General features: G+C 69.4%; 52 protein-coding genes, 2 pseudogenes and 1 riboswitch (2 of these 55 running past the window's edge). Of the genes and pseudogenes, 35 read left to right on the top strand and 19 right to left on the bottom strand.

Going from position 1 to position 55,393, the window contains the following annotated elements; genetic code table 11:
* A protein-coding gene (locus M2165_RS09980; RefSeq protein ID WP_280814489.1) for a beta-ketoacyl-[acyl-carrier-protein] synthase family protein crosses the window boundary here: on the top strand, positions 1-1,247 show its 3' portion. Its footprint begins 4 nt before the window's first position; the window shows 1,247 of its 1,251 coding nt (coding positions 5-1,251); its start codon lies off the left edge, out of view; it ends in the stop codon at positions 1,245-1,247.
* Between the two features lie 38 nt (positions 1,248-1,285).
* Positions 1,286-1,768, top strand: coding sequence for a GNAT family N-acetyltransferase (locus M2165_RS09975; RefSeq protein ID WP_280814488.1), 483 nt, complete (start codon positions 1,286-1,288; stop codon positions 1,766-1,768).
* Between the two features lie 11 nt (positions 1,769-1,779).
* Here the strand turns inward: M2165_RS09975 and M2165_RS09970 are convergent, their stop codons facing one another.
* Positions 1,780-3,999, bottom strand: coding sequence for a heavy metal translocating P-type ATPase (locus tag M2165_RS09970; protein ID WP_280814487.1), 2,220 nt, complete (start codon positions 3,997-3,999; stop codon positions 1,780-1,782).
* A 171-nt stretch (positions 4,000-4,170) separates the two neighbouring features.
* On the opposite strand from M2165_RS09970, the gene M2165_RS09965 reads away from it, so the two are divergent.
* Together M2165_RS09965 and cueR are read left to right on the top strand one after the other, a co-directional pair.
* Entirely contained in the window at positions 4,171-4,365 is a 195-nt protein-coding gene (locus M2165_RS09965; RefSeq protein WP_280814486.1) for a heavy-metal-associated domain-containing protein, read from the top strand.
* Positions 4,366-4,424: 59 nt separating this feature from the next.
* Positions 4,425-4,829 carry a Cu(I)-responsive transcriptional regulator gene (gene cueR / locus M2165_RS09960; RefSeq protein WP_280814485.1) on the top strand — a complete coding sequence of 135 codons (405 nt, stop codon included), beginning with the start codon at positions 4,425-4,427 and terminating at the stop codon, positions 4,827-4,829.
* 138 nt (positions 4,830-4,967) lie between these two features.
* Here the strand turns inward: cueR and M2165_RS09955 are convergent, their stop codons facing one another.
* Positions 4,968-5,924 carry a DUF533 domain-containing protein gene (locus M2165_RS09955; RefSeq protein ID WP_280814484.1) on the bottom strand — a complete coding sequence of 319 codons (957 nt, stop codon included), beginning with the start codon at positions 5,922-5,924 and terminating at the stop codon, positions 4,968-4,970.
* A gap of 569 nt (positions 5,925-6,493) precedes the next feature.
* On the opposite strand from M2165_RS09955, the gene creB reads away from it, so the two are divergent.
* The gene (creB, locus tag M2165_RS09950) at positions 6,494-7,276 is read left to right on the top strand and encodes a two-component system response regulator CreB (RefSeq protein WP_280814483.1); all 783 of its coding nucleotides are present in this window, start codon (positions 6,494-6,496) and stop codon (positions 7,274-7,276) included.
* A 184-nt stretch (positions 7,277-7,460) separates the two neighbouring features.
* Positions 7,461-8,900 (top strand): two-component system sensor histidine kinase CreC, encoded by a 1,440-nt coding sequence (creC, locus tag M2165_RS09945; protein ID WP_280814482.1) that lies wholly within the window; start codon positions 7,461-7,463, stop codon positions 8,898-8,900.
* 35 nt (positions 8,901-8,935) lie between these two features.
* Here creC and M2165_RS09940 read toward each other — a convergent pair whose 3' ends face one another.
* From M2165_RS09940 to M2165_RS09925, 4 genes and pseudogenes are all read right to left on the bottom strand, one after another.
* The gene (locus tag M2165_RS09940) at positions 8,936-9,541 is read right to left on the bottom strand and encodes a hypothetical protein (RefSeq protein WP_280814481.1); all 606 of its coding nucleotides are present in this window, start codon (positions 9,539-9,541) and stop codon (positions 8,936-8,938) included.
* A 92-nt stretch (positions 9,542-9,633) separates the two neighbouring features.
* On the bottom strand, positions 9,634-12,030 hold the full coding sequence (locus M2165_RS09935) for a penicillin-binding protein 1A (RefSeq protein ID WP_280814480.1): 2,397 nt from the start codon (positions 12,028-12,030) through the stop codon (positions 9,634-9,636).
* Positions 12,031-12,078: 48 nt separating this feature from the next.
* Entirely contained in the window at positions 12,079-13,281 is a 1,203-nt protein-coding gene (gene creD / locus M2165_RS09930) for a cell envelope integrity protein CreD (protein WP_280814479.1), read from the bottom strand.
* Between the two features lie 58 nt (positions 13,282-13,339).
* A pseudogene (locus M2165_RS09925) lies at positions 13,340-13,480 on the bottom strand (inner membrane CreD family protein); the annotation flags it as partial.
* Positions 13,481-13,727: 247 nt separating this feature from the next.
* Here M2165_RS09925 and M2165_RS09920 point away from each other — a divergent pair.
* From M2165_RS09920 to M2165_RS09885, 8 genes are all read left to right on the top strand, one after another.
* On the top strand, positions 13,728-15,785 hold the full coding sequence (locus M2165_RS09920; protein ID WP_280814478.1) for a VIT and VWA domain-containing protein: 2,058 nt from the start codon (positions 13,728-13,730) through the stop codon (positions 15,783-15,785).
* A gap of 41 nt (positions 15,786-15,826) precedes the next feature.
* On the top strand, positions 15,827-16,756 hold the full coding sequence (xrtQ, locus tag M2165_RS09915) for an exosortase Q (RefSeq protein ID WP_280814477.1): 930 nt from the start codon (positions 15,827-15,829) through the stop codon (positions 16,754-16,756).
* Positions 16,737-17,306, top strand: coding sequence for a hypothetical protein (locus M2165_RS09910; protein WP_280814476.1), 570 nt, complete (start codon positions 16,737-16,739; stop codon positions 17,304-17,306). Before xrtQ ends, M2165_RS09910 begins: the two co-directional genes overlap by 20 nt.
* Before the next feature lie 67 nt (positions 17,307-17,373).
* Positions 17,374-18,582, top strand: coding sequence for a biosynthetic peptidoglycan transglycosylase (locus tag M2165_RS09905; RefSeq protein ID WP_280814475.1), 1,209 nt, complete (start codon positions 17,374-17,376; stop codon positions 18,580-18,582).
* On the top strand, positions 18,579-19,331 hold the full coding sequence (locus tag M2165_RS09900) for a GNAT family N-acetyltransferase (RefSeq protein WP_280814474.1): 753 nt from the start codon (positions 18,579-18,581) through the stop codon (positions 19,329-19,331). Before M2165_RS09905 ends, M2165_RS09900 begins: the two co-directional genes overlap by 4 nt.
* 67 nt (positions 19,332-19,398) lie before the next feature.
* Positions 19,399-20,298, top strand: coding sequence for a pirin family protein (locus M2165_RS09895; protein ID WP_280814473.1), 900 nt, complete (start codon positions 19,399-19,401; stop codon positions 20,296-20,298).
* Positions 20,299-20,372: 74 nt separating this feature from the next.
* Positions 20,373-21,473: a flavodoxin family protein gene (locus M2165_RS09890; protein ID WP_280814472.1), complete on the top strand. Its 1,101-nt coding sequence runs from the start codon at positions 20,373-20,375 to the stop codon at positions 21,471-21,473.
* A gap of 130 nt (positions 21,474-21,603) precedes the next feature.
* On the top strand, positions 21,604-22,173 hold the full coding sequence (locus M2165_RS09885; RefSeq protein ID WP_280814471.1) for a Spy/CpxP family protein refolding chaperone: 570 nt from the start codon (positions 21,604-21,606) through the stop codon (positions 22,171-22,173).
* Positions 22,174-22,271: 98 nt separating this feature from the next.
* Here M2165_RS09885 and M2165_RS09880 read toward each other — a convergent pair whose 3' ends face one another.
* On the bottom strand, positions 22,272-22,700 hold the full coding sequence (locus M2165_RS09880; RefSeq protein ID WP_280814470.1) for a serine/threonine protein kinase: 429 nt from the start codon (positions 22,698-22,700) through the stop codon (positions 22,272-22,274).
* Positions 22,701-22,917: 217 nt separating this feature from the next.
* On the opposite strand from M2165_RS09880, the pseudogene M2165_RS09875 reads away from it, so the two are divergent.
* From M2165_RS09875 to M2165_RS09865, 3 genes and pseudogenes are all read left to right on the top strand, one after another.
* Positions 22,918-23,701, top strand: a pseudogene (locus tag M2165_RS09875) (endonuclease/exonuclease/phosphatase family protein).
* 10 nt (positions 23,702-23,711) lie between these two features.
* Positions 23,712-24,977 carry a cardiolipin synthase ClsB gene (gene clsB, locus M2165_RS09870; protein WP_280814469.1) on the top strand — a complete coding sequence of 422 codons (1,266 nt, stop codon included), beginning with the start codon at positions 23,712-23,714 and terminating at the stop codon, positions 24,975-24,977.
* On the top strand, positions 24,974-25,960 hold the full coding sequence (locus M2165_RS09865) for a lysylphosphatidylglycerol synthase domain-containing protein (RefSeq protein ID WP_280814468.1): 987 nt from the start codon (positions 24,974-24,976) through the stop codon (positions 25,958-25,960). Before clsB ends, M2165_RS09865 begins: the two co-directional genes overlap by 4 nt.
* Here the strand turns inward: M2165_RS09865 and M2165_RS09860 are convergent.
* The 4 genes from M2165_RS09860 to M2165_RS09845 form a co-directional block, all read right to left on the bottom strand.
* On the bottom strand, positions 25,957-26,529 hold the full coding sequence (locus M2165_RS09860) for an acyloxyacyl hydrolase (protein WP_280814467.1): 573 nt from the start codon (positions 26,527-26,529) through the stop codon (positions 25,957-25,959). The genes M2165_RS09865 and M2165_RS09860 overlap by 4 nt on opposite strands.
* Before the next feature lie 157 nt (positions 26,530-26,686).
* Positions 26,687-27,874, bottom strand: coding sequence for a metallophosphoesterase (locus tag M2165_RS09855; protein ID WP_280814466.1), 1,188 nt, complete (start codon positions 27,872-27,874; stop codon positions 26,687-26,689).
* Between the two features lie 196 nt (positions 27,875-28,070).
* On the bottom strand, positions 28,071-28,562 hold the full coding sequence (locus tag M2165_RS09850) for a hypothetical protein (protein WP_280814465.1): 492 nt from the start codon (positions 28,560-28,562) through the stop codon (positions 28,071-28,073).
* 141 nt (positions 28,563-28,703) lie between these two features.
* Positions 28,704-29,186, bottom strand: a complete 483-nt coding sequence (locus M2165_RS09845; protein ID WP_280814464.1) for a hypothetical protein — start codon at positions 29,184-29,186, stop codon at positions 28,704-28,706.
* Between the two features lie 336 nt (positions 29,187-29,522).
* Here M2165_RS09845 and M2165_RS09840 point away from each other — a divergent pair, with 336 nt between their 5' ends.
* A complete protein-coding gene (locus M2165_RS09840; RefSeq protein ID WP_280814463.1) occupies positions 29,523-29,777 on the top strand; it encodes a hypothetical protein in 255 nt (84 codons plus the stop codon).
* 51 nt (positions 29,778-29,828) lie between these two features.
* Here the strand turns inward: M2165_RS09840 and gyrB are convergent, their stop codons facing one another.
* The 3 genes from gyrB to dnaA all read right to left on the bottom strand — a co-directional run bounded on the left by gyrB (position 29,829) and on the right by dnaA (position 35,167).
* Complete coding sequence (gyrB, locus tag M2165_RS09835) at positions 29,829-32,453, bottom strand: DNA topoisomerase (ATP-hydrolyzing) subunit B (protein WP_280814462.1); 2,625 nt, start codon at positions 32,451-32,453, stop codon at positions 29,829-29,831.
* A 131-nt stretch (positions 32,454-32,584) separates the two neighbouring features.
* Positions 32,585-33,691, bottom strand: a complete 1,107-nt coding sequence (gene dnaN / locus M2165_RS09830; RefSeq protein ID WP_280814461.1) for a DNA polymerase III subunit beta — start codon at positions 33,689-33,691, stop codon at positions 32,585-32,587.
* Between the two features lie 96 nt (positions 33,692-33,787).
* Entirely contained in the window at positions 33,788-35,167 is a 1,380-nt protein-coding gene (gene dnaA / locus M2165_RS09825) for a chromosomal replication initiator protein DnaA (protein ID WP_280814460.1), read from the bottom strand.
* A 328-nt stretch (positions 35,168-35,495) separates the two neighbouring features.
* Between dnaA and rpmH the strand changes: the two genes are divergently transcribed.
* The 7 genes from rpmH (at position 35,496) to M2165_RS09790 (ending at position 41,225) form a co-directional block, all read left to right on the top strand.
* A complete protein-coding gene (rpmH, locus tag M2165_RS09820; RefSeq protein WP_007834827.1) occupies positions 35,496-35,630 on the top strand; it encodes a 50S ribosomal protein L34 in 135 nt (44 codons plus the stop codon).
* 89 nt (positions 35,631-35,719) lie between these two features.
* Positions 35,720-36,118, top strand: coding sequence for a ribonuclease P protein component (locus M2165_RS09815; RefSeq protein ID WP_280814459.1), 399 nt, complete (start codon positions 35,720-35,722; stop codon positions 36,116-36,118).
* Positions 36,115-36,402: a membrane protein insertion efficiency factor YidD gene (gene yidD, locus M2165_RS09810; protein WP_280814458.1), complete on the top strand. Its 288-nt coding sequence runs from the start codon at positions 36,115-36,117 to the stop codon at positions 36,400-36,402. Before M2165_RS09815 ends, yidD begins: the two co-directional genes overlap by 4 nt.
* Positions 36,399-38,093 carry a membrane protein insertase YidC gene (gene yidC / locus M2165_RS09805; protein WP_280814457.1) on the top strand — a complete coding sequence of 565 codons (1,695 nt, stop codon included), beginning with the start codon at positions 36,399-36,401 and terminating at the stop codon, positions 38,091-38,093. The genes yidD and yidC overlap by 4 nt, the downstream gene beginning before the upstream one ends.
* Positions 38,094-38,210: 117 nt before the next feature.
* Positions 38,211-39,617, top strand: coding sequence for a tRNA uridine-5-carboxymethylaminomethyl(34) synthesis GTPase MnmE (gene mnmE, locus M2165_RS09800; RefSeq protein WP_280814456.1), 1,407 nt, complete (start codon positions 38,211-38,213; stop codon positions 39,615-39,617).
* Positions 39,618-39,708: 91 nt separating this feature from the next.
* Positions 39,709-40,170 carry a cyclic nucleotide-binding domain-containing protein gene (locus M2165_RS09795; protein ID WP_280814455.1) on the top strand — a complete coding sequence of 154 codons (462 nt, stop codon included), beginning with the start codon at positions 39,709-39,711 and terminating at the stop codon, positions 40,168-40,170.
* Between the two features lie 92 nt (positions 40,171-40,262).
* Positions 40,263-41,225, top strand: coding sequence for a hypothetical protein (locus M2165_RS09790; protein WP_280814454.1), 963 nt, complete (start codon positions 40,263-40,265; stop codon positions 41,223-41,225).
* A gap of 21 nt (positions 41,226-41,246) precedes the next feature.
* Here the strand turns inward: M2165_RS09790 and M2165_RS09785 are convergent, their stop codons facing one another.
* Positions 41,247-43,229, bottom strand: coding sequence for a monovalent cation:proton antiporter-2 (CPA2) family protein (locus M2165_RS09785; RefSeq protein ID WP_280814453.1), 1,983 nt, complete (start codon positions 43,227-43,229; stop codon positions 41,247-41,249).
* Between the two features lie 102 nt (positions 43,230-43,331).
* On the opposite strand from M2165_RS09785, the gene M2165_RS09780 reads away from it, so the two are divergent.
* Genes M2165_RS09780 through M2165_RS09765 form a run of 4 tightly spaced genes read left to right on the top strand, consistent with a single transcriptional unit; the run spans position 43,332 to position 46,292 of the window.
* A complete protein-coding gene (locus M2165_RS09780) occupies positions 43,332-44,330 on the top strand; it encodes a KpsF/GutQ family sugar-phosphate isomerase (protein ID WP_280814452.1) in 999 nt (332 codons plus the stop codon).
* Positions 44,330-44,878, top strand: coding sequence for an HAD hydrolase family protein (locus M2165_RS09775; protein ID WP_280814451.1), 549 nt, complete (start codon positions 44,330-44,332; stop codon positions 44,876-44,878). Before M2165_RS09780 ends, M2165_RS09775 begins: the two co-directional genes overlap by 1 nt.
* Positions 44,875-45,510 (top strand): LPS export ABC transporter periplasmic protein LptC, encoded by a 636-nt coding sequence (lptC, locus tag M2165_RS09770; protein WP_280814450.1) that lies wholly within the window; start codon positions 44,875-44,877, stop codon positions 45,508-45,510. Before M2165_RS09775 ends, lptC begins: the two co-directional genes overlap by 4 nt.
* Positions 45,507-46,292 carry an SDR family oxidoreductase gene (locus M2165_RS09765; protein ID WP_280814449.1) on the top strand — a complete coding sequence of 262 codons (786 nt, stop codon included), beginning with the start codon at positions 45,507-45,509 and terminating at the stop codon, positions 46,290-46,292. Before lptC ends, M2165_RS09765 begins: the two co-directional genes overlap by 4 nt.
* A 68-nt stretch (positions 46,293-46,360) precedes the next feature.
* Here the strand turns inward: M2165_RS09765 and M2165_RS09760 are convergent, their stop codons facing one another.
* Positions 46,361-46,897: an RNA-binding protein gene (locus tag M2165_RS09760; RefSeq protein ID WP_280814448.1), complete on the bottom strand. Its 537-nt coding sequence runs from the start codon at positions 46,895-46,897 to the stop codon at positions 46,361-46,363.
* A 258-nt stretch (positions 46,898-47,155) separates the two neighbouring features.
* Positions 47,156-47,334: riboswitch (yybP-ykoY riboswitch) on the top strand.
* Between the two features lie 13 nt (positions 47,335-47,347).
* On the opposite strand from M2165_RS09760, the gene M2165_RS09755 reads away from it, so the two are divergent.
* The 4 genes from M2165_RS09755 (at position 47,348) to M2165_RS09740 (ending at position 50,473) form a co-directional block, all read left to right on the top strand.
* Positions 47,348-47,914: a TMEM165/GDT1 family protein gene (locus M2165_RS09755; RefSeq protein ID WP_280814447.1), complete on the top strand. Its 567-nt coding sequence runs from the start codon at positions 47,348-47,350 to the stop codon at positions 47,912-47,914.
* Positions 47,915-48,138: 224 nt separating this feature from the next.
* On the top strand, positions 48,139-49,305 hold the full coding sequence (locus M2165_RS09750) for a homoserine O-acetyltransferase (protein ID WP_280814446.1): 1,167 nt from the start codon (positions 48,139-48,141) through the stop codon (positions 49,303-49,305).
* Positions 49,302-49,889, top strand: a complete 588-nt coding sequence (gene metW / locus M2165_RS09745) for a methionine biosynthesis protein MetW (protein WP_280814445.1) — start codon at positions 49,302-49,304, stop codon at positions 49,887-49,889. The genes M2165_RS09750 and metW overlap by 4 nt, the downstream gene beginning before the upstream one ends.
* Entirely contained in the window at positions 49,886-50,473 is a 588-nt protein-coding gene (locus M2165_RS09740; protein ID WP_280814444.1) for a YigZ family protein, read from the top strand. Before metW ends, M2165_RS09740 begins: the two co-directional genes overlap by 4 nt.
* Here M2165_RS09740 and M2165_RS09735 read toward each other — a convergent pair.
* Positions 50,418-51,335 (bottom strand): ion transporter, encoded by a 918-nt coding sequence (locus M2165_RS09735; protein WP_280814443.1) that lies wholly within the window; start codon positions 51,333-51,335, stop codon positions 50,418-50,420. The genes M2165_RS09740 and M2165_RS09735 overlap by 56 nt on opposite strands.
* Before the next feature lie 141 nt (positions 51,336-51,476).
* Here M2165_RS09735 and M2165_RS09730 point away from each other — a divergent pair, with 141 nt between their 5' ends.
* Positions 51,477-51,998 carry a polymer-forming cytoskeletal protein gene (locus M2165_RS09730; protein ID WP_280814442.1) on the top strand — a complete coding sequence of 174 codons (522 nt, stop codon included), beginning with the start codon at positions 51,477-51,479 and terminating at the stop codon, positions 51,996-51,998.
* A 105-nt stretch (positions 51,999-52,103) separates the two neighbouring features.
* On the opposite strand, the gene M2165_RS09725 is transcribed toward M2165_RS09730, so the two are convergent.
* Positions 52,104-52,895, bottom strand: coding sequence for a DUF72 domain-containing protein (locus M2165_RS09725; RefSeq protein ID WP_280814441.1), 792 nt, complete (start codon positions 52,893-52,895; stop codon positions 52,104-52,106).
* Positions 52,896-52,993: 98 nt separating this feature from the next.
* Here M2165_RS09725 and M2165_RS09720 point away from each other — a divergent pair, with 98 nt between their 5' ends.
* Positions 52,994-54,496, top strand: coding sequence for a M20 family metallopeptidase (locus M2165_RS09720; protein ID WP_280814440.1), 1,503 nt, complete (start codon positions 52,994-52,996; stop codon positions 54,494-54,496).
* Between the two features lie 12 nt (positions 54,497-54,508).
* Here the strand turns inward: M2165_RS09720 and M2165_RS09715 are convergent, their stop codons facing one another.
* On the bottom strand, positions 54,509-55,393 hold the 3' portion of the coding sequence (locus tag M2165_RS09715; protein WP_280814439.1) for an MFS transporter. The gene runs 291 nt beyond the window's last position; only the last 885 of its 1,176 coding nucleotides appear in the window; its start codon lies beyond the right edge, outside the window; it ends in the stop codon at positions 54,509-54,511.

Genomic DNA, 55,393 nt, shown 5'->3' with positions numbered 1-55,393 from the left:
GCGGCGCTGCGGCGCAGCCCGTGCGCGTGACGGGGCTGGGCTTCGTCACGCCGATCGGCCACACGGTCGAGGCTTTCGACGACGCCCTTTTTCACGGCCGCTCCGCTGTGCGCGCCCAGGCGCTCGGCATCGCGGGTCTCGATGCCGCAGAACTCGCGGTGGCGGCCTGCGATGCCTTCCAGGCCGACACGGTGCGCAGCAGCTCGCGCCTGCCGCTCGACCGCGGCACCGCGATGGCGCTCGCCGCCGCGCGCGATGCGGTCGAACAGGCCGGGCTGCAGGCGGGCCAGGTCGATCCGGTGCGGCTCGGCATCTTCTGGGGCAGCGGCCTCGCGGGCGCGGCGGCCTTCGACGACGGCTGCCGCGCGCTCTATGCCGAGCGGCGCCGCATGCGGCCCACCACCGTGCTCACGGTGATGCCCAACGCGGCGGTGGCGGAGCTGGCGCTGCAGTTCGGTGCCCAGGGCGCCGCGATCGCCTATGCCTGCGCCTGCGCTTCCTCGGCCGTGGCGATCGGCGAGGCCATGCGCGCGATCCGCGGCGGCTGGATCGACGTGGCCATCGCGGGTGGCCACGACGCCATGCTCACGCCCGGCGTGATGGCGAGCTGGCATGCGATGCGCGTCACCGCACCGCCGCCGCCGGGCGCGCCGGAACGCGCCTGCCGGCCCTTCGCGGCCGACCGCGCCGGCTTCGCGCTCGGCGAGGGCGCCGCCGCGCTGGTGCTCGAATCGCCCGTCCATGCGCGTGCCCGCGGCGCGGGCGATGCCACGCCCTTCGTGCTCGCGGGCTACGCCACCCAGTGCGACGCCACCCACATCACCCAGCCCGATGCCGCCGGCCAGGTGCGCACGATGCGCGCGGCGCTGCGCGATGCGGGCCTCGACGCGGCGCAGATCGGGCATGTGAACGCGCACGGCACCGCCACCGGCGCCGGCGATGCGGCCGAGGCGGCATCGCTCGCCGCCGTGTTCGGCCGCGGGGTGCCGGTGAGCGCCACCAAGGCGATCCACGGCCATGCGCTCGGCGGCGGCGGCGCGATCGAACTCGTGGCCGCGCTGCGCGCGCTGGCGCGCGGGCTGGTGCCTCCCACGGCCCACCTGGCGCAGCCCGACGCGGCCTTCGATCTCGACTTCGTGCGCGGCAGCGCACGCGAGGCGCCGGCGCTGCGCCATGTGCTGTCGAACTCCTTCGCCTTCGGCGGCACCAACGCCGTGCTGGTGGCGAGCCGCGCCGACGAGCGCTGAGGTCCGCCGTCGCACAGTGCCTGTGTATGCTCGCTGCCATGCGCAGGCTTGCCGAACCCCGGGACCTCGAAGCGGTCTTCACGATCTACATGCACGAGAAGGTCGTGCCCTTCCTGGGCTACGACCCGATGCCGCTCGACGACTTCCGCCCGATCTTCGAGGAACTGGTCGCGAGCCGCAGCTTCCATGTCTACGAGGTCGATGGCCGCATCGCGGGCTTCTACCGCGCCGCGCGCTACCCGGGCCGCGTGCGCCACGTGGCCTGCTTCGGCACGCTCGCGGTCGATCCCGCGCTGCACGGCCGGGGCATCGCCCAGGCGATGGTGGCCGATGCGATCGAACGGCTCCGGGCCGAGGGCGTGAAGCGCATCGAGCTCTATGCCGAGGCCGACAACGCCGCCGGGCTGCGCTTCTACGAGAAGCTCGGCTTCGAGCGCGAAGGCATCCTGCGCAAGTTCTACAAGCGCGCAGGCGAAGCCGACTACGTCGACGACCACCTGCTCGCGCTGCTGCTGGACTGAAGGAAGGCCGCTCAGGGCTTCCAGCGCCGCAGCAGCAGCGCATTGGCCATGACGCTCACGCTCGACAGCGCCATCGCCGCGCCCGCCACCACCGGGCTGAGCCAGCCGAGCGCCGCGAGCGGAATGCCGGCCACGTTGTAGGCAAAGGCCCAGAACAGGTTCTGGCGGATCTTCGCGACCGTGCGGCCCGAGAGTTCGAGCGCCTCGGCCACGAGCGCGAGGTCGCCGCGCATCAGCGTGATGCCCGCGGCCTCCATCGCCACGTCGGTGCCGCCGCCGGCGGGCGCCATCGCCATGCCCACGTCGGCCGCGGCGAGTGCGGGTGCATCGTTGGCGCCATCGCCGACCATCGCGACCACATGGCCGTCGCGCCGCAGCGCCGCCACCTGCGCGGCCTTGTCGCCCGGCAGCACTTCCGCACGCACGTCGGCCGCGGCAATGCCGAGCCGTGCCGCCATCGCCTCGGCCGCGCGACGGTTGTCGCCCGAGATCATCACCACGCGCAGGCCGCGCGCACGCAGGCTGCGGATCGCCTGCGCGGCTTCCGGCTTGGGCTCGTCGGCAAAGGCGAGCAACGCCGTCACGCGGGGTGCGCCTGCTTCTTCGTCGAAACGCAGCAGCGCGGAGACGGTCGCCCCTTGCGCATGCAGTGCCTCGAGCTTTGCGGCATCGGGCAGCGCGCCGAGCTCGGCGCACCAGCGCAGGCTCGCGATCGCCCAGCGGTGGCCCTCGACCTCGCCCTGCACGCCGCGGCCCGGCAGCGCCTGCATCGCGCCGAGCGGCGGCGGCTGCACGCCGCGTGCGGCCGCTGCCGCGAGCACCGCACGCGCGAGCGGATGCTCGCTGCCGCCCTGCAGGCTGGCGGCGATGGCGAGCAGTCGTCGTTCCTCGCCCTCGCCATCGGTCGCGGGCACCAGCGCCGTGAGCACCGGGCGGCCGACGGTCAGCGTGCCGGTCTTGTCGAAGGCCACGGTGTCGACGCGGTGCGCCAGCTCCAGCGCGCGCGCATCCTTCACCAGGATGCCGCGGCGCGCGGCCACGCCGGTGCCGGCCATCACCGCCACCGGCGTCGCGAGGCCCAGCGCACAGGGACAGGCGATCACCAGCACGGCCACGGCATGGATCAGCGCGGCTTCGATCTCCGCACCCGCGAACAGCCATGCGGCCAGCGTGGCCAACGCGACCACGAGCACCACCGGCACGAACACCGCCGCGACCTTGTCCACCAGCCGCTGGATCGGCGCCTTCGCGGCCTGCGCATCCTCGACCAGGCGGATGATGCGCGCGAGCACGCTCTCCGAACCGACCGCGGCCACTTCCACCACCAGGCGGCCGTCGCCGTTGACCGCACCGCCCGTGAGCGCCTGCCCCGGGCCCTTGGGCACCGGCAGCGGCTCGCCCGTGAGCATCGACTCGTCGACCTCGGAATGGCCTTCGATCACGCGTGCATCGGCCGGCACGCGTTCGCCAGGGCGCACCGCGAGCCGGTCGCCGACCATCACTTCGGCCAGCGGCACGTCGCTCTCCACACCGCGCGGGCCGACGAGGTGCGCCACCTCTGGCCGCAACTGCTGCAGCGCGCGGATCGCGGACGTGGCCTGGCGCTTCGCGCGCGCCTCGAGCCACTTGCCGAGCAGCACCAGCGTGATCACCACGGCCGAGGCTTCGAAATAGAGGTGCGGCATCCCCATGCCGTGGCCCGCATGTTCGCCGGTGGCTGCGCGCCACCAGAGCCAGAGCGACAGGCCGAAGGCGGCGCTGGTGCCGAGCGCGACCAGCAGGTCCATGTTGCCGGTGCCGGCCCGCGCGGCATGCCAGCCCGCGCGGTAGAAGCGCGCGCCGAGCCAGAACTGCACCGGCGCCGCGAGCAGCAGTTGCACCCACGGCGGCAGCATCCAGTCCTGCCCCCAGAGGCCGCCGAGCATCGGCGCCATCAATGGCAGCGACAGCAGCAGGCCGGCCGCCACCGGGCCGAAGCCCTGCCAGCGCGAGGGCTCGGCCGCCAGCGCATCGGCACCGTTCGCCGCGCGCGGTTCGTAGCCGGCGCTGCGGATGGCGCGGCGCAGGCGCGCATCGATGTCGTGGTCGTCGGCCGCGACGATGCGCGCCGATTCGGTGGCCAGGTTCACGCTGACCTCCTGCACGCCGGGCACGCTCTTGAGCGCGCGTTCGACGCGCATCACGCACGAGGCGCAGGTCATGCCGCCGACGGAAAGATCGAGTGTGCTCATGGTGTTGCGAGGCCGGGGAGTTGGTGATTTTCCATGCCCCGGAGGCTAAGGTCTCACACCATGGCAAGGTCAAGCCACCGTGCGCAGTGCCCCTGTGCTGGACATTGACATCGTGAGAGGGTTCAAACTGGCGGCTCCTTTCACTTCCACCATCATCAAGGAGCCACGACGATGAGCCAGAAATTCCAGGTCTCGGGCATGAGCTGCGGCCACTGCGTGAACGCAGTGCAGAACGCGGTGCAGACGGTCGATCCCGAAGCGCAGGTCACGGTCGACCTCGAAACCGGCCACGTGGACGTGCTGAGCGAGCAGCCGCGCCAGGACATCGTGGCCGCGATCGAGAACGCGGGCTACAAGGTGCAATGAGCCCCGCCCGGCCGCCCGAAGGGGCTCGCACCGCAGCCCGTCAGGGCGAAGGTCGTCCGGTGGGCGCTGCGGCGAATGTGGCGATCGGCGAGGCCGCGCGGCGCTCGGGCGTGTCGGCGCGCATGGTGCGGCACTACGAGGGCCTCGGCCTGCTGCCCGCGGTGGCGCGCACCGAGAGCGGCTATCGCCAGTACGGCGAGGCCGACATCCACACGCTGCGCTTCATCAAGCGTTCGCGCGATCTCGGCTTCTCGATGGAGGAGATCGCCGAACTCGTGGGGCTGTGGCACAACCGCCGCCGCACCAGTGCCAGCGTGAAGCGCATCGCGCAGAAGCACCTCGGCGAACTGGAGCAGCGCATCGCCGACATGCAGGCGATGCGCAACACGCTCGCACACCTGGTGCACTGCTGCCATGGCGATGCGCGCCCCGACTGCCCCATCCTCGACGACCTGGCGAACTAGCTCTCCCCCAGGCTTCGCGCACTGCGTGTCGCTGCGCCTACCCGCTCACCGGGGGCGACACCGGTGGCCCGGCGGAGCCGGTTCCACGGTGTCTCTGGGATGGGGCCGGCGCTTGCGCGCGGCCGGTCCCCGTTCGGCTCAGGCGCCGCGGACCATCGCCAGTACCTTGGCGGTGTCGAGGGTGCGGGCCTTTTCCTGGATGGCGGGCAGGTACTGCGTCTGCAGGCCCTTGCCTTCCTGCACCACGCCGGCGAAGGTGTCCTTGAGCATCTGCGTCGAGAGCGTGCGGCCGCCGGCGTAGTAGCGCTTGGCGACGTGGCCGAGCGCGTAGGTCGACGCGAAGCTCATGCCGGAGCTCACCGCCTGGTTGCCGAGGCCGCGCAGCATGCCGCCGCCCATCCTGCCGAGCAGGCCGCCGAGCAGCTTGCGGCCCGCCTGCTCCAGGTACTGCGAGGTCAGGCCCACGCCGACCGTGGCGAGGAAGTCCTTCACATGACCGCTGTCGAGCTCGTAGCCATAGCGCTTGCCGATGCCGTAGACCAGCTTCATCTGCAGCGGAATGATGGCCATGGTCGAAAGCGTCTCGGGCAGCAGTTCGAGTGCGCCGTTGAGGATCGCGGCGTTCAGGATCGACTTGTCGATCTCCGCGCCGTCGACCGCCGCGGCCGCGCCGGCCACCGCTGCCGCAGGCGCCGCCGCCGCCACGGCGCCGGTTGAGACCGGCACCGCGGCGATCGCCTCCGCCTGCTGCGTGAACTGCGCCGCCGAGGCATCGAGCCCGAGCGAGGTGCGCAGGTCCGCCAGGAACATGCGCTCCGCCTCCGACTGCGTGCCGTCGGCATCGCAGACGCAGACCGCCATTTCATAGGCCAGGTGCTTCGATTCGCTGCTCTGGAGCTCGCCGGCGGCCGAGGCGAGCGACACGCGCTTCATCAGCACGTCCTGGTAGAGCGTGGGCAGGTTCACGCCGTCGGCCTGCGACAGACCTTCGGCGATGCGCTTGATCTCGGCGCGTTCTCGTTCGTGTTTGTCGCCGTCGGCGAAGGCAGCCAGCAGGCTGAGGGTCAGGATGGCCCGGGTCTCGGAAGTGGTCACGTTCGAAATTTCCGCTGGTTGAAGGACAAGGTTCGTTCGGACCGGTCACCGAAGGTTCCGGTGCCGGTTCTCCCCACAAAGCTTGGGCAACTCTGTGGATAACACTCGCACTACTTTGTAAGAGCGTTGCAAGTCTTTGATTTGAAAGGCGAATCTACAGTCTGCCCAAATAAGCGGCAATGGATTACTTGCCACCAAAGTTGTCTTTCGCAGATTTCGACGACGCTGTCAAAGGACAACTCTGGGGAGATTTCCGGCACAAGCGGGCGGTTATCCACAGGGCGGACCGGCGCGGCGATGTTGTCCCTTTTGGCGCGACAGCACGGAAGCGCGGCTGCGCACAGTGACAGACGTATGACAAGTGACTGTCGCAGAAGGAAAAAAGCAGCCTGTCCACAGGCGGGTGCTGCCCTTATCTACTACTACTAATTTGAATAAAAGAGATAAGAGAAGAATACGGAGCCAGCGCCCGGCCGAAGAAAAAAAGCCGCGAAGGGCCGCGCCGTGTCCACGGCGCCACGGGTCCCGCGAGGGCCGGCCGCACGATGCCGCCTCGCTAACATCCGGGGATGAGCTTCAAACCGCGGATCCTGATCGCCGAGGACGAATCGGGCATTGCCGACACGCTGCAGTACGTGCTGCGCAGCGACGGCTTCACGCCGGTCTGGTGCGCCACCGCGGAAGCGGCGATCGCCGAATTCGCCAAGGAAGCGCCGGCGCTCGCCATCCTCGACGTGGGCCTGCCCGATCTCAACGGCTTCGAGCTCTTCAAGCGGCTGCGTGCGCTCAACCAGTCGCAGGGCGGCGCGGAGGTGCCCATGCTGTTCCTCACCGCGCGCAGCGACGAGATCGATCGCGTGGTGGGGCTGGAACTCGGCGCCGACGACTACGTCGCCAAGCCGTTTTCGCCGCGCGAGCTGGTGGCGCGGGTGCGCACCATCCTCCGGCGCAGCGCACGAGCGGCCCCAGGCGCGCCCGTGGCAACCGGCCACGGGGGCCCCCCTCAAAATGCGCCCGCGGCGCCGCCTGCGCCCGCTCAGCCCCCCGCAACGCCTTTCGCGCTGGACACCGAGCGCATGCAGATCCGCTATTACGGCCGCCTGCTCGAACTCTCGCGCTACGAGTACGGCCTGCTGCGCCTGCTGGTGCAGCGCCCGGGCCGCGTCTTCACGCGCGACGAGCTGCTGCAGCTGGTCTGGGACGACGCCAGCGACAGCTTCGACCGCACCGTCGACGCCCACGTGAAGACCCTGCGCGCCAAGCTCAAGGCCATCGCCCCCGAGGTCGAGCCGATCCGCACGCTGCGCGGCACCGGCTACGCACTCAACGAAGAACTCCCACCCCCCGCATGAGCGCCCCCCCGGCCTCCCCCGCCGCGGAACACCGCGGAACCGGCTCCGCCGGGCCGCAGGTATTGCCCCGGAGGGGGAAGAGCCAAGGAACACCGCGGAACCGGCTCAGCCGGGCCGCAGGTGTTGCCCCCGGAAGGGGGTTGGCGAAGCGACACGAAGTGCGCGAAGCCTGGGGGAGAGCCAGATGACCCGGCGCACGCGGATATTCATCGGCATCCTGCTGATCTACACGGCCGGCATCGCATTTCTGCTGCACCGCGTGGTCTCCGACATCGATCCGCGCTACCGCGAATCGGCCGAGGAATCGCTGGTCGAGACCTCGCAGCTGCTCGCGAGCCTGGTCGAGCAGGACGTGATCGCGGGCGCGATCAACGCCGCGCGGCTCGAGCCGCTGTTCCGCAGCGTCTACGGACGCGAGTTCTCGGCGCAGATCTACAACCTGCACAAGAACCGCGTCGAGCTGCGCGTCTACGTCACCGACCGCAGCGGGCGCGTGATGTTCGATTCGCTCGGCAGGCACCTCGGCGCCGACTATTCGCAGTGGAGCGACGTGCGGCGCACGCTGGCCGGCCTGTACGGCGCGCGCACCACGCGCGACGTCGAGGACGATCCGCGCACCTCGGTGATGTACGTGGGCGCGCCGATCCGCTGGAACAACGAGATCGTCGGCATGGTCAGCGTGGGCAAGCCGGTGCAGAGCTTCGGCCAGTTCGTCGAGGATGCGCGCGCCCGCACCCTCTGGGTGGGCGTGGGCTCCGGCCTCGCGCTGCTGCTGCTCGCGGTGATCGTCTCGGTCTGGCTGGTGCGGCCCTTCGGACTGATTTCCGACTACTGGACCTGGGTGCGCGCGCAGCGCAGCCTGAGCCTCGCGCGCATGGCGCGCCGTGCCGTCGATGCGGTGCGCACAGGCTTCAGCGAGATGCGCGACACGCTGACCGGGCGCAACTACGTGGCCGACTACGTGCAGACCTTCACGCACGAGGTGAAGAGCCCGCTGTCGGCGATCCGCGGCGCGGCCGAGCTGCTGCAGGAGCCCTCGATGCCGCATGCGGAGCGCGAGCATTTCCTGAAGAACATCGAGCGCGAGACGCAGCGCATCCAGGAGATCGTCGACCGCATGATGGAGCTCACCGCGCTCGAGACGCGGCGCGGGCTCGACCGCACCGAGCCGGTGGCGCTCGGACCGCTGATCGCCGACATCGCGGCCAGTGCCGAGGCCGCCGCGGCCAAGCGCAACATCCGCGTGCGCACGAACATCCGCGCCGATGCCGGCACCGAGGGCGACCCCTTCCTGCTGCGCCGCGCGATCAGCAACCTGCTGGACAACGCGATCGATTTCTCGCCGCCCGACAGCGAGGTGCTGCTGACGCTGGAAGCCACCTCCAGGCTGGCGCGCGTGACCGTGCGCGACCGCGGGCCGGGCATTCCCGACTACGCGCAGGAGAAGGTGTTCCAGAAGTTCTATTCGCTCGCGCGGCCGCACAGCCAGAAGAAGAGCACCGGCCTCGGGCTTGCCTTCGTGAAGGAGATCGCCGCGCTGCACCGCGGGCGCATCGAGCTCGGCAACGCGGCGCGCGGCGGCGCCGTCGCGACCCTCACGTTGCCGCTCGCGCCGCACCACTGAAGGCGCCGGCGCGGCAGCCGTGGTTCAGGCGCCGCTCACTGGCCGGTCAGCGCGCCATAGGCCCGCCGCGTCGCCGGGCTCACGGCGCCGAGCAACTGCTCGTACGAGGTCTGGTGCCGCGCCAGCATGCGCGCCGAGGCCACCGCCTTCGACTTGCAGAACCAGTGGCAGGTGTGCTGCATCAGGAACAGCTCGGCCGACATGGTGTAGGCCTTGCTCTTGGGCGTGCGGCCGGCTTCGTTGCGCATGGTCTCGGCGATGCCGCGCGCATGGATGGCCAGCGCGTCGCGCAGGTCGAAGGTGGCGCCCGGCCACAGCCGGTCCGCGAAGGGAAGCGCGATCGGCAGCTTGCTCACGCGCGTCTGCGCACCGTCGACGCGCGCGAAGCCGGCCACGAAGCTGTCGAATTCGGCCGAGAGCTTTTCCTCGGTGGCGTCGAGCATGCGCCAGATCTGCTCGCGGCGCGCCGGGTCGTCCTCGCCGAGGCAGCGCAGGTAGCCTTCGGTGAGCGTCTCCATCAGCCTTTCGATCTGGTGGTTGCCGAGATGGCCGGCGAGCAGCACGATGCGCTTGCGCTGCTCGTGGGACTTGAGCAGGTAGGCGCCGATGGCGATCAGCGCCACCAGGGTGAGGATTTCCATGAAGCGGGGATGAGAGGCGGAACGAACGGAATGGACTGCGCCGAGTGTAGAGACCCGGCGCGGCGCCATCCGGCCGCCCGCGCCGCGGCCTGTTACCGGAAGAAATCGAGGATGCGGTTGCGCTCTTCCGGCTGCGGCGGCGGGCCGAGCGGCACCAGTTCCTGCGGTGGCTGCTGCTCCTGCGGCTGCTGCACCTCGACGGGCTCGACGCCCAGGCTCGCGATGTTGTGCCCCGGCGTGAACTCGTCGAAATACCATTCGCCGTCGATGTTGACCACGCCCGGCGGCTCGGGCAGCTGCGCCACCGGCACGCCCTTGAGCGCCGACTGCATGTAGCCGATCCAGATCGGCAGGCTCAGGCTGCCGCCGGTCTCGCCGCGCACGCCGAGCTGGCGCGGCGTGTCGTAGCCGATCCAGGCGATGCCCACGGTCGTGGGCTGGAAGCCAGCGAACCAGGTGTCGAAGGAATCGTTGGTGGTGCCGGTCTTGCCGTAGAGGTCGTCGCGCTTTAGCGCCTGGTGCGCACGCGCCGCGGTGCCGCCGCGCACCACGCTCTGCAGCAGCGAATCCATGATGAAGGCGTTGCGCTGCGGGATCGCGCGGCGGCTCTCGTCGAGCACCGGCGGATCGGTCTCGAGCAGCACCTTGTCGCGCAGGTCGGTGATGCGCGTGACCAGGTACGGATTGACGCGGTAGCCGCCGTTCGCGAACACCGAGTAGGCGGTCGCCATCTGCATCGGCGTGACCGAGCCGGCGCCGAGCGCCATCGGCAGGTAGGCCGGGTGCTTGTCCTTGTCGAAGCCGAACCTGGTGATCCAGTCCTGCGCATAGCCGGTGCCGATGGACTGCAGGATGCGGATGGTCACCAGGTTCTTCGACTTCATCAGCGCGGTGCGCAGCGGCATCGGGCCTTCGAAGCCGCCGTCGAAATTCTTCGGGTCCCAGGCCTGGCCGCCGTTGGTGCCGGCGTCGAAATGAAGCGGCGCGTCGTTCACGATGGTGGCGGGCGTGAAGCCCTTCTCCAGCGCGGCCGAGTAGATGAAGGGCTTGAAGCTCGAGCCCGGCTGGCGCCAGGCCTGCGTGACGTGGTTGAACTTGTTCTTGCCGTAGTCGAAGCCGCCGACCAGCGACTTGATCGCGCCGGTGCGCGGGTCCATCGCGATGAAGGCGCCTTCCACCTCGGGCAGCTGCGTGATCTCCCAGGTGTTCTTCGGCGTGCGCGCCACGCGGATCACCGCGCCGCGGCGGATCTTGATGTTCGGCGGTGCCTTCGCGGCCAGTCCAGACTGCGCGGGCCGCAAGCCTTCGCCCGTGATCTGCACGGCCTCGCCGTTGGCGCGCACCGCCTCGATCTCCTTCGGACCGGCCTGCAGCACCACCGCGGCCATCACGTCGCCGTTGTCGGGGTGTTCGGCGAGCGCATCGTCCACGGCGTCGTCGAGCTCCTTCGGATCGTCGGGCAGGTCGACGAACTTCTCGGGCCCGCGGTAGGGCTGGCGCCGCTCGTAGTCCATGATGCCCTTGCGCAGCGCCTTATACGCCGCGGCCTGGTCGGCCGCGACCAGCGAGGTGTAGACCTTCATGCCGCTGGTGTAGATGCTCTCGCCGTACTGCGCGTACATCATCTGCCGCACCGTCTCGGCCACGTACTCGGCATGCAGGCGGTCCGGGTCGGCCGCGTCGCGCAGATGCAGTTCTTCCTTCTTGGCGGCGGCGGCCTGCTCGGCGGTGATGAAGCCGGTCTCCTGCATGCGGTCGATCACGTAGAGCTGGCGCGCACGCGCGCGCCGCGGATTGGCCACCGGGTTGTTCGCGCCCGGCGCCTTGGGCAGCCCGGCGAGCATCGCGGCCTCGGCGGTCGTGATGCTGGCGAGCGGCTTGCCGAAGTAGGCCTCCGACGCGGCCGCGAAACCGTAGGCGCGGTTGCCGAGGTAGATCTGGTTCAGGTAGATCTCGAGGATCTGGTCCTTCGTGAGCTGCTGCTCGAGCCGCAGCGCGAGCAGGATCTCGTAGGTCTTGCGGCTCAGCGTGCGCTCCGAACTCAGGTAGACGTTGCGCGCCACCTGCATCGTGATGGTCGAGGCGCCCTGCTTGCGCCCGCCCTTCAGGCTCGCCACCGCCGCGCGCAGGAAGCCCTTGTAGTCGACGCCGCCGTGCTCGTAGAAGCGCGCGTCCTCCACCGCGAGCACCGCGTCCTTCATGACCTTCGGAATGCTCGCGAAGGGCGTGAGCGTGCGCCGCTCCTCGCCGAACTCGCCGATCAGCGTGCCTTCGGCCGTGTACACGCGCAGCGGCAGCTTGGGCCGGTAGTCGGCGAGTTCGGAAATGTCGGGCAGGCGCGGGTAGATGACGGCCACGGTGACCGTGGCGGCCACCAGCAGCACCAGCGCGCCGCAGCCCGCCGCGATGGCGCTCCACCGTGCGATGCGCCGCAGCCGCAGCGCGCGCTGCGCGCCGGGGGTGTCGGTGGAAGGAGAGGGTTCGTCCATGAGGAGATCAGATCAGCAGGTAAGAAGAAAAACACTCGGTAGCATCGGTTACACCGCCGCGCCGGCCGCAGCCGGTGAGACCGGCTCGCCGGCCTCGCGGTTCCCGCCGCCCAGCGCGTACCAGTCGACCTTGCGGGTCGCGAGCATCAGCGCCGCGAGCATGCCGAATGTCAGCAGGGCACCGAGCAGCAATGCATTGCTTTCCGAGGCCAGCAGGCCGTAGAGCGCGCCATAGAGTACCGCGACATAGGCGGCGAAGCCCGCGCCGCGTTTCCAGCTGCGCAGCACGGCGCTGAAATAGACAGCCAGCAGCAGCACGCTCGCGCCCGCCGCGGCGCCGTAGGCGATCCAGAACGCGAGCTTTTCCGACAGTGCGAGCAGCAGCAGGAAGAAGAGCGCGATCGACAGGCCGACCAGGCCGTACTGCACCGGATGCATGCGCTGGCGGCGGAACAGCTCGAACATGAAGGCCGCCATGATCACCAGGCCGATGAAGAGCGCACCGTACTTGCCCGCGCGCGTGCTCATCGAATACACGTTGACCGGCTGCGCGAGCGAGACGTCGAAGCTCTGCAGCACCAGCGGCTGCTGCCGCGTGCCGCCGCCGAGCGCCGTGCGCACCTGCTCGCGCGCCGAGGTCACGAGCGACGAGACGCGCCAGTGCGCATCGAAGCCCTGCGGCGTCACCTCGCGCTGCGTGGCGAGGAAGCGGCCGCCGAAGCTCGGATGCGCCCAGGGCGAGCGCAGGTGCGCGGTGGTCTGCTCGGCGATCGGCACCATCGAGAGCGTGTCCTGCCCGACGAGGCCGAGCTTCATCTCGAATGCGATCGGCTGCCTGGCGTTCCACGCCGCGAGCGCCGCGCCCGAGAGCGGCGCATGGATGCCGCCGGCGAGCGCCGCGTCGTCCGCGATGCCGGGCACGCGCTGCCGGAAGCGCAGCGCCTCGCCGGCCATGGCGATGGTCGGCGAGCCGTCGATGCCGCGCAGGTCGCTCACGCTGAAGATGACGAACGGCGCCTTGAACTCGATCCTCGAATCGGCTTCGCTGTGCGAGACCGAGGCCGGATCGAAGGCGGTGAAGCCGCCGCCGAGCGTGGCGTCGAGCGTGTAGAACGGAATCCGGAAGATGCCGCGGTAGCGCTCCTGCGGCGCCATCGAACCGTCGATGTGCAGCTTGTCGGGAAACACCACGTGCGCCATCTCCTTGCTGCGCGGCTCCTGGCCGGTCACCTTGCCCTTCGCGTCGCGCACCGTGCTCCAGCCAGCGCTCGACGTACGGCACCAGCAGCAGCGGGCCCACCACGGTCTGGGGGCCCGCGTAGGTGGCGGCGAGTTCGGCCGCGGCCTCGCGCTGGCTGCGCCCGCGTTCGCGGTTGATCGAATCGATCTCCGCGAGCGGAATGCACAGCAGCAGCGTGAGCAGCAGCAGCCCCGCGACCTTGGTGAGCATCGACCCCTGCAGGGCCTTCAGCATTTGCGACATCGTCTTTCTCCTCGGCGTATGTGTGTGTGTGGAGCGGCGATGCTCGCGGCGCGGTCCGAAGTCCGTGTGAAGGCCCGACGCCGGCGGACTTCACACGGACTTCACACAAGGCTGCATCGCGCGCCGCGGACTTCAAGAAGTCTTCCAACTGCCTTCTCGGGCCGCGCCGACAGTGGCGGCCGTGCAAGTTCGCACGGACACCCACACCACCGCCATGGAAGCCCACACCCCCACCCGTCCCGGCCGCTGGCTCTGGCTCGCCACCGTGAGCCTGGCCACCGCCGGCTTCGTCGCGCTCAGCCTGAACCCGGTGCATGCGCAGGAAGCGCCCGGGCCGCGGCTGAAGACCGAGAGCCCGTATTTCTTCGTCAAGAGCGACGACCCCGCGGTCGACCGCCTGCCGCTCAAGGACACCGAGGTGGCGGTGAAGATCTCCGGCGTCATCGCCGACGTGACCGTGACGCAGACCTACCGCAACGAAGGCCAGCGCGCGATCGAGGCGAAGTACGTCTTTCCGGGTTCGACCAAGGCCGCGGTCAGCGGACTCAACGTGCGGCTGGCCGACCGGCTGATCACCGCGCAGATCCGCGAGAAGCAGCAGGCGCAGATCGAGTACGACAGCGCGAAGAAGGAAGGCAAGACCGCCGCGCTGCTCGAGCAGCACCTGCCGAACGTGTTCCAGATGAACGTCGCCAACATCCTGCCCGGCGACGAGGTGAAGGTGGAACTGCGCTACACCGAGCTGCTGGTGCCGCAGTCGGGCAACTACGCCTTCGTGTTTCCCACCGTGGTCGGTCCGCGCTACAACAGCCCGCAGTCGGAGAACGCCCAGGCCCGGTGGGTGGCGCAGCCCACGCTGCGCGCGGGCGTGGCGCCCGCGACCGGCTTCAGCCTTCGCGCCAGCATCGAGACGCCGATGGGGTTGAAGGAAGTGCGCTCGGCCACCCATGCCATCGAGGTGAAGAAGAGCGACGAGGACCGCCATGCCGAGGTCGCGCTGGTGGCCGACGGCCGCCCCGCCGACAACCGCGACTTCGTGCTCGACTACCGGCTCGCGGGCGAGAAGATCGAATCGGGCCTGATGCTCTACAAGGGCCAGGGTCCGGACGGCGGCAGCGAGAACTTCTTCCTCGCCATGGTCGAGCCGCCCAAGGCCGTGGCCGCGAGCGCCATCTCGCCGCGCGACTACATCTTCGTGGTCGACATCTCGGGCTCGATGCACGGCTTTCCGCTCGACACCGCCAAGACCGTGCTCGAGCGCCTGATCGGCGGCCTGCGGCCGAGCGACACCTTCAACGTGCTGCTGTTCTCGGGCAGCAACAAGATGCTCTCGCCCAAGTCGGTGCCGGCCACGCGCGCCAACATCGCGCAGGCGCTCGCCACCATCCAGAACTACGGCGGCTCGGGCAGCACCGAGCTGATTCCCGCGCTCAAGCGCGTGTATGCGGAGCCGAAGGAGGAGAACGTCTCGCGCACCGTGGTGCTGGTGACCGACGGCTACGTGACGGTGGAGCGCGAAGCCTTTGAGCTCGTGCGCAGGAACCTGTCGAAGGCCAACGTGTTCGCCTTCGGCATCGGTTCGTCGGTGAACCGCAGCCTCATGGAAGGCATCGCGCGCGCCGGCATGGGCGAGCCCTTCATCATCACCGACCCGGTGCAGGCGCCCGAGCAGGCCGCGCGCTTCCGCCGCATGGTGGAGTCGCCGGTGCTCACCAACGTGAAGCTCAGCTTCGGCGGACTCGATGTGTACGACGTGGAGCCCGAGGCCCTGCCCGACGTGCTCGGCGAACGGCCGGTGATCGTGTTCGGCAAGTGGCGCGGCGAGGCGCGCGGGCGCGTGATCGTCGAAGGCCGCGGCCCCGAAGGCCCCTACCGCCGCGAACTGAAGATCGAGCCGCGCATGCGCCAGGACACCGCCGCGCTGCGCACGCTGTGGGCGCGCCACCGCATCCAGAGCCTGAGTGACCAGGAAGCGCTCGAGGGCGGCACCGCCTTCAAGGAGCGCATCACCGAGCTCGGCCTCAAGTACAGCCTGCTCACGCAGTACACCAGCTTCATCGCGGTGGACCAGGTGGTGCGCAATGCCGCGCCGCAGAACAGCGTGGACGTGAACCAGCCGCTGCCGCAGGGCGTGAGCGAGCTGGCGCTCGGCGCCGAGGTGCCGAGCACGCCCGAGCCCGAGACGCTGGGCGCGATCGCCGTGGTGCTGTCGATGCTCGCGATGCTGCGCCGCCGTGCGCGCCGCAACGATCCGCGCCGCTTCACCGCGTGAGCGGCACGCCCTCGACCCACAGAACCAAGGAGAAGAATCCCATGGCCCTGGCCACGCTCGCCCACCGCCATCCGCGCTTGGTGGATTGGGGCATCCACATCGACCGCGCACCGGCGGCCGGCTGGCTCGCGCTGCAGTTCGCCGCGCTCGCGCCCACCTGGGCCTGGATGGTGCGGCGCATGCGCGACGGTTCCGACGATCCGCTGGGCCTGCTGGCGCTCGCCGCGCTGGCGCTGCTCGCCTGGCACTGCCGGCGCGAGCTGCGCGCCGCGCCGCGGCTGGGCTGGCTCGCGCTCGCCGGCGGCGGCACGGTGCTTGCGACGCTGCTGCGCACGGGCCTGGGCGCGCTGCCTGCGCTGCCGCCGCTCGCGGCGGGGCTGGTGGCGGTGCTGGCGCTCGCCTGCGGCCTGCTCGCCTTCCTGCCGCGGCGCGTGGCCGCGCTGCCGGTCGCGGGGCTCGCAGTGCTGGCGCTGCCGCTGTTGTCGTCGCTGCAGTTCTATGCGGGCTTTCCGCTGCGCGTGCTCACGGCCGAGGCCAGCCGCTGGCTGCTGGCGCCGGGCTTCAGCGTGGCGCGCGAAGGCAGCAGCCTGCTCGTCGACGGCCGGCTGGTGATCGTCGATACGCCCTGCTCGGGCGTGCAGATGGTCTGGCTCGGCTATTTCACGGCCTGTGCGGTGGCGCTCTGGGCGCGCCGCAGCGACCGCGCCTTCCTGCGCCGGCTGCCGCTGGTGGGGCTGCTGGTGCTCGCGGGCAACGTGCTGCGCAACGCCGTGCTGGTGGCTTTTGAAGGGGCGGGCCAGCCGCTCGCGCCCTGGGCGCACCAGGCGCTCGGGCTGCTGGTGCTGGCCGCCGTCTGCGCGGGCATCGCGCGCCTGATGGCGCCCGTGCGCCACCGTCCCGAGGCGGCCGAGCCGTCGATCCCGGGCCTGATCACCACCGAAGGAGGCCGCCATGTCGACACGGTTCTTTGAAGCGCTGTTCGCGAACCATTTCCTCAACCGCATCGGCCACAAGGCGGCCTTCGCGCTGGCCATGCTGGCCTGCCTGCTGTGGTCCACGGGGGCTGCGCTGCGGGCCCCGGCGGTACCGGTGGCGGCCGCCTCCGCCGTCGAGTGGCCGCGCGAGTGGGACGGCGCGCCGCTGCGGCCGATGGCGCTCGGCGAGGTCGAGCAGCGCTTCGCCGAGCGTTTCCCGGGCGCCATCGGCCGCATGACCGACGGCCGCCAGATGGTCGTGATGCGTGCGGTCGACCGGCCCACGCGCATGCTGCATCCCGCGGCCGACTGCTACCGCGCGCTCGGCTGGCGCATCGCACAGGCGCGGCTCGAACGCGATGCCGAAGAGCGGCTGTGGCGCTGTTTTGTTGCGCAACGGCACAGCACGCAAAAGATCCGCGTCTGCGAGCGCATAGTCGATGCCGAAGGCACGGCTTTCACGGACACTTCAGTCTGGTACTGGGCGGCGGCCAGCGGGCGGTCGACCGGTCCCTGGCAAGCCGTGACGGTGGCGAGACCCCTGTGAGAGTTTTGTGAACACGACCCTGAGATCTGCGATTTACGGCCTGTTGGCCCTGGTGGTGACAGCATTGGTGGCGATTTTCCTGATCGCCCGGTTCACGCTGGCGCCCGCCGCGGGCGAATGGGCGGGAACGCTCAGGTTCGGCCCGCTGCATCTGGAAGTCGGCGTGCCGACGGCGCTGCGCCTCGCGACATCGAAGTGGTTCGCACCGCGCCTCGACGGCCGCTCGCTCGACACCCGCTTCGGCCGCGTCGACGTGGCCTGGAAGGAAGCCTTCGGCGGCCTGGAACTTCGCTGCGCGCCCTGCCGGGCCGAAGTGCAGGCGCTCGGCGCGCAGCCGATCCAGGTCGACGCGCTGGTCGTCACCGTGCGGCGCGAGGGCAACACCCTGGCCGGCACGCTCGTGGCCACGCCGCGCAAGGCCGGCGCGCAGGAGGTGCTGCAGGGCACCTGGGAAGGCCGGCTCGCGCTCAAGAACCTGCAGCTCTCCGCCGACATCAAGGACGCGCCGATCGCACGCTGGTACGCGGTGCTCGCGCCCGACCTGCCCGAGCTGCAGCGCGCGCGCATCGGCGGCACGCTCGCGCTGCGCGGGCAGCTGCTGCTGCCCGAGGCGACCTTCGGCGTGCAGCCGGTGGTGAGCCAGTTCAGCGTCGAAGGGCTCGGCACCGAGGCCATGCTCGGCGCCCGCACGAGTTGCGGGCCGCCCTCGAAGCTCGCCAACGACAGCTGGCTCGCCCGCGCCGTGATCGCGGCCGAGGACCAGCGCTTCTTCACGCATGCCGGCTATGACCTGACCGAGATCGTGGCCTCGGTCCACAACAACCAGAAGGAAGGCCAGCCCATGCGCGGCGGCAGCACGCTCACGCAGCAGCTCGCCAAGATGCTCGTGACCGGCAGCGAGCGCACGGCCGAACGCAAGCTGCGCGAGCTGCTCTACGCGGTCGAGATGGAGCAGACGCTCGGCAAGGCGCGCATCCTGCAGCTCTACCTCGACAACGCGCCGTGGGGCGGCAACCTCTGCGGCGCCGAAGCCGCCGCCCGGCGCTACTTCAAGCGGCCGGCGCGCAACCTCGATCCGGCGCAGGCGGTGTGGCTCGCGGCCATGCTGCACAAGCCGCAGGCGGTGCTCGAGCAGTGGCGGCGCGACGGCCAGATCGATCCCGCGCGCACGAAGTGGGTGGCCGAGAGCGTGCGCGGCATCAGCCGTGCCCAACGCGAGGTGCTGCTCAAGAAGGTGGCGAGCGCGAAGTTCGCCGCGCCGGAAGCCACGCCATGAACGACGTCGAAGCCATCGAGCGCGCCACGGTGGCGGCGGTGTCGCCCGCGGCCGTCGAGGAGCTCGATGGCTGGCTGCTGCCCTTCGATGAAGGCTCCGTCAAGCGCGCGAAGTCGGCCGTGCCGCTGGCGCACGCCGAAGTGCGCGAACGCACGCTCGACCGCATCGAGGACCGCTACGACAGCCGCCAGCTGGTGCCGCTGCTGCGGATCGCGGACGAAGCCTGCTTCGACGGCCTGCGCGCCGAACTCGAGCGGCGGCATTACGTCGGCGATTCGCCCACCTGCGTGCAGATCGGCACTGCGCGGCGCATGCGCGCGGTGGCGGCGGCCGATGCGAAGCTGGCCGAGGTCGAAGCCACGCCCGACGAGGCCTGGGCCGCGCTGTTCCTCGGCGAGGGCTTCGATCCGGTGGACGGCGCGCACCGGGTGCGGGCGCTCTCGCGCGCGGCGGGCTCGCTCTACGCGAGCGTGCGCGAAGGCCGCCGCACCGTCGCCGCGGGCGCCATGGCCTTTGGCCACGGCTGGGCCAGCGTGCACGGCATGCGCACCGATGCCTCGCAGCGCGGCCGCGGGCTGGCCGGCCGCGTGCTCGCGGGCCTGGCCGAAGCGGCGCTCGCGCGCGGCGTCGAGCGCGTGTTCCTGCAGGTCGATGCGCAGAACCCGGCAGCCCATGCGCTCTACCGGCGTGCCGGCTTCGCCACGCGCTGGCAGTACCGCTACTGGCAGCGGCAGCAGTGGCCGCGCTGAACGGGCGCGCGCCGGCCGGCATCCCCCACAGGTGGCGCGGTCGGCGCGTTGGTGCCACCATGGCCGCATGACGAACGCGAACCACCACCCCCACCACCCCACCGACCCCGTGGCCACGCCGCGCGGCATCGACCACATCGTGGCCGGTGTTTCCACCAGCGACGGCGACGGCGTCAAGCTCACGCGCGTGCTGCAGCAGCCGCTGCAGAAGCGGCTCGATCCCTACCTGATGCTCGATGCCTTCGGCAGCGACAACCCCGGCGACTACATCGGCGGCTTCCCGAGCCATCCGCACCGCGGCTTCGAGACCGTCACCTACATGATCGCGGGCCGCATGCGCCACCGCGACAGCGCCGGCCACGAGGGGCTGCTGCAGAACGGCGGCGTGCAGTGGATGACCGCCGGCCGCGGGCTGGTGCACAGCGAACTGCCCGAGCAGGAGGAAGGCCTGATGGAAGGCTTTCAGCTCTGGCTCAACCTGCCCGCGAAGGACAAGATGCGCGAGCCCTGGTACCGCGACATCCAGAGCGAGGAGATTCCCGAATACACCACCGCCGCCGGCGTGCACGTGCGCGTGATCGCCGGCGAGAGCCACGGCATCAAGGGTGCGGTGCGGCGCGAGCAGACCGAGCCGCTCTACCTCGACATCACCCTGCCGCCGGGCGCGGAGTTCGCCCAGCCGCTCGCCGACGACCGCAATGCGCTGGTGTACGTCTTCCGCGAATCGGTCTGGATCGCCGGCAGCGAGGTGCCCACGCGCCGCATGGCCATCCTCGCCAACGACCCGGGCAGCGACGGCATCGTGCTGCGCGCGGGCGCCACCAACCACAGCCCGGCACGTGCGCTGCTGATCGCGGGCAAGCCGCTCAACGAGCCGATCGCGCAGTACGGCCCCTTCGTGATGAACACCCGGGAGGAAGTGACGCAGGCGGTGCACGACTTCCAGAGCGGCCGGTTCGGACGCTGATGTAGTCGCCGGCCTACCGGAATTCGGCGGGCCGTGCGGCTCACGGGCGCGCGGCGGCGGCCTAGATTGAGGCCATGCCCTCCAGCACGCCCCCCGCGCGCCGGGTGCCCGAGGTCCGCAAGGGCCAGGCGCCCGGCAACCTGCAGCGCGAGCAGTTCCACGCGCGTTTCATGCAGCCTTTCCAGGATCCGGCCTTCCAGGCCGAGCACGAGGCGCTGCAGCGCATCGAACGCATCGCCTGGCAGGCCTACGACGAAGGCCGCAAGGCGCCGGTCACGCGCAAGGCCGGCCCCGGTTACGCCGATCCGGACTACGAACTTTCGGTCGACTGGCTCGAAGCCAGGGCGCGCATCGACGCGGCCCAGGCCGCCTGGGGCCGGCCGCAGACGCGCTCGCGGGTGCTGCTGGTCAACGGCTCGCCGCGCAACGACCGCACCTGCCCCGGCGAGATCTCGAAGACCTGGCGGCTGGTGCAGCTCGCGCGCGAGGTGCTCGAAGGCTGCGGCATCGAGGTCGACGTGCTCGACCTGAGCCTGCTCACCTCCGAGTACGGGCGCCACATCCATCCGTGCAAGGGCTGCGTCTCCACCGCGATGCCGCTGTGCCACTGGCCCTGCAGTTGCTATCCCAACCATGCGATGCGCCAGACCGGCGACTGGATGAACGAGATCTACGAGCGCTGGGTCGCGGCGCACGGCGTGATGCTGTTCACGCCCACGCACTGGTACCAGTCGGCCAGCCCGCTCAAGCTCATGGCCGACCGGCTGGTCTGCGCCGACGGCGGCAACCCCGATCCCACCAGCACCCACGGCAAGAAGCCCGAGGAGGCCAAGGCCCTGGAACTCGAAGGCTGGGGCTATCCCAAGCACCTGGCCGGCCGCGTCTACGGCCTGGTGGTGCACGGCGACGTGGCCGGCATCGAGAGCGTGCGCCGCAACCTGTCGGACTGGCTCGACTGGATGGGCCTGATCGATGCGGGCGCGCAGGCGCGGCTTGACCGCTACGTCGGCTACTACGAGCCCTATGCCACCAGCCACGATGCGCTGGACGCCGACGCCGACGTGCAGGAAGAAGTGCGCAACGTGGCGCGGGCCGTGGCGCTCGCGGTGGGCGAGCTGCGCTCGGGCAAGCTGCAGCCGCCGGACCGCGGCCTGAAGCCGCCGCGGCCCAAGTGAGGCGGCCGCCGGGTTCATGATTCTTTACGCACGCTCACGGTCGGCTCACGCGGGCGATACAGAACGCTTCCACACTTCGATCCATCTGCTGCCGCCTGGCCGCAGAGTTCTTCGAAAGGAAGCACTTCTCATGATCTCTCTTCGCCAACGCATCGTCTGGGCCAGCCTGCTCGGTTCGGCCGCCTTCGCCTCGTCGGGCGCTTTCGCGCAAACGCAGACCCCGGCCGCCGTCTCCACCCCGCCCGCGGCCGTGGCCCCGGCCGACGCTACCGCCGCGCCCAAGGCGCAGCACGCGCAGCGCATGGACCCGCAGCAGCGCATGGAACGCATGCAGGCGCGCCGCGCCCAGCGCCTCGCGGCACTGAAGGAAAAGCTCCAGCTCAGCGCCTCGCAGGAAAGCGCCTGGAGCAGCTTCACCGCCTCGACCCAGCCGCCGGCCGGTGCGCGCCCGCAGCGCATGGACCGTGCCGAGTTCGCCAAGCTCACCACGCCCGAGCGCCTGGAGCGCATGCAGGCCCGCCAGGCCGAGCGCAGCGCGCGCTTCGCCAAGCGTGCGGAAGCCACCAAGACCTTCTATGCCGCGCTCACGCCCGAGCAGCAGAAGACCTTCGACGCCGAAACGCTGCGCATGCACGGCCACCGCGGGCACCATGGCCACCGCGGCCATGATGGCCAGGGCGCCGCGCCCGCCAAGAGCTGAACCGGACCACCGGCAGCCCCGGGGGGCGCCGGGACGACGAAAAGCCCGCGATGCATCGTGCACCGCGGGCTTTTTTGTTGCCGTTCACGCGCCGCCGGTTATTGCGGCGTGCCCGTCCTGTCGGTCGGGTTCGTCGGCACGTCCGGGCGTTCGCCGCGCTCGCCGAACTGCGGCTTGACCTTGCGCGCCATCATGCTCACCTGCGCACGCGACATCTCGCCCGTGGGCTGCGGCAGCGCATTGGGCTGGCCGTTCACGGTGGTCGTGACCTCGCCCTTCGGCACCGGGTTGTTGATGTTGTTGCGGTTGTGGGCGCGGGCCTCGGCCTTCACCGCCTCGCGCGAGACCGGCATGCTCCCGTCGGGCCGCTGGGGCGGGTTGGGCGCGCCGGCGGGCGTCTGCGTGCTGGCCTGGCCGCCCAGGGCCGGGTCGGGCTGCGCGGGGATCGAGGTGGCCTGCGCCATCGCGGCGCCGGCCATGGCCATCAGGCCGGCCAGGGCCGTGGCCTGGAGGATTCGTTGCTTCATGGTGTGTTCCTTGGGACGAAAGAGGGTTGGAGAAAGCGGGGCCTGTTCGTGACCCTGAATTCACCGTAGGAGGGGCCGAAACCGGGCCGTGTCGGGGTGGGGCAGCCCTGGCTGTAGGAACCGGCCGTCCCGTGCCGCAAGGCAGCCGGCAGGCCGCGAAGAAGGTGGCGCGTTCCTACAGTCAGGCGCCGTGCGGCAACGTACAACCGCATGAAACATGTCTTCCTCCCCGATCCCTCTTGCCACGGCGGCGCCGACCACGCTCAAGGTCATGACGGTGAACACCCACAAGGGCTTCACCGCGCTGAACCGCAAGTTCATCCTGCCGGAGCTGCGCGATGCGGTGCGCACGGTGGGCGCCGACGTGGTGTTCCTGCAGGAGGTGCTCGGCACGCATTCGCGCCATTCGCGCAAGGTGAGCAACTGGCCGGAGGCGCCGCACTATGAATTCCTGGCCGACACCATGTGGCCGCAGTTCGCCTACGGCCGCAACGCGGTGTACCCGCGCGGCCATCACGGCAATGCGGTGCTGTCGAAGTTTCCGATCGTGCACTACCGCAACCACGACGTCTCGGTCGCCGGTCCCCGAGAAGCGCGGCCTGCTGCATTGCGTGCTGCGGCTGCCGGGCCGCACGGTGGACGTGCATGCGATCTGCGCGCACCTCGGCCTGGCCGAAGCGCACCGGCAGCAGCAGCTCGAACTGCTCTGCCACATCGTGCGCGACGAAGTGCCGGCCGACGCGCCGCTGATCGTGGCCGGCGACTTCAACGACTGGCGCGGCCGCGCGCACCGCGTGCTGGAGGAAGGCGCTTCGCTGCGCGAGGTGTTCGTGGCGGCGAACGGCACGGCCGCCAAGACCTTCCCTTCGCGCTTTCCGCTGCTGCCGCTCGACCGCATCTACGTGCGCAACGCGGGCGTGCATGCGCCCGTGGTGCTGCCGCGCCGGCCCTGGTCGCACCTGTCGGACCATGCGCCGCTGGTGGCGACCATCGACCTCTGAGGTGCCTGCAATGAACGACAGCGCCCGTTGGGTCGGCGGCAACCGCATCGAACTGCTGGAGAACGGCGAGGAGTTCTTTCCTCGCGTGTTCGACGCGATCCGGCAGGCGAAGCGCGAGGTCATCATCGAGACCTTCATCCTGTTCGAGGACAAGGTCGGGCTCCAGCTGCATGCGGCAATGCGCGCGGCGGCGCAGCGCGGCGTCAAGGTCGACCTGATGGTGGACGGCTTCGGCTCGCCCGATCTCTCGCGCGAGTTCATCGAGGGCCTGAGCGCCGTCGGCGTGAAGGTGCGGGTGTTCGATCCCGGCTCGCGCGTGCTCGGCCAGCGGCTCAACGTGTTCCGGCGCATGCACCGCAAGATCGTGGTGATCGACGGCGAGGTTGCCTTCGTGGGCGGCATCAACTATTCGGCCGACCATCTGCTCGACTTCGGTCCCAAGGCCAAGCAGGACTATGCGGTGGCGCTGGCCGGGCCCATCGTGGCGCAGATCCACCAGTTCGTGCTGCGCGCGATCGCGCTCGGCGACAAGGGGCCGCGCTGGTTCCGCCGCCGCCTGCAGCAGGCGCCGCCGGTCACGCGCGCGGCCGTGGGCGAGGTGGAGGCGATGTTCGTCACGCGCGACAACCGCCGCCACACCAACGACATCGAGCGCCACTACCTGGCCGCGATCCGCGCCGCGCGCACGCGCATCGTGATCGCCAATGCCTACTTCTTTCCGGGTTACCGCATCATCAAGGAACTGCGCCGCGCGGCGCGCCGCGGCGTGGACGTGCGGCTCATCCTGCAGGGCGAGCCCGACATGCCGATCGTCAAGACCGCCGCCAGCATGCTCTACCACCACCTGCTGCATGCGGGCGTGCGCATCTACGAATACTGCGACCGGCCGCTGCACGCCAAGATCGCGCTGATGGACGATCGCTGGACCACGGTGGGTTCGAGCAACCTCGATCCGCTGAGCCTGTCGCTCAACCTCGAAGCCAACGTGATCGCGCGCGACAGGGCCTTCAACCAGCTGCTCTGGGAGCGCATGGACACGCTGATGCGCGAGAGCTGCAAGCGCATCCACGAAGCCGATCTCGAGACCGGCTGGAGCGGCTGGCGGCTGGTGCGCAGCTTCTTCATCTTCCACTTCCTGCGCTGGTATCCCTCGTGGCTGGGCTGGCTGCCGCGCCAGGTGCCGCGGCTCACGCTGGCCGAGGCCACCGACCTGGCCGAGAAGCAGCGCGGCAAGACCGGCGACAACGGCGCGACCCAGACCACGGAGGCGGCGTGAGCCCCGCACCCGTCCATGCCCTCGGCACGGGCCGGGGCGCGCACCGGCCCTGGTGGCCGTGGCTGCGCCGCATCGGGGCCTGGGCCTTCTTCGGCCTGATCGGCTGGCTGCTCGTGAGCCAGGCGCGCGCCATCGACTGGCAGGAAGTCTTCGACGCGATGCGCGCCCTGCCCGCTTCCACGCTGCTGCTCGCGGGCCTGCTGGCTGCGGCGAGCTTCGCGATCTACAGCACCTACGACCTGCTCGGGCGGCATCTCACGCACCATGCGCTCGGCACGCGCACCGTGATGGGCGTGACCTTCATCAGCTACGCCTTCAACCTGAACCTCGGGTCACTGGTGGGCGGCGTGGCCTTCCGCTACCGGCTCTATTCGCGGCTCGGGCTGTCGAACGGCATCATCACGCGCGTGCTCGGCTTCAGCATGTTGACCAACTGGCTCGGCTACCTGGTGGTGGCGGGTGCGGCCTTCTGCTTCTGGCCGCTGGAACTGCCGCCCGAATGGCGCGTGGGCAACACCGGCCTGCAGGTGCTGGGCGCAGCGCTGCTGCTGGTGGCGGCGGCCTACCTGCTGCTGTGCGCACTGGCGAGCGGCCATGTGTTCCGCCTGCGGCGCCATTCGTTCAAGGTGCCCACGCTGCGCATGGCGCTGCTGCAGCTGGTGCTGTCCTGCCTCAACTGGTCGGTGATCGCGAGCGTGATCTGGGTGCTGCTGCAGGGCCAGGTGGCCTACCACGCGGTGCTCGCGGTGCTGCTCGTGGCCGCGGTCGCGGGCGTGGTCACGCACGTGCCGGCGGGGCTCGGCGTGCTCGAGGCCGTGTTCATCGCGCTGCTCTCGAACGACGTGCCGCAGGGCCGTCTGCTCGGCGTGCTGCTGGTGTACCGCGGGCTCTACTACCTGCTGCCGCTGGCGGTCGCCACGCTCGCCTACTTCGCCACCGAGCTGCGCGCCCGGCACTGGCGCAGGCGCCACCCTTCGCACTAGAAGTGGTAGGTGTAGCGCAGCCGGACGAAGTTCTCGCCCGGGTTCGGCTTCTTGATGCCCGCGTTCGAGAAGTGCTGCACGCGCAGCGCCAGTTCGTGGCGGCCGTTGTCGCCGAAGCTGCGTCCCACGCCGAGCACCTCGGTGAACTGGAAGGTGGTGCTGAAGCTGCGGTCGGGCGAGCGGTAGAGGCGGTCCATCAGCGTGGCGCCGACGCCGGCTTCGGCAAACCAGGGCGAGCGTCCGCCGTCGAAACGGTAGCGCCAGGTGTAGATCGCGCCGAGCTGGGTGTAGTTGTGCGAGCCGCCGCCGATGCCGGGCGCATGCCACTGGCTCGCGAACAGGTCCCAGTACGAGGTCAGCGCACCTTCGCGCACCCCGTGCGGGGACCAGGGCAGCGTGAGGCCCACGCTGGCCGAGTTGGTGGCGCCCTGGTCGCCATGCGGTGCGCGGCCGCCCTCGAAGTAGATGCCGCGTGTACCGTCCTCGAAGGCCTGCGCGTCCGTGCCGGCGAGCCCCAGGAGGGCCGCGAGCACGGCGGCCGCGAAGAATGCCGACCGTTGTTTTTTCATGACGTGATTTACTAGGTCAGATGACGAAAGGTCTTGATATTTACTTTCCGTCGCCGGCCGCGCTTTGCGTCGAGGCTATTGCCATGTCCGCGGGTAGGACTTCTTCAACAGAACCGGCGCGGCGCCGGATTTGCTGCTGCGAAGAAAAACTTTGGTCTCAATCGCGCGCGGCGATGAGCGTCACCAGCGTGATTTCCGAAGGCGCGCCGAACCGCTTCGGCGGCCCCCAGTAGCCGGTGCCGCGGCTCACGTAGATCCACATGTCGTGCAGCCGGTGCAGCCCGGCGGTGAAGGGCTGCTGCATCGGCACGAACAGGTTCCAGGGAAAGAACTGGCCCCCGTGCGTATGGCCCGACAGCTGTAGCTGGTAGCCCGCGAGTGCGGCCGACGGCGCGCTGCGCGGCTGGTGCGCGAGCAGCACGCGGGTGTGCACCAGCGGCGGCGCGTCGAAGAGCGCGAGCTGCGGATCGCTGGCATGCGCGGCGTCGAAATGGCCGGCGGTGAAATCCGTCACGCCCGCGAGCACCAGCTGGCTTTCGAACAGTTCCTCGTCGGTCTGGGCGCCGCGCACGTTGCGCGTCTGCAGCACCACGTGCTCGTTGAGCAGCACCGTCAGCCCGAGCCGCCGCAGTTCGTCGATCCAGGCGTGCGCGCCCGCGTAGTACTCGTGGTTGCCGGTGACGACGAAGGTGCCGTGCCGGGCGCGCAGCCCGGCCAGCGGCGCGATGTGTTCGCGCAGCTCGGCCACCGTGCCGTCGACGAGGTCGCCGGTGATCGCGATCGCGTCGGCGCCGAGCCGGTTCACCGTGTCGACGATGCGCTGGATGTAGCCGCTGCGGATCGTCGGGCCGACGTGGATGTCGCTGATCTGTGCGATCGTGAAGCCCTCGAGCGCCGCGGGCAAGCCGCGGATCGGCACCTCGACGCGCTTCACGCCGGCCGTCCGCCGGGCGTTGAGAAAGCCCACCACCGACACCGCCGTCGCCAGCGCCAGCACCGCCAGGGCGCTCCACGGCAGCACCGCCTGCCACGGCACGGCCCAACCGGCCACGGAAGCGGCCGCCCACGCCAGCAGCAGCCCTGCGTCGCGCACCAGCGTCAGCACGAAGGTGGACGAGAACCAGCCCATGCTGATCAGCCCGGTCCACTGCAGCACTTGGCGCGCGGTGGCGCTGCGCTCGGCACGGCGCGAGACGAAGGGCAGCGGGATCGTGGCGGCCGAGACCGCCAGCGCTGCGAGCGCCAGCGGCCACGCGGGCGTGAGCATGGCCAGCGCCGGCAGCAGGCGCAGCGCGATGTAGACATGCAGGAGCGCGGTCAGGACGCTCAGGGGGCGTATGGGCATGGGGGCAAAGGGAACGGGCGCTGCCCGGGATGCGGTATCTGCAAGCCGCATGCCGTGCGTTCAAGGCACCTCCCCGCCCGTCGCCAGCTATTTTTTCTATAGCGTCGGGCGCCCGGATCGCGGGCGCTGCACGCGAGCCGGACCGCAGGATTCTAGTGCGGCGCCCGCGCTGCCGCCGGGCGGGCGAAAGAAGGGCCTACCGCACCGCGCCCGTGCCGGCCGAGGCCATGTCGGTGCCCGCGGGCCACAGGAATTCGAGCCGCGCCGGCGCGCCCGGCATCACGTGCAGCGTCTGCCTGAGCGTGTTGCCGCGCAAGCGGGCCTCCACTTCGTAGGTGCCCGGATCGAGCCGGGCGAGCATGAACGGCCCGGCCGCCACCACGTCGTCGAGCAGCGCGGTGCCGGTACCATCGCGCACGGTCAGATGCACGTCGGAGGCGAATTCCGCGCCCTTGTGGTCCTTGATCGCGAACTCGAAGGTCGCGGGCCAGCGCGGCGCCACGGTTTCCATGAGCTTGGCCTCGTCGCTGCCGATGCCGCCGCTCATGTATTCGATGCCGTGGGTCATGTGGATTGGCGGATTGACCGCCGCCATGGCCGGCGAGGCGAGCGCGCCGAGAAGAACCGCGCCGCCAAGCACGGCGGCCGCCAGGGGGCCCATGCGCAAAGATGAAGTCCGGGTGTTCATGGTCTGGATCCTTTCTTCCTTGTCGGTGAACGTGGCGAAAAGAAGAACGCCACGGCGCCACTGTGCGGCGCCATGCTTAGACAAGGCTGAACGGACCCGGGCCGCAAGCCCGGCAGCGACGGGAGGAAGTGCGGCGGGCGCTCAGCGTGCGGCGGCGGTCTGCGCCAGCGCCTGCGTCTCGGGGGCGGGCGGCAGCACCGAGGCCATGTCGAAGTTCGACGGCCACAGGAAGACCGCACGGGCGGGCACGCCTGCGATCACCGTCAGCGTCTGCGTGAGCGTCAGCCCGCCGAGCGTGACGTTCACGTCGTAGGCGCCGGGATCGAGCCGCGCGAGCATGTAGGGGCCCTGCGACTGGGCCTCCATGACCGCACGGCCGGTGTACTTCTCGCGCACCTGGACCTTGGCGCGCGCCGGGAACTGGCCCTTCTGCTTGCTGTCGTTGATGCCGAATTCGAGCGTCGCGGCCCAGCGTGGCGCCACCATCTGCATGAACGCGGCTTCGGTCTTGTTCGTGCCGCCGCACATGTATTCGACGCCCTGCGCCATCTGGATCGGGGGGTTCGAGAAGGCCTGCGCCGGGAGGCTGAGCGCCCCGAGGACTGCTGCCGTGCCGCCAACCATCAGGACAGCGAGGGGCTGCCGTAGACGCATAAGGTTCATTGCTTCGATGTCCTCGATAAGGGTGACGTGAATCCGTCGAGGATTTTGCTTAGCAAGAGTGGTGCTAGATATAGCGTTTACGAGGAAGCATCCTCGTCAACCGTCTGTAAGCTATTGTTTTAATAGCTGGTGACGCTGGTGTGACGCGCCCCGGAACCTTTTGTAACGCTTGGCTATGTGAAAACCCTGAGCACGCGGGCCGTCCGTCCGAAGCGGTGCGTCGCATGGGGTCGACGCCTACACCGGTGCACCGGCCCGATGGTTAAGAAGAAGTTCACACAGAAAAGGAGCTTTCAAATGACCATCGGATCGAAGATCAAGCAACTCCAGCAGATGGACGCCCGGCGTCCCGACTTTCCGGGCGAGCACCTTGCCGTGCTCGGCGCCGGGCTGTTGCTGCTGCTGACCGCCGGCCGCAGCCGCTCGCTGCCGCGCCGCGTGCTCGCGGGCGCCGCCGGCGGCGCGCTGGTGGGACGCGCCGCCAGCGGCACGGGCGGGTTGGCGCGCGTGGCGCGCATGCTCCAGGGCGGCATGCCGGTGCGCATGCGCTAGGCGCGGGCGCGACGCGCCGCCCCACGGGCGGGCGTCGCTGCGCCGCAGCCGTCAGACGTCGATGTTCGCCGCCCGCAGCGCGTTCTGCTCGATGAACTCGCGCCGCGGCTCGACCTCGTCGCCCATCAGCATCGTGAACACGCGGTCGGCCTCGATCGCGTCGTCGATCTGCACCTTGAGCAGGCGGCGCACGGCCGGGTCCATGGTGGTTTCCCACAGCTGCTCGGGGTTCATCTCGCCCAGGCCCTTGTAGCGCTGGCGCGCGGTGGCGTTCTCGGCCTGGCCGATCAGCCACTTCATCGCGGAACGGAAGTCGGCCACCTTTTCTTCCTTGGCGCGTTCGCCCTCGCCGCGGCGCACGATGGCGCCGTCGGCGCTCAGCAGGTTGCGGAAGGTGTTGGCGGCTTCGGCGAGCGCGGCGTAGTCGGCGCCGTGCACGAAGTCCTGCGTGAGCACGCTGCTCTTGATGTTGCCGTGGTGGCGGCGGCTGATGCGCAGCAGGGGCTTGTCGGTGCGGGCGTCGAACTCGCTGCTCACCTCGGCAGGCACGCCGGTGGTGTTGAGCTCGCGCAGCTTGGCCTGCAGCGCCACGGCCGAGGCTTCGGCCGCGGGCGTGGTGTCGAGGTCGAGCGCCACGCCGTCGGCGATGGCGCGCAGCGCCTCGGCGTCCATGAAGTTGCGCAGCCGCGCGATCACGGCCTCGGCGAGCTGGTGCTTGCGCGCGAGCTCGGCCAGCGTGTCGCCGGCGAGCGTGGTCGAGTTGGCACCGCCGGTCTCGATGCTGGCGTCCTTGAGCGCCACCTTGAGCAGGAAGGCGTCGAGCGCGGGGCCGTCCTTGAGGTACTGCTCTTCCTTGCCGACCTTCACCTTGTAGAGCGGCGGCTGCGCGATGTAGATGTGGCCGCGCTCGACCAGCTCCGGCATCTGCCGGTAGAAGAAGGTCAGGAGCAGCGTGCGGATGTGGGCGCCGTCGACGTCGGCGTCGGTCATGATGATGATGCGGTGGTAGCGCAGCTTGGCGACGTTGAAGTCGTCCGCGCCGCCGCCTGCCGTGGTGCTGCCCGCGCGGCCGATGCCGGTGCCGAGCGCGGTGATCATCGTGAGGATTTCGTTGCTGGTGAGCAGCTTCTCGTAGCGCGCCTTCTCGACGTTCAGGATCTTGCCGCGCAGCGGCAGGATGGCCTGGAACTTCCGGTCGCGACCCTGCTTGGCCGAGCCGCCGGCGGAGTCACCCTCCACCAGGTAGACCTCGCACAGCGCCGGGTCCTTCTCCTGGCAGTCGGCCAGCTTGCCCGGCAGGCCCATGCCGTCGAGCACGCCCTTGCGGCGCGTCATCTCGCGGGCCTTGCGCGCGGCCTCGCGGGCCTTGGCGGCCTCGATGATCTTGCCGCAGATGATCTTGGCGTCGTTGGGGCGCTCCTGCAGGTAGTCGGTCAGCAGGCGGCCGACGATGTCCTCCACCGGCGCGCGCACTTCGCTCGACACCAGCTTGTCCTTGGTCTGGCTCGAGAACTTGGGCTCGGGCACCTTCACACTGAGCACGCAGCACAGGCCTTCGCGCATGTCGTCGCCGGTGACCTCGACCTTCGCCTTCTTGGCGAGTTCGTTCTCTTCGATGTACTTGTTGATGACGCGCGTCATCGCGGCGCGCAGGCCGGTGAGGTGGGTGCCGCCGTCGCGCTGCGGGATGTTGTTGGTGAAGCACAGCACCTGCTCGTTGTAGCCGCTGTTCCACTGCATCGCGACTTCGACGCCGATGTGCGTGCCCGGGATGCCGCCGTAGGTGTCGGCGGGCTTCTCGCCCATGGCGTAGAACACGTTCGGGTGCAGGATCGTCTTGCCCTTGTTGATGAAGTCGACGAAGCCCTTCACGCCGCCCGCGCCCGAGAAGTCGTCTTCCTTGCCGCTGCGCTCGTCCTTCAGGCGGATGCGCACGCCGTTGTTCAGGAAGCTCAGTTCGCGCAGTCGCTTCGAGAGGATCTCGTAGTGGAAGTCCGAGTTCTCCTTGAAGATCTCGGTGTCGGGCAGGAAGTGCACCTCGGTGCCGCGCTTGTCGGTCTCGCCGATGACCTTCATGGGCGAGACCTCGACGCCGCCCACCGTCTCGAGCAGCCGGTTCTGCACGAAGCCGCGGCTGAATTCGAGTTCGTGGATCTTGCCCTCGCGCCGGACGATCAGGCGCAGCGTCTTGCTGAGCGCATTCACGCAGCTCACGCCCACGCCGTGCAGGCCGCCCGAGACCTTGTAGCTGTTCTGGTTGAACTTGCCGCCGGCATGCAGCTCGGTGAGCGCGATCTCGGCCGCCGAGCGCTTGGGCTCGTGCTTGTCGTCCATCTTCACGCCCGTGGGAATGCCGCGGCCGTTGTCGGTGACGGAGATCGAGTTGTCGGTGTGGATGGTCACGACGATGTCGTCGCAGTGGCCGGCCAGCGCCTCGTCGATCGAGTTGTCGACCACTTCGAACACCAGGTGGTGCAGGCCCGTGCCGTCGGAGGTGTCGCCGATGTACATGCCAGGGCGCTTGCGCACCGCCTCGAGCCCTTCGAGGATCGTGATCGAGCCTTCGCCGTAGCTGCTGTCGGCGGGCGTGATCTCGATCGGCACCGCGCTCTCGATCTCCGGCGTGTAGACCGGCTCGGTGTGCGGCACTTCGGGCTTGTTTTCTTCTGCACTCATTCGGATATTCCTCTATCTCTCACGGCATTCACGAAATTTTCCGGGCTGGCGGAATCGGTTTTTTCTGCCTCTTGAAAGCGCAAACCCGCGGCGGTCCGCGGGTTTGCGCCAAGCGCTGGCTGTGCTGTCGCTCAGATCCGCATCGGCATCACGACGTACTTGAAGGTCGAGTTCTCGGGGATGGTCAGCAGCGCCGAGCTGTTCGAGTCGGCCAGGTCCAGCTTGACCATGTCCTGGCCCATGTTCGCGAGGGCGTCGATCAGGTAGGTCACGTTGAAGCCGATCTCGATGGCGTCGCCGCCGTAGTCGATGTCGAGCTCGTCCTGCGCCTCTTCCTGCTCGGCGTTGTTCGATGCGATGCGCAGCGTGCCGGGCTCGATGTTCAGGCGCACGCCCTTGAACTTCTCGCTGGTCAGGATGGCGGTGCGCTGCAGGCTCGCGAGCAGCGGCGCGCGGCCGAGCGTGACCGAGTTCTTGTGGTTCTTGGGGATCACGCGGTTGTAGTCGGGGAACTTGCCCTCGACCAGCTTGGTGACGAACTCCATGCCGCCGAAGCTGAACTTGGCCTGGTTGTTCGCGAACTGCATCTCGATCGCGCCCTCGGCATCGGACAGCAGGCGCTGCATCTCGAGCACGGTCTTGCGCGGCAGGATCACTTCCTGGCGCGGCACCTCGACGTCGAGCGTGGCCGAAGCGAAGGCCAGGCGGTGGCCGTCGGTCGCGACCAGGCTCAGCTGCTTGCCCTCGGCCACGAACAGGATGCCGTTGAGGTAGTAGCGGATGTCGTGCACCGCCATCGCGAACGAGACCTGCGAGAGCAGGTCCTTCAGCGTCTTCTGCGGCACGCTGAAGACCGGACCGAAGTTGGCGGCTTCCTGCACCAGCGGAAAGTCTTCCGCCGGCAGCGACTGCAGCGTGAAGCGGCTCTTGCCGCCCTTGAGCACCAGCTTGCTCGCGCTCGATTCGAGGCTCACGGTCTGGTCGGCCGGCATGGTGCGCAGGATGTCGATCAGCTTGCGCGCGCCGATGGTGGTGGTGAAGTTGCCTTCGTCGCCGCCGAGTTCGGCCGTGGTGCGGATCTGGATCTCCAGGTCGCTGGTGGTCAGCTGGATCTGCCCTCCCGTCTTGCGGATCAGCACGTTCGCGAGGATCGGCAGCGTATGGCGCCGTTCCACGATGCCCGCCACCGACTGCAGCGCGGCGAGGACTTTGTCTTGGGTTGCCTTCAAAACGATCATGTCTTCTTCCTCTTCTCTTCTATCTCTTCGAATCCGCTGGTAAGGCGCCATTCTCCGCTGTTGCGAGGCGCATTCCCGATGACATTCGTGCGGGGGTCAGCCCTTGAGCGTCTGCTCGAGCACGTGCAGCTGCTGGTTGAGTTCGGTGAGCTGCTGGCGCTCGCCCGAGATCTTGCGCACCGCGTGCAGCACCGTGGTGTGGTCGCGTCCGCCGAACAGCTCGCCGATCTCCGGCAGGCTCTTCTGCGTGAGCTCCTTGGCCAGGTACATCGCGATCTGCCGCGGCCGCGCGATGCTGGCCGGGCGCTTCTTGCTGTACATGTCGGCGACCTTGATCTTGTAATAGTCGGCCACCGTCTTCTGGATGTTCTCGACCGAGATCTGCCGGTTCTGGATCGACAGCAGGTCGCGCAGCGCCTCGCGCGCCAGGGCGATCGAGATCTCCTTCTGGTTGAAGCGCGAGTAGGCGAGGATCTTGCGCAGCGCGCCTTCGAGCTCGCGCACGTTGGAGCGCACGTTCTTGGCCACGAAGAAGGCCACTTCCTCGGGCATCTCGGCCGATTCGGCGCGCGCCTTGTTGATCAGGATCGCCACGCGCATCTCGAGCTCGGGCGGCTCGATCGCCACCGTGAGCCCCGAATCGAAGCGCGACACCAGCCGCTCGTGGATGTCGGCCAGACCCTTGGGATAGGTGTCGCTGGTCATCACGATGTGCGACTTCTTGGCGAGCAGGGCCTCGAACGCGTTGAAGAACTCTTCCTGCGTCCGGTCCTTGTTGGCGAAGAACTGCACGTCGTCGATCAGCAGCAGGTCGAGCGAGTGGTAACGCTCCTTGAACTCGTCGAAGGTCTTGCGCTGGTAGGCCTTGACCACATCCGAGACGAACTGCTCCGCATGGATGTAGAGAACTTTGGCGTCCGGCCGGTCGGCCAGCAGCCGGTTGCCCACCGCGTGCATCAGGTGGGTCTTGCCCAGGCCGACGCCGCCGTAGATGAAGAGCGGGTTGTACAGATGGCCCGGCATGCCGGCCACGTGCATGGCCGCGGCGCGCGCCATGCGGTTGGCCGTGCCCTCGACCAGGGTCTCGAAGGTCAGGCCGGAATTGAGGCGGTTCTTGAAGCCCGCGACCGCCGGCTCCTCGCCCGGGCCGACCACGTCGCGCGGCACGTCGGTCTCCGCCATGACCGCCACCGGTGCAGCACGCACGGGGGCTTCGCGCGGAGCAAGCGCTAACTCGACGGCGACCGGCTGGCCGTACATCTTCTCCGCCATGGCGGCGATCTTGCCGGCGTACTGGGCCCGGATCCAGTCGAGCTTGAAGCGGTTGGCCACGAACACCGTCATGCGCGAAAGGTCGTCCGCGACCTGCGCCGTCAGGGGCTTGATCCAGGTGTTGAATTGCTGTTCGGACAGCTCCTGGGCGAGCTGGTCGACGCAGGCCTGCCAGAGGCTCTCACCGATGCCGTCAGTCGACATGGGTGGGTGAAAAAGTGGTGCGTCCCTCGTCCATTTTTTGGTATATGTATTGTGGATATTCTCTGCTGCAAGGCGGCCTGCATTCTAACTTGTCAAAACCTTATCCACATCCCCGGGCGCGCGCATAAAAGCCCCGCAATCGCACTCGAAGTTTGGCGTTGGGCCGAATGTTTGCGATAATTTCGGGTTTCCCTGAAAACCTCATTGCGTCTTTCGGGGTTCGTTCGAACAAAGTCGAAAAACGCTCCCAGCGCCCGCATGACCGGTCCGGCCCACCAGCCGACCGGGAACAGCGCGGATATCGGGGGAACCAGCAGGAAATCTCATCATGAAACGCACTTACCAAGCTTCCAAAGTCCGCCGCGCCCGTACCCACGGCTTCCTGGTCCGCATGAAGACCCGCGGCGGCCGTGCCGTCATCAACGCACGCCGCGCCAAGGGCCGCAAGCGCCTGGCCGTCTGACGGCAGCCGTTCCTCTGCCGTTGCCAGCAGCCGAACCGCCAGCGCCGGCTTCCGCAGCCAGCGTTCCCGGCGCGTCCGGCCCGGCTTCCATGCAGCGGCTCAAGACCCGCGCGCAGTTCCAGGCCGTCCTCGCAGGTGCCACCGTGGCGCGCACCGCGCATTTCGCATTGCATCGCTGCGCGCTCGACACCACGTCGAGCGCGCAGCCTTTGTTTGGGTCCGACGATGTCTGGATCGGCGCGATGGTGCCCAAGCGCTGGGCGCGCCGCGCGGTCACGCGCAATGCGATCAAGCGCCAGGTCTACGCGGTGAGCGCGGCGCAGGGCGCTGTACTGCCGCATGCGGCGCACGTGGTGCGGCTGCGCGCCGCCTTCGACCGCAAGGAATTCGTGAGCGCCACCTCCGACAAGCTCAAGGCGGCGGTGCGTGCCGAGCTGCAGCAATTGCTGGCGCGCGCCGCGCGCCCGCCATCGGCACCCGCACCATGAAGCGCCTGCTGATCGCGCTGGTCAAGGGCTATCGCCTGCTGCTGAGCCCGTGGCTCGGCCAGTCGTGCCGCTTCGAGCCGACCTGCTCCGTCTATTCGATCGAGGCGCTCGAAACCCACGGCGCGCTCAAGGGCAGCTACCTCACCCTGCACCGCATCGCGCGCTGCCAGCCCTGGTGCCAGGGCGGGCACGATCCGGTTCCACCGAAATCACAGCGTCGCACTGGGGGCTCAGGCTCGCTGTTTTCGTCTCTTCTCCCCTCCGACAAGAAGTCTTCGTCATGAACGATATACGCCGCACGATCCTGTGGGTGATCTTTGGTTTCTCGCTGGTGCTCCTGTGGGACCAGTGGCAGATCTTCAACGGCAACAAGCCGACCTTCCTGCCGTCGACCAAGCCCGCCGCCGTGGCCGGCAACGCACCGGCGGCCAGCGCCCCCGCCGCCGGCAGCAGCGTGCCGGCCGCCGCCCCGGCCTCGGGTGCCGGCGCAGGCGCCGTGCCCACGCAGGCGGCCGCGGCCGCGCCGCGCGAGCAGGTCAGCGTGACCACCGACCTGTTCAAGGCGTCGATCGACAGCGAGGGCGCGACCGTCAACCATCTCGAACTGCTGAAGTACGACGAGGCCGACCGCACCAAGCACGTGGTGCTGTTCGACAACAGCTCGCCGGCCACGCGCTACGTGGCCCAGACCGGCCTGCTGAACCAGGCGGGCGGCGAGCGCTTTCCCACCCACCTGACGCCGATGAAGCCCAAGGCCGGTCCGCGCGAGATGGCCGAGGGACAGAACACGCTGGAGGTGAGCTTCGAGAGCGAACCCGCGGGCGGCCTCAAGTACATCAAGACCTACGTGTTCCAGCGCGGCGACTACGCGATCCGCGTGCGCCATGAAATCGTCAACGTGGGCGACCAGCCGCGCGACGCGCAGCTCTACCTGCAGCTGCTGCGCCACGGCACCGTGGCCTCGAGCACGATGTTCGGCACCAACACCTTCACCGGTCCTGCGGCGTACACCAACGAGAAGAAGTTCCACAAGCTCGACTTCAAGGACATCGCCAAGGGCAAGGTCGAGCCGCCGCCGCCCGCCAACGACGGCTGGATCGCGATGGTGCAGCACTACTTCGTCTCGGCCTGGCTGCTCAAGGGCGACCCGGCGAGCGAGCAGCTCAAGCGCGAGTTCCGCGTGAAGGACCTGGGCGACAACCTGTTCACCATCGCAATGGTGGCCACCGTGCCGCAGATCGCGCCGGGCCAGACCCAGGTCGTGAACACGGCGCTGTTCGCCGGTCCCGAGGAAGAGAAGAAGCTCGAGGCGATCGCGCCCGGCCTCGACCTCGTGAAGGACTACGGCATCTTCGCGATCATCTCCAAGCCGCTGTACTGGCTGCTGAACCAGCTGCACGGCATCCTCGGCAACTGGGGCTGGGCGATCGTGGCGCTGGTGGTGCTGCTGAAGGCGGCCTTCTACTGGCTCAACGCCAAGGCTTACGCGAGCATGGCCAAGATGAAGGCCATCAACCCCAAGATCATGGAAATGCGCGAGCGGCTCAAGGACAAGCCGCAGGAGATGCAGCAGGAGATGATGCGGATCTACCGCGAGGAAAAGGTCAACCCGATGGGCGGCTGCTTCCCGATCCTTATCCAGATCCCGGTGTTCATCGCGCTCTACTGGGTGCTGCTGTCCTCGGTCGAGATGCGCCATGCGCCGTGGATCGGCTGGATCACCGACCTCTCGGCGCCCGATCCCTGGTACATCCTGCCGATCGTGATGACGCTGACCTCGCTGTTCCAGACCTGGCTCAACCCGACGCCGCCCGATCCGATGCAGGCCAAGCTGATGTGGATCATGCCGCTCGCGTTCAGCGTGATGTTCATCTTCTTCCCGGCCGGCCTGGTGCTGTACTGGATCACGAACAACGTGCTGTCGATCGCGCAGCAGTGGTTCATCAACAAGCGCCTCGGCGTGCTTGGCAAGTAACAGGCTCGCCCCCAGGCTGCGCGCACTTCGTGTCGCTCCGCCAACCCCCTGCCGGGGGCAGTACCAGCGGCCTGGCAAAGCCAGTTCCGCGGTACTCTTGAAACTGCAAGGCAGTCCATGCTCGCCCGCACCACCGACCCCATCGCCGCCGTCGCCACCGCCCCGGGGCGCGGTGCGGTGGGCATCGTGCGCGTCTCGGGCGCGCGGCTCGCGCCGCTGATCGACGCGATCTGCGGCCGGGCGCTCAAGCCGCGCGAGGCCACCTACCTGCCCTTTCGCGACGCCGACGGCACGCCGATCGACCATGGCCTCGCGATCCACTTCCCCTCGCCGCACTCCTTCACCGGCGAGGACGTGCTCGAACTGCAGGCGCACGGCGGCGCGGTCGTGCTGCAGCTGCTGCTCGCGCGCTGCCTGGCGGCGGCGGCCGAACCCGATCCGGTCAGCGGCCGGCCGCGCCTGCCCGGCCTGCGCGTGGCCGAGCCCGGCGAATTCAGCCAGCGCGCCTTCCTCAACGGCAAGATCGACCTCGCGCAGGCCGAGGCCATCGCCGACCTGATCGACGCGAGCACCGAGGCCGCCGCGCGCAGCGCCGGGCGCTCGCTCTCGGGCGCCTTCTCGCGCGAGATCCACACGCTGCGCGATGCGCTGATCCATCTGCGCATGCTGGTCGAGGCCACGCTCGACTTTCCCGAGGAGGAGATCGACTTCCTGCAGAAGGCCGATGCCGCCGGCCAACTCGCCGCGCTGCAGGCGCAGCTCGCGGCGGTACAGCAGCGCGCGCGCCAGGGGGCGCTGCTGCGCGAGGGCATCAAGGTGGTGATCGCCGGGCAGCCCAACGCGGGCAAGAGTTCGCTGCTCAACGCGCTCGCGGGTGCCGAGCTCGCGATCGTGAGCGCGGTGGCCGGCACCACGCGCGACGTGGTCTCGCAGACCATCCAGATCCACGGCGTGCCGCTGCACGTGGCCGACACCGCCGGCCTGCGCGAGAGCAGCGACGAGGTCGAGCAGATCGGCGTGGCGCGCGCCTGGGGCCAGATCGAGAGTGCCGACGCGGTGCTGTTCCTGCACGACCTGACGCGCGCCGGGCAGGACGACTATGCCGCCGCCGACGCCGAGATCCTGCGCGGCCTGCAACAGAAGCTGCCCGCCGCCGTGCCGGTGCTCCACGTCTGGAACAAGCAGGATGCCGCGCCGGTCGCCGCACCGAACGAAGGCATTGCCCTGTCGGCCAAGACCGGCCTCGGCATCGAGGCCCTGCGCGAGCAACTGCTCGCGATGGCGGGCTGGCAGGCCGTGCCCGAAGGCACCTACCTCGCGCGCGCCCGCCACGTGCAGGCGCTGGCGCGCGTCGACACCCATCTCGCCATGGCCGCCGCCCACCTCGCGGCCCAGGCCCAGTCGCTCGACCTGCTGGCCGAGGAACTGCGCCTGGCGCAGAACGCGCTCAACGAAATCACCGGCGAGTTCGGCGCGGACGATCTGCTCGGCGTCATCTTTTCGCGCTTCTGCATCGGTAAATAGAGACACCGCGCCGCGAAAACGTAAAGAGTTGTAGTCGAAACCCGCATGCTTCGCGGATACTCCCGGCAGCAATGCGGGGGTTGAGAAAAGCATGACCATCCAGAACCTGAGCCGCGCCATCGCGGACAACAACAGCAACGACGCCTTTGCGCTCACGCTCAACGTGCAGCAATGGGAAACGTTGGCGGGCTACCTGCAGGCCATCGACACCAGCGTGGGCGACATCCTGATCGAGCAGGGCACGCACGACCGCTCGGTCTTCTTCGTCGAGAGCGGCGCGATCAGCGTGCACCGCGTGAGCAGCAAGGAGCAGATGAAGCTCGCCGTGCTCATGGCCGGCGCGGTCGTGGGCGAGGGTTCGTTCTTCTCGCGCGAACCGCATTCGGCCAACGTGGTGGTCACCGGCGCGGGCCGCGTGTGGCGCCTCACCGCCATCCGCTTCGCCGAGATGTCGAACCGGCAACCCAACCTCGCGCTCGAGCTCGCGATGGGGCTCGGCGCGGTGATCGCCAAGCGCATGGCGCACCGCTCCAAGCGCGTCGCGGTGACCTGAGCCGTCGATTTCCGATCGATTCGCAGCACGGGCCAGGCGGTTCTCTGCCGCCAGTTCTCCTGAATAAAAACGTTTTCTAGAAGTCAGTCGTCATGGCCTTGATCTGCCCGGTCTGCAGCGCGGAAAACCGCGAGGGCGCGAATTTCTGCAAGCAGTGCGGCGGCTCGCTCGCATCCGCCGCGCCGGGCCCGAGCCCCGCCCCCGCGCCGCGCAGCCGGTCGGAGCGTGAATGGGCGGCCACCGCACCCGCGCAATTGCGGGCACCCACGATGCCCGGCGCGCTCTTCGAGGAGGGCGGCGCGCGCGTGGCCTTCGGCACCTCGACCGCCATCGGCGCGGGCGAGCAGACCGTGATCCTCGGGACGGGCGCGGCAAGGCGTCCCTCGGCGCGGCCGCGCGAGTCGCGCGAGCAACGCTCGGCCCGGCGCGCGGCGGCGCGGGACGCGGGCACCGAAGCCAAGCAGCGCCGACCGAAGGAAAAGCCGCCGCTGCGCTCGCGCGTGCTGGGGCTGTGGCTGGCGCTGCTGGCGGTGGCGCTGGTGATGATCGTGGCCGGCTGGTATGGCTACGGCAAGGGCACGCGGGTGGAAGAGGCTGCGGTCGACACGCCGGCCGCCGCCGCGCCCGCCGTGGCACCGGCGGCCTCGCCCGCGCCGCCTGCCGCGCTGCCGGATTCCGCCGCTGGGCCGGACGGCCTGGGAATGGAAACGGCTGTCGCCGCAGCGGAGCCCGCGCCGCCCAGTGCACCACCCGCCGCGCCCAAGCCGGCCGCCGGCACGGCCAAGTCGCGCAAGCCGGCCGCTGCGGCCCCGGCGCAGCCCGACCAGCCCGCGCCCGCGCCTGCACCGGCCGCAGCGGCACCGGTGCCGTCCGCCGCACCGGCGGCGCCTGCCGAGCCGATGGCGCTGTGCGGCGACCGCAACTTCATCGCGCGCGCCCAGTGCATGGCCGCGCAATGCCTGAAGCCCGAATTCAAGCCCCATGCCCAGTGCGAGGCGGTGCGCCGGCAGCAGCGCCTCGAAGAGGAAAAGCGCAATCCGACGCTGCTGAACTGATAGGGACCGGCAACCGGCCGGTCAGCCCTTCTGCAGCCTTTCGATGGCGACCGCGATCGCGGCCGGCTTGCCCGAGAGCACCAGCGTGTCGCCGTCGGACAGCACCGTGCTGCCGCTGAGGGGTTGGGCATGCCCGTGGCGGCGCAGGCTCGCGATGCGCACGCCCAGCGTGTCGAGCGCGAGCCGCTCGAGCGTCTGGCCGATCGCGCGCGCGCCCGGGTTCAGCGTGAAGGTGTTGAGCCGCTCGTGGTCGAGTTCGTCGGCGTTGTCGTCGTCGGCGCCGTGGAAGTACCCGCGCAGCAGCTTGTAGCGCGCATCGCGCTGGTCCTGCACCACGCGGATCACGCGCCGCATCGGCACCCCGACCAGCGCCAGCGCATGGCTCGCGAGCATCAGCGAGCCCTCGATGGCTTCGGGCACCACCTCGGTCGCGCCGGCGGCCTGCAGCTTCTCCAGGTCGAGGTCGTCCTGCGTGCGCACGATCACCGGCACCTGCGGCGCATGGGCGCGCGTGTTGGCCAGCACCTTCATCGCGCCGGGCACGTCGAGGTAGGTCACGACCACTGCGCTGGCGCGCGCCAGCCCCGCCGCCATCAGCGCCTGCAGCCGGGCCGCGTCGCCGAACACCACCGAATCGCCCGCCGACGCGGCCTGGCGCACGCGGTCGGGGTCGAGGTCCAGCGCCATGTACGGAATGCCCTCGCGCTCCAGGATGCGCGCCAGGTTCTGGCCGCAGCGCCCGTAGCCGCAGATGATCACGTGCTGCGCGGTGTTGATGGTCTTGCGCGCGATGGTGGTCATCTGCAGCGACTGCTGCAGCCAGTCGCTCGCCACCAGCTTGCGCACGATCGCATTGGTGTACATCACGATGAACGGCGTGGCGAGCATCGACAGCACCATCGACGCCAGCACCGGATGCGCGAGCCACTCCGGCAGCAGGCTGCGCGACTGGGCCAGCGCGAGCAGCACGAAGCCGAACTCGCCGGCCTGCGCGAGGTAGAGCCCGGTGCGCAGCGACACGCCCGCGGTGGCGCCGAGCACCCGCGCCAGCAGCGTGACCAGCGCCAGCTTGAACGCCAGCGGCAGCACCAGCAGCACCCCGACCAGCGCCCACCGCTCCACCACGATGTGCCAGTCGAGCGTCATGCCCACGGTGATGAAGAAGAGGCCCAGCAGCACGTCGTGGAACGGGCGGATGTCGGTCTCGACCTGGTGCTTGTACTCGGTCTCCGACACCAGCATGCCCGCGATGAAGGCGCCGAGCGCAAGGCTCAGCCCCGCGAGTTCGGTGAGCCAGGCCAGCCCCAGCGTGATCAGCAGCACGTTCAGGATGAAGAGCTCCTCGCTGCGACGCCGCGCGACCAGCGTGAGCCACCAGCGCATGATGCGCGGGCCGCCGTAGAGCAGGATGCCGATCAGCACCACCGCCTTCACCAGCGCCAGGCCGATCGCGGTGGCCAGCGTCTCGGGCGGCGCGCCCAGGGCGGGAATCAGCACCAGCAGCGGCACCACCGCCAGATCCTGGAACAGCAGCACGCCCATCACGCGCTTGCCGTGCTCGCTCTCCAGTTCGAGCCGCTCGGCCATCAGCTTCACCACGATCGCCGTGCTGCTCATGGTCAGCGCACCCGAGAGCGCCAGCGCGGTCTGCCAGCCCAGCTGCCAGGCCGGCGGCAGCCAGGTGGCGATCAGCAGCGCGCCCGCGGTGGCGATCGCCATGGTCAGCAGCACCTGCAGCATGCCGAGCCCGAACACATGCCTGCGCATCGCGCGCAGCTTGGGCAGGCTGAATTCCAGCCCGATCACGAACATCAGGAACACCACGCCGAACTCGCCCAGGTGGCTGATCGCCTCGGAGTTCTGCGCCAGCGCCAGCGCATGCGGCCCGATCAGCACCCCGGCCGAGAGGTAGCCGAGCATCGGCGGCAGCTTGAGCGAACGGCAGACCACCACGCCGATCACCGCGGCGAGCAAGTACAACAGCGTGAGATCGAACGAAGACATGGCTGGATGCTAGTGCAAAGGACTACAGCAATGTCCGTGCCCCGCGGCGGCTGCCGGGGCGCTAAACGGTGCGCCCGGACGGCCGGCCCGTAAAATCCGCCGATGAGTTCCGCTCCCCTGCCCCCCGCGGTCGACGCCGACGCCATCCTCGCGCGGGCGCGCGCCACTTTCGACATCGAATCCGAAGCCGTGATCGGCCTCAAGTCGCGCGTGGGCCCGAGCTTCGTCGACGCGGTCCGCAAGATCCTCGAAGTGCGCGGCCGCGTGGTCGTGATGGGCATGGGCAAGAGCGGCCACGTCGGCCGCAAGATCGCCGCCACGCTCGCCTCCACCGGCACGCCCGCGATGTTCGTCCATCCGGCCGAGGCCAGCCACGGCGACCTCGGCATGATCAAGTCGGTCGACCTGGTGCTCGCCATCTCCAACAGCGGCGAGGTCGACGAGCTCACCGTGATCCTGCCGGTGGTCAAGCGCCAGGGCGTGCCGCTGATCGCGATCACCGGGCGCCTCGATTCCACCCTGGCGCGCCATGCGGACATCGTGATCGATGCCGGCGTCGCCAAGGAAGCCTGCCCGCTCAACCTCGCCCCCACCGCCAGCACCACCGCCCAGATGGCGATGGGCGACGCGCTGGCCGTGGCGCTGCTCGATGCGCGCGGCTTCGGCTCGGAAGACTTCGCGCGCTCGCATCCCGGCGGCGCGCTCGGCCGCAAGCTGCTCACCCATGTGAGCGACGTCATGCGCTCGGGCGACGACGTGCCGCGCGTGCCGCCCACCGCCACGCTCAGCGAGCTGATGCGCGAGATGAGTTCCAAGGGCCTGGGCGCCACTGCCGTGGTCGATGCACAGGGCCGCGCCATCGGCATCTTCACCGACGGCGACCTGCGCCGCCAGGTCGAGACCGGCGGCGACCTGCGCGGCCTGACGGCCGCCGACGTGATGCACCCGGGACCGCGCACCCTGCGCGCCGACGCGCTGGCGGCCGAGGCGGCCGAGCTGATGGAAGAGCACCGCATCACCAGCGTGCTCATCGTCGACCCGGCGGGCCTGCTGATCGGCGCGCTCAGCATCAACGACCTGATGCGCGCGAAGGTCATCTGATGCCCCTCGACTTCCAGGCCGAGACCCTGCTCGCCGCGCAGGACGTGCGCATCGCCTTCTTCGACATCGACGGCGTGCTGACCGACGGCGGCGTCTACTTCACCGAGCACGGCGAGACGCTCAAGCGCTTCAGCATCCTCGACGGCTACGGCCTCAAGCTGCTGCGCCTGGCCGGCATCACGCCGGCCGTCATCACCGGGCGCGACTCCAAGCCGCTGCGCGTGCGGCTCGAGGCGCTGGGCATCGAGCATGTGCGCTACGGCACCGAGGCCAAGCTGCCGGCGGCCGAGGCCATGCTCGAACAGCTCGGCTTCGGCTGGCACCAGGCCGCGGCCATCGGCGACGACTGGCCCGACCTGCCGGTGCTCGCGCGCGTCGGCTTCGCCGCGGCGCCGGCCAATGCCCATGCCGAAGTGCGCGATGCGGTGCATTACGTCACGCGCGCGCGCGGCGGCGAAGGCGCGGCGCGCGAATTCTGCGACCTGCTGCTGACCGCCTGCGGCCAGTACCGACGCCTGCTCGACGCCGCCCGGGGCCCGACGCAATGAAGCGCGCCTGGGACCTGCTGCGCGACGTGCTCGATCGCGCCACGATCTACCTGCCGATCATCCTGACGGCGGCGGTCGCGCTCGGCACCTACTGGCTGGTGCGCAACGCGCCCAAGCTGCTCGAGCCCACCGCCAAGGCCGCGCCCACCCACGAGCCCGACTATTTCATGCGCGGCTTCGTGATCAAGAACTACCTGCCCAACGGCGACCTGCGCAGCGAACTCCACGGCAAGGAAGGCCGGCACTATCCCGACACCGACACCATCGAGGTCGACGACGTGCGCGTGCGCTCCGTCTCGCCGGAGGGTTTCACCACGCGCGCCACCGCCAACCGCGGGCTGTCGAATTCGGACGGCAGCGAGATCCAGCTGTTCGGCAACGCCATCGTCATCCGCGACCCGGCCGTGCAAGCGAATGGCAAGAGCACGCCGCGGCTCGAGTTCCGCGGCGAGTTCCTGCACGCCTACCTCGACAGCGAACGCGTCACCTCGAACAAGCCGGTCACGCTGATCCGCGGCACCGACCAGTTCACCGCCGACAACCTCGACTACGACAACCTCAGCGGCGTGGCCAACCTGACCGGCCGCGTGCGCGGTCTGCTGGTGCCGTCGGCCGCGCCCGGCAAGCGATGAACGCCCCCGCGCCGCTCGTCTTCATCACCGGCGCGTCGAGCGGCATCGGGCAGGCGCTGGCGGCGCGCTTCTACGAAGCCGGCTACCGGCTGGCGCTGGTCGCGCGCCGCACGGCGGAGATCGAAGCCTGGGCCGCCGAACGCCGGCTCGACGCGGCGCGCTACCGGATCTACAGCGCTGACGTCGCGCAGACCGACAGCATCGTGGCCGCCGGCACCGCCTGCATCGAAGGCCAGGGCCTGCCGGACGTGGTGATCGCCAACGCCGGCATCAGCGTGGGCATCGACACCGTGGCGCGCGAGGACATCGACGTGATGGCGCGCACTTTCGCCACCAACAACGTGGGCCTGATGGCCACCTTCCATCCCTTCGTCGCCGCCATGCGGCAGCGCGGCAGCGGGCGGCTGGTCGGCATCGCCAGCGTGGCGGCGATCCGCGGCCTGCCGGGCCACGGTGCGTACTGCGCGAGCAAGGCCGGCGTGGTGGCGTACTGCGAAAGCCTGCGCGGCGAACTGCACGGCAGCGGCGTCAAGGTCGTGACGATCTGCCCGGGCTACATCGACACCCCGCTCACGCGCGGCAACCGTTACGGCATGCCGTTCCTGATGCAGGCCGAGGATTTCGCGCAGCAGGCGCTGCAAACCATCGAGGCCGGCCGCAGCTACCGCGTGATCCCGTGGCAAATGGGCGTGATCGCCAAGCTGATGCGCCTGTTGCCGAACGCGCTGTTCGACCGGGCCGTGCAGGGCCGCGGCCGCAAGAAGCGCAGCGGCGAAGCCTGAGCCGGCCCGGCCCGCGCGTCAATGAAAAAGGCTCCCGAGGGAGCCTTTGTCGTTTTCGGCGCTGAGGATCAGTAGCCGCTGTTGCCGCCGCCGCCGTAGCCGCCGCCACCGCCCGAACGGCCACCGCCGCGCGGACCGGCGCCGTAGGGGCTGCGGAAACCGCCGTCGCCACCACCACCGCCGCCGCCACTGCGACCACCGCCGCCGTAGCCGCCGCCACCGCCGGAGCGGCCACCGCCGCCACCACCGTAGCCGCCACCACCACCGCCGCCGCCGCCGCCGTAGCCGCCACCACCACCGCCGCCATAACCACCACCACCGCCGCCGCCGTAGCCGCCGCTGCGCGGGGGACGCGCTTCCATCGGACGTGCTTCATTGACGACGACGCTGCGGCCGCCGAGGGGCTGGCCGTTCATGCCGTTGATGGCGGCTTGCGCTTCCGCGTCGCTTCCCATCTCGACGAAGCCGAAGCCCTTCGAGCGGCCCGTGTCGCGCTCCATCATGACCTTGGCGCTGGTCACCGAGCCGAATTGTCCGAAAGCCTGTTCGAGATCACCGTCGCGCACCGAGTAAGGCAGGTTGCCGACGTACAGTTTGTTGCCCATCCAGGGACTCCTATAAACACAAAGCAAGAAAAGCGACGGAGTCCCGAAAGCACCACTCAAACGAGCCGTCGAGCTGCGCGAAACTGACCGATCACCGAACTGCCTCCTCGGCAAATTGAAGAGGGAGGCTCGTGCATTATGGGTGAAATACATGAAATGCAAGCAGGAATTTGCCGCATCCGGCAGCGTCCTCGAAACCAATAAAAGTTAGCGCACGCTTGCAATATTGGGGAGAACCCCAGGCCGAGCAGGTACAATCCGCCGCGTCATTGGGGAGTAGCCGCCTTCCATCGCGAGAAGGGCCCGCGTCAACAGACTTGTCCTGCCCCACACGGGACATGGCGCGTGCAGTGGATTCACCTGGCGAGACCTTTGACCGTGCAGCTTCGGGAAATTCGGCCGAAGGTGTTGCACGGTCAATTGCGTCCTTCGGCCAAGGAACCCTTTTTCATGGAAGCTTTTCTCGTTGCAACCGGCGTTGTTGCGCTCGCCGAAATGGGCGACAAGACCCAGTTGCTGGCCCTGCTGCTCGCGGCCCGTTTCAGAAAACCCTGGCCGATCGTCTTCGGAATCTTCGTCGCCACCGTCGTCAACCATGCGCTGGCCGGCGCCGTCGGCAACTACATCACGCGCTGGCTCGGCCCCGAGGTGCTGCGCTGGATCCTCGGCGGCTCCTTCATCGCGATGGCGGCCTGGATGCTCATTCCCGACAAGCTCGACGACGACGATGCGCCGGCCGCGTCGCACTACGGCGTCTTCGGCACCACGCTGGTCGCCTTCTTCCTCGCCGAGATGGGCGACAAGACGCAGATCGCCACCGTCATGCTGGCCGCGCGCTTCACCGAGGCCTACCTCTGGGTGGTGGTGGGCACCACGCTCGGAATGATGCTGGCCAATGCGCCCGTGGTGTGGCTCGGCGAGCGCATCGTGCGGCGCGTGCCGATCAAGCTGGTGCACGGCATCTCGGCCGCGATCTTCCTCGTGCTTGGCGTTCTCATGATCATTGGCTGGCCGTAAGAAGGGGGCTCGCGGGAACACCGCGGAACCGGCTCTGCCGGGCCGCCGGTGCTGCCGCCCTTCCAAGGGAGTTGCCGAAAGCGACGCGAACTGCGCGCAGCCTGGGGGCTATACTCCGCCTTGCGCCGATTTGCTTCAGCTTGCGGGCGCTTTATAAATTCAGCTAAAGACAGTCCGTTGGCGATCGACCCGGCCCGTTTTTGGCGAGCCGGGTTTTTTCATTCATGTCGTCGTCAACTCCATTGGTCGTCACTGCGCAGTCGATGCAGTTCGCGGGTCCGCTGGCCCTGCGCAGCGGCGCCTCGCTGGCCGGCTACACGCTCGCCTACGAGACCTACGGCACGCTGAACGCTGCGCGCAGCAACGCGGTGCTGGTGTGCCATGCGCTCAATGCCTCGCACCACGTCGCGGGCACCTACGAGGGACAGGCCCGCTCCGAGGGCTGGTGGGACAACATGGTGGGACCGGGCAAGCCGGTCGACACCGACCGCTTCTTCGTGATCGGCGTGAACAACCTCGGCTCCTGCTTCGGCTCCACCGGACCGATGCACGTCAACCCGGCCACCGGCCGCGTGTACGGCGCCGACTTTCCCGTGGTGACGGTCGAAGACTGGGTCGATGCCCAGGCCGCGCTGCTCGACGCGCTCGGCATCCGCACGCTCGCGGCCGTCATGGGCGGCAGCCTGGGCGGCATGCAGGCGCTGTCGTGGACGCTGCAGTACCCCGAGCGCGTGCGCCATGCCGTGGTGGTGGCGAGCGCGCCCAACCTCACGGCCGAGAACATCGCCTTCAACGAAGTGGCGCGCCGCGCCATCGTGACCGACCCCGACTTCCACGGCGGCCATTTCTACGAGCACGGCGTGGTGCCCAAGCGCGGCCTGCGCATCGCGCGCATGATCGGCCACATCACCTACCTCAGCGACGACGTCATGAACGAGAAGTTCGGGCGCATCCTGCGCAATGCGGTCGAAGGCGAGACGCTGCCGGGGCAGGACTACCGCTACTCCACGCAGGAGATCGAGTTCCAGATCGAGAGCTACCTGCGCTACCAGGGCGACAAGTTCAGCGAGTACTTCGACGCCAACACCTACCTGCTGATCACGCGCGCGCTCGACTACTTCGACCCGGCCCGCGCGCACGGCGGCAACCTCAGCGAGGCGCTGGCGCGTGCCACCGCCAAGTTCCTGCTCGTGAGCTTCAAGACCGACTGGCGCTTCTCCCCCGCACGCAGCCGCGAACTCGTGAAGGCGCTGCTCGACAACCGCCGCAACGTGAGCTATGCCGAGATCGACGCGCCGCACGGGCACGACGCCTTCCTGCTCGACGACGTGCGCTACATGGGCGTGGTGCGCTCCTACTTCGAGCGCGTGGCGCAGGAGATCGCGCAATGAGCGACATCGAGACCCAGCGCCTCATCGCCTCGCTCGTGCCCGAGGGCGCGCGCGTGCTCGACCTCGGCTGCGGCGACGGCGCCCTGCTCGACCTGCTGCAGCGCGAGCGCGGCTGCAGCGGCTACGGCGTGGAGATCGCCGACGGCAACGTGCTGCAGTGCATCCGCCGCGGCGTCGACGTGATCCAGCTCAACCTCGACGAAGGCCTCGCGATGTTCGACGACGCCTCCTTCGACGTGGTGCTGCAGATCGACACGCTGCAGCACCTGCGCAACGCCGAGGTCATGCTGCGCGAGACCGCGCGCGTGGGCCGCATCGGCATCGTCGCCTTCCCGAACTTCGCGCACTGGCCGAACCGCATCAGCATCGCGCGCGGCCGCATGCCCGTGACGCGCCGGCTGCCCTACCAGTGGTACGACACGCCCAACATCCGCGTCGGCACCTTCAAGGACTTCGAAGTGCTGGCGCAGAAGAACCGGCTGCGCGTGCTCGATGCCTTCGGGCTGCAGGAAGGCCGCCCGGTGCGCTGGCTGCCCAATGCGCGCGCGGGCACGGCGGTGTTCAAGTTCGAGCGGGGCGGATGAGCTTCACGCTGGCGCAGCCGGTCCACAGCGACCTGGTCGTCAGGAAGAGCCGCTTCATCGGCTGCGTGCAGCCCGTGGCCGATCGCGCGGCCGCGCAGGCCGTGGTCGCCGCCCTGCGTGCCGCGCACCCTGCGGCGGCGCACGTGTGCTGGGCGCTGATGGCCGGCGGCGCGTCGGCCGCCAACGACGACGGCGAGCCGGGCGGCACCGCGGGCCGGCCGATGCTCGAGGTGCTGCGGCACCAGCAGATCGAAGGCGCGCTCGCGACGGTGGTGCGCTACTTCGGCGGCGTGAAGCTCGGCGCCGGCGGACTGGTGCGCGCCTACACCGATGCGGTGGCGCAGGCACTGCTCGGCGCCGCGCTGGTGCCGCTGGTGCGCCAGCGCAGCCTGTGCTGCGCCGTGTCCTATGCGCTGGAGGGCCTGGTGCGGCGCGAACTCGCGGCGGCCGGCGCGGTGCTCGAGGACGTGGACCACGGCGATGCGGTGCGCTTCGCGTTCCGGCTTCCCGCGCCCGAGGCCGACGCCTTCATCGCCCGCCTCGACGATGCTGCAGAAGGGCGCGTCGCCTGGCTGCCGGCGTGAGCCGACGCGGCGGCGCGGCGGGCGGTGGCGTCATGGCCAGGATGCCGCGGCCGCCGAGCGGCACGCCCTCGTCGTCGGGCCCGCGGCGCGCCATCTCGGCGGTGACGATGCCCGTCGGCACCGCCAGCACGCCCCAGCCCAGCAGCATCATCACCGAGGCGATCGCGCGGCCGAGGTCGGTCTTCGGCACCAGATCGCCGAAGCCCACCGTGGCCATGGTCGAGATCGCCCAGTAGATCGCCGTCGGGATGCTCGTGAAGCCGTGCTGCGGCCCCTCGACCACGTACATCAGCGTGCCCATCACCAGCACCACCAGCGTCACGAAGCCCACGAACACGATGATCTTGCGCCGGCTCGCGGCCACGGCGGAGACCAGCGCGCGGTATTCGACCGAGTAGCGCGAGAGCTTGAAGATGCGGAACACGCGCAGAAGCCGCAGCACGCGCACGTCGATGAGGTAGGCGAGCTCGGGCGCGAACGCCACCAGGTAGGTCGGCAGCAGCGCGAGCAGGTCGATCACGCCGTAGAAGCTCAGCGCATAGCGCAGCGGCCGGTTCACGCACGCGAGCCGCGCGATGTACTCGAGCGTGAAAAGAATGGTGAACACCCATTCGAAGCTGTTGAAGAGCGGCCGCCATTGCTCGCGGATCGATTGCACGCTGTCGAGGATCACGACCAGCACGCTGGTCACGATCACCGCGATCAGCGCGAGGTCGAACATCAGCCCGGCGCGCGTGTCGGCCTCGAAGATCACCGTGAAGAGGCTGCGCCGCCAGCCGGAGGCGGGCTTGTCGAAGCGCGAGTCGGTGTCCGAGGAGACGGCGAAGGTCCGGGCGGTGGAATCGGTGTGCGGTCGTGTCATCTGGGGATGCCGGGGTCACGTGAATCGCCATTGTGGCCATGCGGCGTGGCAGGGACTTATTCGGTTACGTTTATTGCGCAATGAAGTGCCGCGGGCCGCGGACGCGTTCTTACGATAGTCGCTTTGTTGAGGAGCTCCCCATTGGCCACACAGTCCCCCTTTTTCGGCAAGCGTGATCGTGACAGCGATTCGTTGACCTCCCGCCCCGCGCCGCTGGTGGGCTCGGGCACCAATCTCTCGGGTTCGCCCGTCAATCCCTCGTCGCTCACGGCCCAGCAAGGTGGTCTCGGCGCGGCGCCCGCTCCCGCCGCCGCGAAGGAAGGTGGCAGCAAGCTCACGGTCGGCCCGAACATCAAGCTGAAGGGCGTCGAGATCACCGACTGCGACACGCTCGTCGTCGAAGGCCTGGTCGAAGCGACCATGGACTCGCGCCTGATGCAGATCGCCGAACAGGGCGAGTTCAAGGGCTCGGCCGAGATCGACATCGCCGAGATCCGCGGCATCTTCGACGGCAACCTCACGGTGCGCGAGAAGCTCGTGATCCACTCGACCGGCAAGGTCACGGGCAAGATCCGCTACGGCAAAATCGTGATCGAGGAAGGCGGCCAGATTTCCGGCGAGATCAGCTTCGGCGCCAAGCCGGCACTGCAAGCCGCAGCTTGACCACGGCCCCCCGGCTTTTCACTCCGCTTCGCTGCGTGTAACGCCACCCCCCGAGGGGGAGGCGCGGGCCGCCTTGGGAGCGGCCCGGCGGCGCCCGCAGGCCCGCTAAGCCGCCGCGGGCGGGGTCCATCCCAGGCGCTCCAGCAGGGCACCGGCCGCGGCCGGTGCCTTTTCCTTGGCGCCGTTGATGAAGTAGACGAACACCTCGCGCTTCTTCGGCGCGGTGGTCCATCCGCGCGCACGCTCGGCCCAGGCGTCGAGCGCCTTCGGCGCGTAGCCGGTCTTCTGCTTGGCGTCGGCCATCATGAGCCGTGCATAGGCCACGTCGCCCTCGGGCTCCTCGAACGAGGGAAACTTGTCGGCATCGGTGAACACGGTCGACACCTTGTACTTCTTCGCGAGCGCCCGGTAGGCCGGCACGATGAAGCTCTCGTGGCGCACGTCCATCACGTGGCGCAGGGTGCGGCTGCCCTCCTTCTTCGGCAGCAGCGCGAGAAAGGCCTCGAAGTCCTCGGCATCGAACTGCTTCGTGGGCATGAACTGCCACACGATGGGCCCGAGCTTGTCGCCCAGTTCGCTCACGCCGCTGTCGATGAAGCGCTCGATCGATTCGCCCGCGGTGGCGAGCACCTTGCGGTTGGTCGAGAAGCGCGAGGCCTTCATCGAGAACACGAAGTCCTCGGGCGCCTCGTCGTGCCACTTGCGGAAGGTCTCGGGCTTGAAGGTGCTGTAGTAGGTGCCGTTGACCTCGATGGCGCTGACCTTGCGGCTCGCATAGCTCAACTCCTTCGCGTGCGCGAGCCCCTTGGGATAGAAGTTGTCGCGCCAGGGCTCGTAGGTCCAGCCGCCGATGCCCACCCGGATCGCCGGGTTCCGAGTCGATGATGCCTTGCTCACAGTGCGCTTTCGGGTTGAGATCACCGCACTCTACGCGGGGTCGCGGCCGGGCGCAAAATGCGCTTTTCCTCCTTTTTCCTTCCGCGCGGAGAACCCCGATGAACGCCCCCCTGCACCGCGAAATGCCCGCCGGCACGCTCGACGCCGAGCGCGCCCTGTCCGACGTCACCGCCCAGTGGGACGGCGACATCCTGAAGCAGCTCACCGACTACATCGCGATCCCGGCCAAGTCGCCGGGCTTCGACAAGGACTGGTCGGCCCACGGCCACCTCGACACCGTGCTGCGCAATGCGGCGGCGTGGGTCGAGGCGCAGAAGGTCGAGGGCCTGAAGCTCGAGATCGTGCGCCTCGAAGGGCGCACGCCGGTGCTGTTCTTCGAGGTGCCGGCCAGCGGCACCGACATGCGCGAGACGGTGTTGATGTACGGCCACCTCGACAAGCAGCCCGAGTTCACCGGCTGGCGCAACGACCTCGGCCCCTGGACGCCCAAGTACGAGAACGGCCTGCTCTACGGCCGCGGCGGCGCCGACGACGGCTATGCGGTCTACGCGAGCATCGCCGCGCTGCAGGCGCTCAAGAACCAGGGCGCGGCGCATCCGCGCATCGTGGGCCTGATCGAGACCTGTGAGGAAAGCGGCTCCTACGACCTGCTGCCCTACGTCGATGCGCTGCGATCGCGGCTCGGCGAGGTCGAGCTCGTGATCTGCCTCGACTCGGGCGCCGGCAACTACGACCAGCTCTGGCTCACCACCTCGCTGCGCGGCATGGCGAGCGGCACGCTCAAGGTCGAGGTGCTGACCGAGGGCATCCACTCGGGTGACGCCTCGGGGCTCGTGCCCTCCAGCTTCCGCATCATGCGGCAGGTGCTCGACCGCCTCGAGGACAGCAAGACCGGCCGCCTGCTGCCCGCGAGCTTCCACTGCGAAGTGCCCGCGGACCGCCTCGCGCAGGCGAAGGCCACGGCCGCGATCCTCGGCGACGAGGTCTACAAGCGCTTTCCATGGGCGCACTACGACTGCGGCGGCTCGACCGTGTTCGCGCTGCCGACCACCACCGACCCGGTCGAGGCACTGCTCAACCGCACCTGGAAGCCCACGCTCTCGGTGACCGGCGCCGAGGGCTTCCCGGCGCTCAAGGACGCCGGCAACGTGCTGCGGCCCTACACCGCCTTCAAGCTCTCGCTGCGGCTGCCGCCGCTGGTCGATGCGGCCCAGGCGGTGCAGGAGCTCAAGACGCTGCTCGAGGACAACGCGCCCTACCAGGCCCGCGTCACTTTCGAGAGCGGCGGCGGCGCCACCGGCTGGAATGCGCCCACGATCACGCCGTGGTTCGAGGATGCGCTCAACAAGGCGTCGAAGGCGCATTTCGGTGCCTCCTGCGGCTACATCGGCCAGGGCGGCACGATCCCGCTGATGAACATGCTGAGCGCCGGCTTCCCCAAGGCCCAGATGATGGTCTGCGGCGTGCTCGGGCCGAAGAGCAATGCGCACGGCCCGAACGAGTTCCTGCACGTGCCCTATGCGAAGAAGCTCACGGCCGCCGTGGCCGAAGTGATCGCGGCGCTGCCGGCCGCACGCCGCACGGCGGCGCAGGCGGCCTGAAGCGGCCGGGTCTCAGGCGTTCGCGGCCGCTGCGCGCCGGTTGCGCTGCCCGAGCCACAGCAGCGCGGCGCCGGTGATCGCCACCGGCACCAGCGAGCCGTAGTTCAGCAGCTGCCAGCCCTGGGTGGTCACCAGCACGCCCGAGGCGAACGAGCTCAGCGCGAGCGTGCCGAACACGCAGAAGTTGAGCGCGCCCTGGGCACGGTCGCGTTCTTCCGGCGTGTACGCGGTGAGCGAGAGCGTGGTGCTGCCGGTGAACAGGAAGTTCCAGCCCACGCCGAGCAGGAACAGCGCCGCGAGGAAGTGGTGCAGGTCCACGCCCGAGAGCGCGATCGCGATGCAGGCGAAGTTGAGCACCAGCCCCACGCCCATCACCGGCAGCGCGCCGAAGCGGCGGATCAGATGGCCGGTGAAGAAGCCCGGCGCGAACATGCCGATCACATGCCACTCGAGCACCAGTGCGGCATCCGAGAACGGCAGGCTGCAGATCTGCATCGCGATCGGCGTGGCGGCCATCAGCAGGTTCATCACGCCGAAGCCCAGCGCACCCGCGGCCGCCGCGACGATGAAGACCGGCTGCCGCATGATCTCGCCCAGCGGGCGGCCGGCCGCGCCCTGCCGGCGCGGCGGTGCCGGCGGAAACTCGATGAAGCGCATGAACAGCATCGCGAGCAGCGCCACCGCCGCCAGCGCGAGGTAGGCGCCCGCGAACGGCACCGCCAGCGCCTCGCGCGTGGCGGCCGCGAGGTTCGGGCCCGCCACCGCGCCGATCAGCCCGCCGGCCATCACCAGCGAGACCGCCTTCTCGCGCCAGGCCGGCACCGCAAGCTCGGCCGCCGCGAAGCGGTAGAGGCTCGCATTGGCCGCGTAGTAGCCGGCCACCACGGTGGCGAAGCA

This window comes from Variovorax sp. TBS-050B, from assembly GCF_029893635.1.
Taxonomy (GTDB): Bacteria; Pseudomonadota; Gammaproteobacteria; order Burkholderiales; family Burkholderiaceae_C; genus Variovorax.
Note: the sequence above shows the minus strand (reverse complement) of the source record. Positions and strands in the feature narration are given on the sequence as shown.

Bases quoted from the DNA above. Each gene is read 5' to 3' on its own strand.
- creC (WP_280814482.1), top strand. From the start codon at position 7,461: ATGACCCGGCGCACGCGGATATTCATCGGCATCCTGCTGATCTACACG.
- M2165_RS09815 (WP_280814459.1), top strand. From the start codon at position 35,720: ATGCAGCGGCTCAAGACCCGCGCGCAGTTCCAGGCCGTCCTCGCAGGT.
- yidC (WP_280814457.1), top strand. From the start codon at position 36,399: ATGAACGATATACGCCGCACGATCCTGTGGGTGATCTTTGGTTTCTCG.
- metW (WP_280814445.1), top strand. From the start codon at position 49,302: ATGAGCGACATCGAGACCCAGCGCCTCATCGCCTCGCTCGTGCCCGAG.
- M2165_RS09750 (WP_280814446.1), top strand. From the start codon at position 48,139: ATGTCGTCGTCAACTCCATTGGTCGTCACTGCGCAGTCGATGCAGTTC.
- M2165_RS09935 (WP_280814480.1), bottom strand. From the start codon at position 12,030: ATGGACGAACCCTCTCCTTCCACCGACACCCCCGGCGCGCAGCGCGCG.
- M2165_RS09855 (WP_280814466.1), bottom strand. From the start codon at position 27,874: ATGCCCATACGCCCCCTGAGCGTCCTGACCGCGCTCCTGCATGTCTAC.
- dnaN (WP_280814461.1), bottom strand. From the start codon at position 33,691: ATGATCGTTTTGAAGGCAACCCAAGACAAAGTCCTCGCCGCGCTGCAG.
- M2165_RS09970 (WP_280814487.1), bottom strand. From the start codon at position 3,999: ATGAGCACACTCGATCTTTCCGTCGGCGGCATGACCTGCGCCTCGTGC.
- clsB (WP_280814469.1), top strand. From the start codon at position 23,712: ATGAACGACAGCGCCCGTTGGGTCGGCGGCAACCGCATCGAACTGCTG.
- M2165_RS09920 (WP_280814478.1), top strand. From the start codon at position 13,728: ATGGAAGCCCACACCCCCACCCGTCCCGGCCGCTGGCTCTGGCTCGCC.
- M2165_RS09795 (WP_280814455.1), top strand. From the start codon at position 39,709: ATGACCATCCAGAACCTGAGCCGCGCCATCGCGGACAACAACAGCAAC.
- M2165_RS09845 (WP_280814464.1), bottom strand. From the start codon at position 29,186: ATGGTTGGCGGCACGGCAGCAGTCCTCGGGGCGCTCAGCCTCCCGGCG.
- M2165_RS09775 (WP_280814451.1), top strand. From the start codon at position 44,330: ATGCCCCTCGACTTCCAGGCCGAGACCCTGCTCGCCGCGCAGGACGTG.
- creB (WP_280814483.1), top strand. From the start codon at position 6,494: ATGAGCTTCAAACCGCGGATCCTGATCGCCGAGGACGAATCGGGCATT.
- rpmH (WP_007834827.1), top strand. From the start codon at position 35,496: ATGAAACGCACTTACCAAGCTTCCAAAGTCCGCCGCGCCCGTACCCAC.
- M2165_RS09790 (WP_280814454.1), top strand. From the start codon at position 40,263: ATGGCCTTGATCTGCCCGGTCTGCAGCGCGGAAAACCGCGAGGGCGCG.
- M2165_RS09895 (WP_280814473.1), top strand. From the start codon at position 19,399: ATGACGAACGCGAACCACCACCCCCACCACCCCACCGACCCCGTGGCC.
- M2165_RS09840 (WP_280814463.1), top strand. From the start codon at position 29,523: ATGACCATCGGATCGAAGATCAAGCAACTCCAGCAGATGGACGCCCGG.
- M2165_RS09885 (WP_280814471.1), top strand. From the start codon at position 21,604: ATGATCTCTCTTCGCCAACGCATCGTCTGGGCCAGCCTGCTCGGTTCG.
- M2165_RS09785 (WP_280814453.1), bottom strand. From the start codon at position 43,229: ATGTCTTCGTTCGATCTCACGCTGTTGTACTTGCTCGCCGCGGTGATC.
- M2165_RS09890 (WP_280814472.1), top strand. From the start codon at position 20,373: ATGCCCTCCAGCACGCCCCCCGCGCGCCGGGTGCCCGAGGTCCGCAAG.
- dnaA (WP_280814460.1), bottom strand. From the start codon at position 35,167: ATGTCGACTGACGGCATCGGTGAGAGCCTCTGGCAGGCCTGCGTCGAC.
- M2165_RS09965 (WP_280814486.1), top strand. From the start codon at position 4,171: ATGAGCCAGAAATTCCAGGTCTCGGGCATGAGCTGCGGCCACTGCGTG.
- M2165_RS09760 (WP_280814448.1), bottom strand. From the start codon at position 46,897: ATGGGCAACAAACTGTACGTCGGCAACCTGCCTTACTCGGTGCGCGAC.
- M2165_RS09735 (WP_280814443.1), bottom strand. From the start codon at position 51,335: ATGACACGACCGCACACCGATTCCACCGCCCGGACCTTCGCCGTCTCC.
- M2165_RS09910 (WP_280814476.1), top strand. From the start codon at position 16,737: ATGTCGACACGGTTCTTTGAAGCGCTGTTCGCGAACCATTTCCTCAAC.
- M2165_RS09720 (WP_280814440.1), top strand. From the start codon at position 52,994: ATGAACGCCCCCCTGCACCGCGAAATGCCCGCCGGCACGCTCGACGCC.
- M2165_RS09850 (WP_280814465.1), bottom strand. From the start codon at position 28,562: ATGAACACCCGGACTTCATCTTTGCGCATGGGCCCCCTGGCGGCCGCC.
- M2165_RS09765 (WP_280814449.1), top strand. From the start codon at position 45,507: ATGAACGCCCCCGCGCCGCTCGTCTTCATCACCGGCGCGTCGAGCGGC.
- M2165_RS09975 (WP_280814488.1), top strand. From the start codon at position 1,286: ATGCGCAGGCTTGCCGAACCCCGGGACCTCGAAGCGGTCTTCACGATC.
- mnmE (WP_280814456.1), top strand. From the start codon at position 38,211: ATGCTCGCCCGCACCACCGACCCCATCGCCGCCGTCGCCACCGCCCCG.
- M2165_RS09740 (WP_280814444.1), top strand. From the start codon at position 49,886: ATGAGCTTCACGCTGGCGCAGCCGGTCCACAGCGACCTGGTCGTCAGG.
- M2165_RS09900 (WP_280814474.1), top strand. From the start codon at position 18,579: ATGAACGACGTCGAAGCCATCGAGCGCGCCACGGTGGCGGCGGTGTCG.
- yidD (WP_280814458.1), top strand. From the start codon at position 36,115: ATGAAGCGCCTGCTGATCGCGCTGGTCAAGGGCTATCGCCTGCTGCTG.
- M2165_RS09755 (WP_280814447.1), top strand. From the start codon at position 47,348: ATGGAAGCTTTTCTCGTTGCAACCGGCGTTGTTGCGCTCGCCGAAATG.
- M2165_RS09780 (WP_280814452.1), top strand. From the start codon at position 43,332: ATGAGTTCCGCTCCCCTGCCCCCCGCGGTCGACGCCGACGCCATCCTC.
- xrtQ (WP_280814477.1), top strand. From the start codon at position 15,827: ATGGCCCTGGCCACGCTCGCCCACCGCCATCCGCGCTTGGTGGATTGG.
- M2165_RS09860 (WP_280814467.1), bottom strand. From the start codon at position 26,529: ATGAAAAAACAACGGTCGGCATTCTTCGCGGCCGCCGTGCTCGCGGCC.
- gyrB (WP_280814462.1), bottom strand. From the start codon at position 32,453: ATGAGTGCAGAAGAAAACAAGCCCGAAGTGCCGCACACCGAGCCGGTC.
- M2165_RS09940 (WP_280814481.1), bottom strand. From the start codon at position 9,541: ATGGAAATCCTCACCCTGGTGGCGCTGATCGCCATCGGCGCCTACCTG.
- M2165_RS09880 (WP_280814470.1), bottom strand. From the start codon at position 22,700: ATGAAGCAACGAATCCTCCAGGCCACGGCCCTGGCCGGCCTGATGGCC.
- lptC (WP_280814450.1), top strand. From the start codon at position 44,875: ATGAAGCGCGCCTGGGACCTGCTGCGCGACGTGCTCGATCGCGCCACG.